Origin of the sequence: Prochlorococcus sp. MIT 1306, from assembly GCF_047304515.1 — a bacterium.
GTDB lineage: Bacteria > Cyanobacteriota > Cyanobacteriia > PCC-6307 > Cyanobiaceae > Prochlorococcus > Prochlorococcus marinus_D.
The window spans coordinates 1,822,657-1,879,406 of sequence record NZ_CP138959.1 but is presented as its reverse complement, the minus strand read 5'-3'; the positions used below and the strand labels follow the sequence as shown (position 1 = coordinate 1,879,406).

The window sequence follows — 56,750 nt, the reverse complement described above, 5'->3', positions numbered from 1 at the left end:
TATTGAAACAGTCGTGTGAGCAGGGGTTCTTCGGTTGAGAGTGCAGCCAGGCAGTTGCGAATGTCGCCTGGGGGCTGAACACCAAGTTCGCGACGCAGGACTCCGCTACTGCCGCCATCGTCAGCCACTGTGACGATCGCTGTGATGTTGCTGCTGTAGCGCTTCAGGCCACTAAGCAGAGTGGAGAGGCCTGTTCCACCTCCGATGGCAACGATGTTAGGGCCACGGTTGAGTTTGCTTTTGGCACGAAGGGCGTCAACGAGCACGGTGTCCTTGTCGGGCGCTAGTGCTTGTTGGATCGAGCCAAAGCTGCGGCTTTGTCCCCACAGCACTAGGGCGGCTCCGATTAAGACCACTAAAGGACCTGTAATGCTGCGTGGCAGCACAGTTGTGATTGTTCCCAGTAGCCAGACGAGGGTCTCGATGATCCAGTAGATGGGCTTGAGGTCCGCCCAGATGGCTGCTCCTAGGAGTGCCATGAGAAGGCCCAGGCCCGAAGTGAGCAGCCAGCGCTTGACGACCAGTCCAGGTAGCAGCCAACTCACTGCTCTGCGAGAACGGATCATTAGACCCCTTTCGCTAGCAGCCTTTATCCCTTTGATACTGGCGCGACGCTGATGAGAGCGGCGCTGACTAAAGCGGTGTTTGGGCGAGGTCACATGCGCGGGGACAAACCGGCCATAGGTCTTTAACGCAACTGTACGAAAGCTTTCCTTCTTCGACATCCCGGGCACAATGACTCGGTTCCCAGCACAGGGTATTTGTGTCAAAAGCCACCCCCGTGGTCGAGATGTGTGATCTCACCATGCAGTGGGGACAATGGCCAGTGCTTGATCAGGTCAACTTGGCAATGCAGCCTGGGGAACGCTTGGCGGTCGTGGGGCCCTCTGGTGCTGGTAAGTCAACGGTGTTGCGGTTGCTGGCAGGTTTGGAGTTGCCTACGAGCGGAGAGCTTCGCCTCTTTGGTGAGCAGCAGGCTTATTTGCGTCTTGATCAGGAGCAACCCCCTGATGTGCGCCTTGTATTTCAAAACCCAGCGTTGCTGGCCTCCCTCACGGTTGAGGAGAACGTGGGGTTTTTGTTGATGCGGGGGGGGCGCATTAAGCAGAAGGAAATTCGTGAGCGAGCCATAGCTTGTCTAGAAGCTGTAGGGCTTTACGATGTGGCTGATCAACTCCCAGGCCAGCTCAGTGGTGGCATGCAGAAACGAGTAAGTTTTGCTAGGGCCCTGATTGATGATCCTGATCGGGAGAGCGGAGCGATGCCGTTATTGCTTTATGACGAGCCAACTGCGGGACTTGATCCTGTGGCGTGCACACGAATTGAAGATTTAATTGTTAAGACCACCACCGTGGCCAGAGGTTGTTCGGTAGTTGTGAGCCATGTACGCAGCACGATTGAACGTTCTGCAGAAAGGGTGGTGATGCTTTATGGAGGCAAGTTTCACTGGGCTGGCTCTATAGAAGACTTCGGTAAGACGGATAATCCTTATGTTGAACAGTTCCGTACCGGTAGTCTTCGCGGGCCAATGCAACCTGAAGAGCATTGATGTCTATGCGACGCAGCGTTCGTGATGCGATTGTTGGATTCTCCATCGTTGGAGCAGTGGTTGCCTTTGCCGGAACCTTGCTCTGGTTAAGGGGAGTGCGTCTTGGCGCCAAGGTTTGGAGCATCAAGGTGAACTTCCCAGATGCAACTGGTCTTGCTGAACGTTCTCCCGTGACTTATCGCGGCATCTTGGTGGGCACTGTCGTCAAAATCGATGTGACTTCTCAAGCTGTGCAGGCCACCCTTGAAATCAATAAGGGTGATCTGCGCCTTTCCAAGCCGGTTGTCGCCAAGGTGGCCTCTAGTTCATTGCTTGGGGGTGATTCTCAGGTGGCGTTGGTGAGTCTTGGCAAGCCGTTGTCTGCTAATGCTCCTCTGCCTAGATCAATGGATTGTTCTGGCAGCAAGGTGTTGTGTAACGGGGCAACGATTGTTGGTGAGCCTCCGGTGAACATCTCTTCAGTGACAGAAACGCTTGATCGCCTCCTGCAAGAGGCAGAGAAGCAGAAGTTAGTCACGTATTTGGTTGACTCCACCAAGCAGATCGAGAGCACGGCCGAAGATGTCTCCAAATTAATGCGTCAGCTCAAGGATGAGCTGGCTCGCGCTGAACCGATAATCAGCAATCTCAATCTTGCAACCGGACATATCAACAATGTGGTTGAAGCATTCGACAATCCCAAAACAGTTAATGATCTCAAGCAGACTGTGAGTTACGCCCGCTCTCTTACGGCAAAATTTGATGCAGTTGGTGGAGATGTGGAAAAGCTTACGAATGATCCGCAATTCATGAATGCTGTGCGTAGCGTTACGATTGGTTTTGGTGAGTTTTTTAATGAGCTTTACCCGGCTCAAACTGGTGGTGATAGACTTTGATGTATGATGCTCTTTAGAGCCTATATACGTGATAAATTTATAGGCTTAAGTATTATTTGACTTGGTCAATTGCCTCCATTGCGATGGCGGCAATTGCTTGATCAGTTGCCTTTGGTAGTTGGACGTATTTGCCGGCGGCGGCTTCTGCTAGGTCCTTGCCCATGCCACTGCCGATGAACTTACGCTCGGTGTCGATGACTAGCAATTTGATTCCAAGGCTGCGGTAGCGGCTCGCTACATCAAGTAATTCCTGCTTTAGATCAGGTGGCTCTTCTCCTTCAAGTTGTGGCTGACCCAGTGAGGTCCCTAAAGGCACATTGCCGCGTCCATCCGTGATGGCAACAACGACAACTTGGGCGAGATCTCCTTTAGACAATGCGTTAGCACCCACACGAGCAGCCTGGGTAAGACCATGGGCGAGAGGAGAGCCTCCGCCGCAGGGCATCACTTCTAGCCTTCTTTTTGCTGCAGTAATCGATTTGGTTGGAGGTAGTAAAACCTCCGCTTGTTCTCCTCGGAATGGGATGAGTGAAACCTCATCTCGGTTCTCATAGGCCTCGGTGAGTAAGCGAATGACAGCTCCCTTGGCGCCCTGCATGCGATTTAGAGCCATCGAACCGCTTGCATCAACAAGGAAAATGACGAGTGAACCAGCCTTGCGTTGCAGCAACTTGGCTCTCAGATCTCCTTCTTCGACAATCACGGTGCGATCCGGCTGTCTAGATCGCCGAGCTTTTTGATATGGGGCTGCAGCTCTTAATGTCGCATCGACGGCGATACGTCGAACAGGGCCACGAGGGATGATGGGCCTGACGTAGCGGCCACGGCTGTCACTTAGTACTGCCGAACGGTTGCCACTGTTTCCACTTTTTGACTTGGCTGCAGAAAACAGCAAAAGGTCTGGATCGATTGCAATTGCTTCTGGATCAAGCATGAACTCTTCTGGAACCGGTGGTGATGTCTGCTCTTCAGGGGTGTCTTCGTCATCATCTTCATCCTCATCTTCTTCAGAAGTGTCTTCTTGCGATTGATCTGGTGGTGGCGGTGCTTGCTGTTGCTCTGGCGGGGGGGGCTCCATTTGCTCTTCTTGAGGCGGCAACTGCAATGCACGCGGTGCAATCACCAGCCGCACGGCGACTTGGAGGTCGTCTGCTTCAACCTGGTCTCGGCCGCTGAGAGCCGCGTGGGCCCTTGCCACGCGTACTGCATAAAGCTCAGAGCGATGCCCTTCCACGCCTCCACGAATGGCTTCATTGACCAGATATTCGATCTGTGCGTGACTGATTTGTACATCCGGCAGCCATTGACGAGCCAGTAGCAGCTGGGTTGCCAGTGCTTCGGTTTCCTGGGCCCACTTTGCAGCGAAGCTCACACTGCATTGGCCATGGGCCAGTACTGCCTCGGTGATCTCAACACGTTGCTCGTTGCTGATCAGCTGGTCGGCGGAGAGAGCGATGGCGAAACGGTCCAATAGGTGGTCGCGCATTGCCCCTTCTTCAGGGTTGTAAGTAGCAATCAGTAGTGGACGGCAGGGATGGCTGAGGCTGAGGCCTTCTCGCTCTACTCGGTTTTCGCCGGCTCCCACTGCCGCCAGCATGAGGTTGACGATGCCGTCATCCAACAGATTGAGCTCGTCGAGATAGAGCACTCCCCGATGGGCTTCTGCTAGTAGTCCAGGTTGGAAGACTGGGGTTCCGCTGGTTAGGGAGGCCGTGACGTCTACAGCGCCAACAAGTCTGTCTTCAGTGATGCCAATTGGAACTTGCACAAAGGGTGCTGGGATCACACGGCTCGGCAGTGACTCCTTTGAGTTCTCCTCATCGGTGGCGCCCTGTTGCGTTAGCAGGCGTTGGCTCGCTTCGTCCCATTCCTCAGGGAGCTGTGGATCCAGGTTGAGGCCAATGGGGCGATGAATTTGTGAAGTCTGCTGATCTTTGCTAAGGGCTTCCAGATCGAGGACATCGATTGGCGGTAGCAGTGCATGCAGTCCCCGTGCCAAGACCGATTTGCCAGTGCCGCGGCCGCCGGCGATCACCACCCCACCCAGTTCTGGATCAACCGCTGCTAGGAGCAGTGAAAGCTTGAGCGTTCCATGGCCTGTGATTGCGGCAAGAGGAAAAGCACGAGTGGCCATGTCCTGGCCTGCTCGATCTCTGGACCTTGTGTTGGCAGTTGCGGCCGATCCGCTTGCAACCATGGAGTCCCCCCGGCTCGATGACGTGTGCGCCAGTCTCGCTGATCAACTTGGAGTTTCTACTGCTTATTCTGCTCCAAGCACGTTGGCGGTGGCACTAGGAGCCAATTTGGCTAGTGCTTTTGGACCTCCTCATGCCACCTTGAGGGCAGTGCGGCCTGAGTTAGAGCAGACCATCCATGAGTGGCTCTCAACATCGCTTGGAGAGGCATCAGGCGAAAGGGTGAATCCTGCAGGTTTGCGTTGCCGTTGGTCGCCATTATTTGAGACGGACCCCGTTGGCGGTCCACCCGAGCAGCCTGTCTACATCAATGCGGTAGTTGTGGTGGATGGGCCGCGGCTTGCTTTGTTGCAGCCTTGTGAAGCCGCTGCGCTGTCCTTATTAGCCAGGCTTCTGGCCCTGGAGAAGCGCTTCGGACGAGATCGCCAGGCAGAGTTGATGCGCTGGGAATCGCGCACACTGGATCTTGATTTGCTTGCCTGGGGCGCACTACAGGTTCAGCACGAGGCCCTAATCCTTCCTCACCCCCGTCTGATTGAACGAAGTTTTGTCGTGGTGCCACTTGCAGCGGCCCTAACGGGAGTGGGTCAGGTGCCGCGCCGGATTCCCCCTGATTTGGACTGGCTTGAATAGGGGTGGCGCAATTCAAGTCCTTGTCTGGTCATCAGCCACCATGCTGGGAGTTCTTTGTTTGTGGTCAACATGGTGCCTCTTCCGCCCCCTGAGCCGTCTTTGCTGTTGGAAACCACAGCAGCATTGGAGGCAAGAAAGATTCGTTTTGAGATCAATCGTTTTGAGCTGCCGATTGGGGTACAGGGTCTCTTTGGTCTGATTCGCCATCCAGGTGCTTCCTTAGCGGTGCCAATCACTGCCGATGGCAGGGTTGTGGTGCTGCGTCAGTACCGCTTTGCGGTAGCCCGCCGCATCCTGGAATTTCCTGCTGGCACGCTTGAGGATGGTGAAGATCCCCAGGCTTCGATGGAGCGGGAACTGGCAGAGGAGGCTGGCTACAGCGCAGCTCGCTGGGATTCTTTGGGGCAGATGCTGCCTTGCCCTGGCTACTCCGATGAAGTCATACACCTTTTTCTGGCCCGCGACCTTAAAGCCCTGAGCGAATCTCCTGCTGGTGATGAAGACGAGGATCTTGAGGTGCTGCATATGACCCCAGCTGAATTCGATGCTTGCTTAGCTAGTGGTGATGAAGCTCTGGATGGTAAGAGCATTACCGCTTGGTATCGGGCGCGTCAGTTGTTGGGTCTCTAACGATCACCATCCTGTTGGTTGCTCTGGTATTACTGCGAAGCAGTATTTGTGTTTGGAGGTTCTGCTTGATAACAAGTCATAGCAGGTATTAAATAAGGCTTTTTAAGCAACCTTGCTCATGTAAGTTGAGGTTGCTTGGCTGAATGGATTATGGACCATAGTGATGGTTATTTTTTTAATTTTGGCTTATTTGGTAGACACATAATATGTAATTAGCAACATTCCGGCATTCACTTTCTGGCTTATTGCTCTCAAGGAATCGTAAGAGCCACTCTATTGATTCATTCCACTTTGGCTAACGCAAGCAACGTATGACTTGACTTGCAGGCTCGATCATTTCTGCTTTGGAGCAGTTGAATCCCATTGCTTCTAGCGCTTTGGCGTCTTTCTGTAATCGCTGCTTGCGTAGGTTGCTTGATTTGCTATCAGCGATGACGATTTCTTGGCCAACTTTAATTTTTGAAGCGATTTTAAGCAGTCTTTTATTATTGATGCAAATCCAGTTTGGGCCTGGCAATAATAGTCTGCCTTGCCTTAGCACATAATCACTGGCATTGAGCTCACTGCATTGACGCGTGAGCTTTATTTTGCTTGCGGCTGCGTTAATAGACAGGGCCCGGTAATTTGAGTCGTTGCGTTGTTTATAGGGGCTTTCTGGGGCTATTCTTGTGAATGAATCTGTCCAGAAAAGTGATAATAGAATTGCTATGATTCCTGTTAGAAGAACCCCGCGCCATTGCAGCAGCTCTTTGGAATGTATGTGTGCCCCTAGCCAGCAACTAATGGCTCCTAGGCAAGCAGGTGCTAGAACTATATAATAACGAGGCAATGCAGAAGGCTTCCAGATAGATATTGTATAAGTGATTATTAAGAGTAGCAGGCCTGCATCTACTCCCCATGCTTGTATTAGCAATAGGCTTGAAGGAGAAGAAGTATTTACTTGGGTGAATTTCAGTAGAAGGAAGGTTCCAAGGCCTATCGCAAGGACTAGTTGCCAGTGTGGACCTAAGGCAGTTAAAAGAAGATATTGAAGTAATTTTGGTGAGAGAAGGCTAGTAGGCTCTAGCCATTCTCGTCCTTCTTGGCTAGTCAAGAATCCTAAGTTGATTAACATCCAAAGGCTTGGCAGTAGAAGAGCTAAGCAACCACAAGAAAAAAGGCGACTTTTTTTTACGGAATCCATCTATTAATGTTTGTACAATTAATAGACCAAGCCCGTAATAATGAGTAAGACCTACTGCTGCATATGTAAGTATGTATAAGTACCTCGAGTTAGTTTTGTTTTGTATGACGCGCAAGCGAAATACTAGTGCGATGCTGATCAATGCAAATAAGAATGCATAAGCTTTGCCCTCGACTGAATAGCTAACTGTGAAAGGTATTGAGCAAGACAGTAAGAGCGCACAGATTGAGGCAACTGATGATTTCTGATAGCTCCAGGCTGCAGCGCTTATTGCTGCACAGCCAATGACATATGCGACCCAGGAGAATGACCTCAGCACCATGACAGTTTCTCCGAAGATCTTTCCTGTCAACCAGAGAATGACATAATAAAAAGGAGGGTGAACATCGGTACGCAAATAGTCAATCAGAAAACTTAGTGATGGTTGGAAGGATTTCTCTACTGTGGAGAGTTCATCATTCCAAAGGCTGGTGAGGTTGACCGCCGCTAAGGCTTTGAAGATGAATGCTGCTGAGCAGATTAGGGCTATGATGAGTAGGCATATTCTCCATCTGCTTGGCGATGGTAAGGAAAATATTGTAAAGGCCGCTGAATGTGCATCATGGGCAGGCTGAGCAATCGTTTTCTTGTTCATTCTCCTTGGTTCAGCTCTGGCTAGTTGTTTCTTTTTGTGGGTCTAAGTGCAAAGGTTGGCTGATTGTTCTAGATGAGTAGATCTCGATCATTGAGCGGATGAGGAATGAAATTGTTAATGAGAATTGCGCTTCCGTCTGTGAGATGAAGTTACTCCTGCTCCTTTGAAATGATCATTGCAAAGATTTTTGCCGTTGTAAGTGGCATCTACTGATCTTGAGCAGCGTAGGTGATTGAAAAGCCGCAGCAGCGATGTTATTAGGCTTTTTAAGCAACCTTGCTCATTTGAGTTGTGGTTGCTGGACTCAGCAGCTTGTGCAACATAGAGACAACCTGTTGCTGCTGCTCTTCGCTCAATTCTGGGAAGATCGGCAAGCTCAGAACTTGACTGCAAAGCTGTTCAGTGACCGGCAGGCTGCCCGGGCCTTGGCGAAGCCCTTCATATGCCGGTTGGAGATGGATCGGGATTGGGTAGTAAATGATGGTGTTAATGCCATGTTCTAGAAGACTTTGTTTGAGCCAATCACGGCAACTGCTATCCGGCAGGGTATTGCTGCCATTGGTTTTTGACGGTTTGCCAAGGCTCTCAGAGTTGCTTTGGTTGATTGGGCAGCTCGTTACCCGCACCACGAATTGGTTCCATGCATGTTGCAGATGGCTTGCTTTTGTTTGCTCTGGAAGCTCGAGGCAAGGAAGGTTTGTGAGCAACGTTTGATAACGGGTCGCGATGGCTTGTCGCTTCTCAACCCAGCAAGAAAGCCTTGGTAGTTTCACGTTGAGAACGGCGGCTTGCAGTGCATCCAGTCGGCTGTTGTAGCCAAGTTCGGTATGCAAATATCGACGCGGCATTCCGTGAACAGCGAGTTCTCGCATTCGCTGAGCAAGCTTTGCGTCATGTGTGCTGACGGCTCCACCATCGCCAGCGCCGCCAAGGTTTTTGGTGGGAAAGAAGCTGAAGCAGCCCACATCGCCCCAACTGCCTACAGATCGTCCGTTCCACGCTGCACCACTGGCTTGGGCACAATCTTCGATTACTTTCAGCCCATGTTTGTTGGCGATGGCCATCAGCTGCTCCATGTTGACGGGGCGGCCGAAAAGATGAACTGGTAAAAGAGCACGAGTGGCTGGGGTTATTGCTGCTTCGATTTGTTCCAGGTCGATGAGATAGGTGTCCGCTTCGACGTCCACGAAGACAGGTGTGGCGCCGACCGAACTGATTGCCTCGGCAGTGGCAAAAAAGCTGAAAGAACAGCTGATCACCTCATCTCCTGCTCCGATATCCAGTGCCCTCAGGGCCAGGACCAAAGCATCGGTGCCGCTGTTGCAACCAACGACATAAGGCACGCCAAGGGAGTTGGCAAAGGCTTGTTCAAAAGATTCAATTTCGGCGCCGCCGATGTATTGGCCACTGCGCAGCACGCGCAAGACCGCCTCATCAAGGTCAGGCCCCAGTTCGGCTAGCTGTTGCGTAAGGCTAAAAGGGGGCACCTGCATGAGAAGCACCTTAAGCCGAGCCGAAGACGGTTTAGCCGCTTTTGAAGTGGCAGATCAGCCGAACCAGGGGGGCTCTTGTCCTGGGTGCCACTTGATGTTGCAGCCGATTGAGGCCTGCTGGTTGGGAGAGACATCTTGCCCGTTCAAAACGGCCTCTAAGGCAGCACGTAGGTCTGATCCAGTCACAGGTGCATCGTTCCCAGGGCGGCTGTTATCCAGTTGGCCGCGGTAGCAGAGTCGCTGCAGTCCTTGTGGAGAGGGGGCAAAGAGGAAGAAGTCTGGGGTGCAGGCGGCTTGTAGGGCCTTGGCGAGGCTTTGGTCAGTATCCAGTAGATATGGGAACCGCCAGCCTTGCTGCTTGGCCTGAGCTGCGAGCTGCTCAGGACCGTCTTGGGGATGAGTGATCAGACTGTTGCTGGCGATAGCCAGTAGCTGCACGGAATCTCCGTAGTCCTGATCAAGATGGGTCAGTTCTTTTTCAATGTGTTTCACGAAAGGGCAGTGGGCGCAAAGCGCCATCAGCAGGAGGGGCTTGGTTGGCAGGCTGCTTGTGTTGATTGTGTTCAGGGCGCCAAGCCCGCCATCGATCTCAAGATTGGTGCCGGGTACCACCTTCAATGCAAACGAGGGTAAGGGGGTCCCGAGAGGCAGCATCGTCGAGGGAGTGAGGGCCATGTTGGGAAAGCAGCCCTTCAATGCTGGTTCAGGATGACTTTGCATGGCGGCATCAATGCCTTGAAGCAAGTCAATGCAAAAGGAAAGACCTTCCTGTTAGTGGCTTTGGCCGTAGTGCTTAACGGCTGTATGACGTCGTCTTCCAAACCCAGCTGGGCTATTTATCCCTTGCAGCGGCATCAAGCTCATGACGGCCTGGCGGTGGTGAGTGAGCCTGATGGTTATGGCGTGCATCTCTTTCTCGAAACGGATACCAGTGATCCAGGGATCTGTACGCCCCGTTGGTTGCCAGACCCTGCAAGGCTTTTCAATGGCAATGGCAATGCCCCATTCAGCTCAGGGCTTGCGTCTCGTAAGGAATTTTTCGTGGTAGTGGCTCGCGGGGATGTGCGCAGTGCCTTGAAGCGTGAGCTGAAGGCTCTTTGTGTTGATCGGGCGCCTAGGGCGAGATGGCGCTGGCAGGAGCCGCCCCGCGCTGCTGATCAGGTGAAGCCTTTGAGATTGCCTGCGTTGGAGGAAGAAGACCTGCTCAGGGATCCAGAAGAAGAGAGGAAGCTTCAGGAGGAGTTGTTAAACGGCAACTCGTCTGGAAGCTGATCGAATAGAGCTCTTGGCGACCTTATTCGGGGCATCCAGTGAAACTCGGCGTGGCATGGGAGAGAATCGCTGCCAATGTTCCCTAGTTCGTTCGCTCTGATGCTTCTCGATCTAAGCGGTAAGAAGATCCTCGTCACAGGTATCGCCAACAACCGTTCCATTGCCTGGGGCATCGCTCAACAGTTGAAAGCCGCCGGCGCTGAGCTGGGGATTACCTATTTAGCGGATGAAAGGGGCCGTTCGGAAGGCAAGGTGCGCGATCTCACTGCTCCTCTAGAACCCAGTTTGTTTTTGCCTTTGAATGTGCAGGACAGCAATCAGATCGAGGAGGTGTTTGCTGTGATTGCCCAGCAGTGGGGCCAGTTGGATGGTTTGGTCCATTGTCTTGCCTTTGCAGGCAAGGAAGAATTGGTGGGTGATTACAGCGCCACCTCGGCCGAGGGATTCGCACGCGCCTTGGAGATCAGTGCCTACTCGCTGGCCCCGCTTTGTCATTACGCCAAGCCTTTGTTTAGTGATGGTGCAGGGGTTGTGACGTTGACCTATCTCGGTGCAGATCGTGCCATTCCGAATTACAACGTGATGGGTGTTGCCAAGGCTGCTCTGGAGGCTTCAGTGCGTTATCTCTCTGCAGAACTTGGCCCTGATAAGCAGGTGCGTGTGAACGCGATCAGTGCTGGCCCCATTCGCACCTTGGCTAGTTCTGCGATCGGCGGCATCCTCGAGATGATTCATAACGTTGAAGAAAAGGCTCCCTTGCGTCGCACTGTGACCCAGATCGAAGTTGGCAATACAGCCGCGTTCTTGTTGAGCGATCTTTCCAGTGGTATCTCCGGTCAGACGCTTTATGTGGATGCTGGTTACTGCATTAACGGAATGTGATTTGGCTGGCAGCATGACTTCATTTGGATGGGCATCATGACGTCGCTAAGGCAGGGGGATGTTCATCGCGTCACCGCTGAAACCGACGTGCTTGTTCGTGTTGGGCTTGATGGCTGTGGTCAGTGCAACGTTTCTACGGGGGTCGCCTTCCTCGATCACATGCTTCACCAGCTTTCCAGCCATGGCCTGCTGGATTTAGAGATCACCGCGACTGGTGACACCCACATCGATGACCATCACACCAATGAGGATGTGGGTATTGCTGTTGGTCAGGCCCTATCTCAGGCGCTTGGAGATCGACGTGGCATCCACCGCTTCGGTCATTTTGTGGCACCACTCGATGAGGCGTTGGTTCAGGTTGTTCTGGATTGCTCCGGTAGGCCTCATCTCAGTTATGGCCTGCAAATTCCCTCTCAGCGCATTGGTAGCTACGACAGCGAGTTGGTGAAGGAGTTTTTCGTGGCAGTTGTGAACAACAGCGGCCTCACCCTGCATATTCGCCAGTTGGCAGGCACCAATTCCCACCACATCGTTGAAGCTTGTTTCAAGGCCTTTGCCAGAGCTCTGCGCATGGCAATTGAAATCGACCCGCGAAGGGCCGGTGCAGTACCTAGCAGCAAGGGTGTGCTGGAGCAGGCTGGCGGGCAGAAGAGCTGAATGCTTGGGGAGTGGGGATTTCCTCGCTCGCGGCTGCAAGCCCTTTTGCGTAAGGATTGGTCAATCTTGATCAGCCTTGCAGTGAGCACAGTGAGCGATAGCCCTTCAACAGTGTCCGCGACCTCAATAGATGTACCCGGCGGGTTTGATCGGGATGACTGGGCAAGTGGTTATTGCAATGTTGAGCAAGAGCTCAATGCTGTGTCTTTAAGTCCCCTGAGGGGACAGATTCCAGCTGAACTGCAAGGCAGCCACTATCGCAATGGTCCAGGCAGGTTTGAACGCGATGGGCAATGGGTGCATCACCCCTTTGATGGCGACGGCATGATCACTGCTGTGCGATTCAGCGATAGCAAGGCCACGCTGAGTAATCGCTTTGTGCGAACGAAATACTGGCAGGAAGAGGAAAAGGCTGGTCGCTTCCTCTATCGGGGAGTGTTTGGCACGCAGAAGCGTGGTGGGGCGAAGGCGAATGCTTTTGACGTGCGTTTCAAGAACATTGCCAATACCCAAGTGGTTCAACTTGGCGATCAGTTACTGGCTCTTTGGGAGGCGGCTGGCCCGCACGCGCTGGACCCTGTCAGCTTGGAAACTCATGGGCTTTCGAGTCTGAATGGGGTGCTGAAGCATGGAGAGGCTTTTAGCGCTCATCCCCGCTTCGATCCTGGCCACCATGGCGAACCTCGCATGGTCACCTTTGGTGTGAACACAGGGCCGACTAGCAAGATCCGGCTGATGGAGTTTGCCACTCAGGGGCCAGATGCGGGACGCCTCATCAGTGATCGCACAGACAGTTTTAAGGGTTTTGCTTTTCTGCATGACTTCGCGATTACTCCCAACTGGACGCTCTTTTTGCAGAATGCGATCAACTTCAATCCGTTGCCGTTTGTGCTGGGTCAGAAGGGTGCGGCGCAATGTTTAACGTCTAAGCCTGGAGGCCAGGCAAAGTTTTGGTTGATTCCTCGTGATTGCGGCACTTTTGCTGGGCAGCCGCCGCGCATCTTTGATGCTCCCGATGGTTTTGTTTTTCACCATCTCAATGCTTGGGAAGAGGGGGATGAGTTGGTGTTGGAGAGCATTTATTACAGCGATTACCCCTCGATTGATCCCGGCGAGGACTTCCTCTCGATGGACTTTGACTTTTTCCCTGAGGGTCGATTAGAGCAGTGCCGCATCAATCTTTTTGGGAAAGGAATTGAAACCAAGCGCTTTAGTGAGCGTTGTTGTGAATTTGCGATGGTCAATCCACGCCGAGAAGGGTTGTCGGCTCGTTATGCATGGATGGCTGTGGCAGAGCGTGAAACCGGCTATGCCCCCCTACAGGCGATCAAGAAACTGGATTTGAGCAATGGTGATCAATGCTTATGGAGTGCAGCGCCGCGTGGATTTGTCAGTGAGCCATTGATGGTGCCACGCCCTGGCAGTGAAGCTGAGGATGATGGTTGGCTGTTGGTTTTTGTATGGAATGGAGAGCGTCGTGCCAGTCAGTTGTTGATTCTGAATGCAAACGATTTAAGCGAGCAGGCAGTGCTTGAGATGCCTATTACCATTCCATACGGATTACATGGCAGCTGGGTTGCTGCTGATTGATTGCTTGAGTTTAGGGTGTTAATTGGCGAACAAATTCCAAGCTTATTTTGAATTTGTTCGCTCTAAACTTCAGGATTTGGTTGGTTGACTAGACAAAGTCAATCACATCAGCAGCGAGAAACTCACCCTTATCAACATCCTTCAAGGTGGTGTGAATGCCATCTGCTGTGAGCAATAGATCATCACCAACTTGCTCAAAGGAAAGCTCATCTCCATCTGCTACAGAGATGCGATCGTTTTCAGCGAATGAAAAGGCGATGATCACATCATTACCACGACTCAGCCTGTAGGTATCAGCGCCTCGATCACCTTTGAGAATGTCATCACCGTAACCACCATATAGCCGATCATCGCCATTGCCTCCAGTAACTTGATCATCTCCACCGCCTCCTAGTAAAACATCATCACCACTACCACCAAAGATCACTTCATCTGCGGAGGTTCCAGTTAAGGAATCATCAGCATCAGAACCAATGATTTTTGGTTCACGCAAGCTCTCAGGAAGAACACCAGATAATGATTGGGCGTAGAGCGCAATATCATTGCTATCACCACCTTTGTAGGTAATGAAGAGCTCTAGGGTACCTCCATTATCGCTGGCAAATCTGCCTACTGAATCTCCTTCATCAAGGCCCTCATATTGACCAGTGAGATCTCCACCAACTTTGGTGATCACAAAGAAATCACCAGCAGAGAGTTTGAATTCATCAATCAGCGAAACATTGAGTTCTCCTGCGAGTTCTAGGTTGCCAGTAATTTCAATCCAATCGTGTTCTGTAGCGGTGCGATCGCCAGCGCCATCGTCTATACCACCTAGTTCTATTTCTGTAGAGCCACCTTTCTTGTAATAATGGCCATCAACGAGCATTCCGCCTGCGGAACTCCCTGGCTTGACGTGACCATGGTCTGTCCAACTGCCTTTAATTTGGCCATCGCCTGTATAGGTTCCGTTATTAATAAACCCCTTTTCTTTTAGTCTATTGTCAGAATTTTCAATTATACCGCTGTTGTTCAGCGTGCCGCTGTTGTGCAGCTTGCCGGCGCTGTTGTTAATAAGCGTGCCTTTGTTGTTCAGCATGCCGGCTCTGTTGTTAATAAGCCAGCTGTTGTTGTGCAGCCTGCCGGCTACGTTGTTAATAAGCGTGCTGTTGTTGTTCAGCATGCCGCCGCCGTAGTTGTTCAGCTTGCTGTTGTTGTTCAGCGTGCCGCCGTAGATGTTGTTCAGCGTGCCTTTGTTGTTAATCTCGCCGCCGTCGTTGTTGTTAATCTCGCCGCCGTCGATGTTGTCAAGCCTGCCGCTGTTGTCAAGCCTGCCGCTGTTGTTAAACGTGCAGGGTGGTGGTGTCCGATCCAGCGTGCTTATCTTGTCGTTGATCAGAATTCCCAAGTTGTCAAGCCTGCCGCTGTTGTTAAGCGTGGCGCTATAGTTTCTAAGCGTGCTGCTCTCGTTGTTGCTCAGATACCCTCTGTTGTTCAGCGTGCTTAGTTGTGTAGCAAGCCAGGAGTAGTTGAACAGCAAGCCGCCGTCGATGTTGTTCAGCGTGCCGTTGTTGTTCAGCGTGCCGCTGATGATGCTGTCGCCTCCGTTCTCCAGATAGCTGTCGGGGCCGTAGATGTTCAGCGTGCCGCTGCTGTTGTTGTTCAGCATGCTGTAGTTCTTCAGACGGCCGTTGTTGTTCAGCGTGCCGTTGTTGTTCAGCGTGCTGTTCTCGTAGTTGAACAGCAAGCCGCCGTCGATGTTGTTCAGCGTGCCGCTCTTGAAGTTGTGCAGCGTGCCGCCGTCGTTGTTGTGCAGTTCGTATGTGTTGTTCAGGATAACATTTTTTACCCAAATTGTTCCGTAGTTTTCAAATATATCATCATTAAAATCACCATCTTTTGCATGTATATCATTTTGGTTTGGGTTTGGAGAGATCTGATTGCCCATTGATGTAAAGTTTGTATTGATTGATAATAGGGCAATATAGTATAGGCGCCGTAGAGTATTGCGGCTTTTTATTTACTTGTGATCATTGCTATTTAATTGATCAATTTTGTTGGAGAAAGTAAAAGGGAATCCATTGCTCTCCAGTCATGTTTGGTTGTGAATTGGCGCCTTTGCTATGTAATTCATTCACACTTTGATGGCTCAAGGGTGCTAGATCTAAATTAGGAATCTACATGTTCAATGTTTTCAGCTCCGATGCGGTTGTTGTGCTCTCCCTTGATGGTTGGCTTGCTTGTTGGCTCTAGTGGATTGATGGGCTTAGCAAGCTCGCCTGCTCATGCTGGTGAGCTTCGTTGTGATGGCACTTTGCTGCAGCTCAGTGTTCGTGAAAGTGGCGAGCTGCGTTCAGATCGCTTTCGTTTTTCCTTGCAAGTTGAAGCCGAGGGGAAAACTTCATCGGCAGCAATGGATCAGCTCAATCAGCGCTTAGTCACAGTTCGCAGTCGCGTGCGGCCACTCATCCTTGATGATCTAAAGATTCCTGCTCCGCGCAGTTATGCCATGGATGGCACTAGCGACAAACCACGCTTGCAGCGTGCTTTTACCAGCGTCAGTGGTGAGGTGGGCCGATCCAATTACGACGCGTTGATTCAGATCGCAGGCAGGTTGCCTGGCGTTGATTTGCAAGGCATGTCTTCACGTGCTGATCTTGCTAGCGAACAGCAATTGATGAATCAGTTGTTGCGTAGGGCTCTACAGCAGGGCAAGCATCAGGCTGAAACCACCTCTGATGCACTTGGCCTCAAGCAGGTGCGATTGCTGCGCATTGATCAGCGCGGTGATGGCTCGATACGCCCGCTCAGTTTTGCAAAAGCAGCAAGCTCACGGTTCAATCCCGACGAAGCACCGCAGCCGCGCCAGTCGCTCACGCTGAATCTCGATTACTGCTTGTCTTGAAGACAAACAGATTCGCAGCCAATACATTTTCCTGGATGTCTTCAATGACTTGATGCGCGATCGCTTGCTTTGGATCCTCAGCCTGCTCTTCGTGGCCTGGATGGTTTGGTCTGAAACGAGCTTTCAATATTTCGATCAATCGCTCGCTGATGAGCTTGATCTCTCCTCTGCTGATGTTGCCGTTGTGGGGGGAGCCTTCTTGCTGCCCTATGGCCTCGTTCAGATTCCTGTCGGTTGGGTGTTGGATCGTGGCCGTGCCGAACGTTGGCTGTTACTCGGTGCCATCACGGCTACTGCACTGACACTGGCCTTCGCTCGAGCTGAAACCCTTCATGGCTTGATCATCAGCCGCGCTGGCATGGGTCTTGCTTGTGCTGTTGCCTTCCCGGCCTCAGGGCTGCTTGCGAGGCGAACCCTGCCGCCGCAGCGTTTTGCTTTGGCGATGGGTGCTACCGACAGCCTGCTTGGTTTTGGCGCCGCCTTGGCAGCCGTGATGCCTGTGTTGATCCATTTGGGCTCCTGGCGGCAGCAGGTGACGTTGCAGATCATGGTGCTGGCGTTGCTGGTGGCAACACCGTTAGTTGTCGTGGTTGTTGCCAGCTCGCAGCAGAGTCGTGCAAAGCCCAGCCAATCGATCCGCGAACGCCAAGTCACTGATCATTCAGGGCGCTGGAGTGCCGATGCCATCAAGAAGGTTGTCCATGCGGCCTTGATTTATGCCTGGGGTGCTGGAACTCTTTTTGGCTTTTGTCAATATGGCTTGCTGTCCGAGGTTGAGGGGTGGAGCGGTTCCCTCAAGGTGGGCGTGGGCATGGTTCTTTCCCTCTTTACATCCGTAGGAATGCTTGGGGCAGGTTGGCTTGGCAGTCATCAGTCCAGGCGTGCTCCCATCTTGTTGGCGGGCAGCTGCAGCGCCGCCGCCGCTCTGTTGGTCTTGGTGGCGACCAACCCTCAATCCGTCATCGTTTTGATTTTGGCTGGAGCCATTCTTGGTCTGGGCCTTGGCACGAGTGTTTTGGCTTTTCCTCTTGCAGAAGCTGCAGCTCCTCCAGCTCAAACGGCTCTTGTTGTCGCCTTTGTGAATACAGCAGGCACGTTGATGGGAGCGTTGATGATCATGCTCTCTGGGGTATTGCTGCAGGTATCGACCCCCGGCAACACAACTCTGGTGGTGTTGACCTACGGCAGCCTTGCTTTGTTGGGGATCATTTTGGCTGCCTTGCTTCAGATCAACACCATCAAGCGATCTGCTCAATTCCTTAGCTGAGAGCGGATTGATTGTTTGGCGATTCGGTGGGCTCGTGATTAGGGCTTGTTTTGTTTGTGGAGCAGTTCTTGCAGGGCTGGATCTAACAGGGCAAAGGCGCAACCTCTGTGGCTCCATTGGCGTTTTTGCTCAATAGTCATCTCTGCAAAGGTTGTGCCGGTTGCGTTGACTTCGAAGATCGGGTCATAGCCGAAGCCTTTTTCTCCTCGCGCTGCGTGGGTGATCAAACCTTCGCAGCGGCCTTCGACCTCCAGTAAAACTTCATTCGTCTCAGATGCGATGCAAAGAGCAGCGCTGAAGTGAGCGCGGCGATCATCGATCCCTTTGAGTTCTTGTAGTAGGCGCTCAATCCTTAGGGCATCACTCGCGGCATAGCGGGCTGAATAGACCCCAGGGGCCCCTGCCAGTGCCTCTACGCTGAGACCGGAGTCATCTGCGAGGGCCCATTGCCCCGTGGCTTGAGCAACTGTCAGGGCCTTGATGCGTGCATTCTCTGCAAAGGTCTGTCCTGTTTCTTCCACGGCAAGATCTTTGGGTTGGGCTTGCACGCTGAGCGGCAGGTGAGCCAGCAACTGACGGAACTCACGGATTTTGCCAGCATTGCCGCTGGCGATCACCAGCACCCGCTCTGTCAATTCATTGCTGCTCATGTTCGTTCTGCGAGCTGCTTTGCCCAGTTCAGAGCTGCTTTGACGTCTGTCTCGCTGGGAGCTTCGCAGTAGATCCTGAGCAGGGGTTCGGTGCCGGAGAAACGCAGCATCAACCAGTGGCTAGGTCCAAGTCGAAATTTCACGCCATCTGTACGGATCACGGTCTGAACGGGTTGATCAGCAACTGTGGCTGGAGGGGTTTGCTCAAGCAGCGTTTCTAGTCGTTGTCGCGAGTCCATATCAGCAAGGCGTAGATCGAAGCGTTCGTAAAAACTGCTCCCCCTACAACGCTCTTGCAGGGCTTTCATGCGTGCGCCGAGGGGCTGCCCTCCCTCCACAAGTGCTTCCAGTACAAGCAGGGCTGCAAAGAGGGCATCCCTTTCAGGTAGGTGCATTCCGAAGCCCACCCCTCCTGATTCCTCACCTCCCACCAGCACATCGCCGCTGAGCATTTCAGCGGCGATGTATTTGAACCCAACCGGTAGTTCCAGCACCTCCCGGCCTAGATCCTCAGCAACCAGACGCATTAGGTCAGAGCCACTCACGGTTTTTACAACCTTGCCTGGCAGTTGTTTGGCTCGGGCGAGGTGGTCAATCAGGAGGGGCATCAGCAGCTGAGTGCTGCAGAAGTTGCCAGCTTCATCTATGGCTGCAATGCGGTCGCCATCGCCATCGAACACCAGACCCACGGCGGGTTGTCCGGTAGCGCTGGAGGCCTGCACAGCTGCGATCAGCTGCTTCAGATATGGGGCGAGGGGTTCGGGCGGGTTGCCGCCGAACAACGGGTCGCGCTGGGCGCGAATTTCTTGAACCAAGCCCTGGTTGTGCGGGTCCAGTAGCTCGGCAATGCAACCCGCTGCTGAACCGTGCATCGGATCGATGATGACCTTGAGCCCCATCTTCTGCAGGCCCTTGATCAGGGACGTTAAATCGAGCTTCTCTCGCAATCCGTCGAGATGCTGCCCACGCCCATCAAATCGCTTGGTAATTCCATTGATGGGTACTGAGATCCCTCCGGCAGCAAGTCGCTGTTCCACCGCTGCGGTGAAAGTGTCTTCCACTGAGCCGCCAAAGGCCCCCTTGATTTTTAGCCCTAACCATTCCGGCGGATTGTGACTGGCTGTCACCACTAAGGCGCCAAGGGCCTGATGTTGAACGACTGCCCAGCTGCAGGCAGGTGTCGGCACAGGCGTTTCGGTGAGTAAGGGCTCCAGCTCACAGCCGCGCACGGCGGCAGCAATGGCCTCTGCCATTTCCGGAGCTAGAAAGCGGCGGTCGTAGCCGATGATCACTGAGCGGCTTTTGAGTTCTGTGGGTGCGCGATAGGCCAGCTCCTGTGCAGCAGCAGCAGCAACGGTTAACAACCTTTCGACTGTGATATCTACGCCGATGACCCCGCGCCAACCGTCGGTACCGAAGTGGATGGGGGCCGCGGCCAGCGGCAGGGGGGCCGATGCCATAAATGATCAACTAATGGACTGGATCTAGCAGGCAGCCGCCGTAACGTCGGCTGATGGGTGCCACCCCTCTCGCTGCCAACGTTCTGACTGATCGCTTGCTGCGTAGTTGGCTGCGCTGTCGTCGTAGGGCTTGGCTAGATCGTTATGGCGATGGAGAGCAACGGCTCTGGACTGCTCACCGCACTCTGCAACTTGATGATCAGCAGCGCAACTTTGTTGCTTTGTTGCCGCGCAAACCATGCAGGGGTCTAGACGGTTGCAGTCAAGGCTGCCCAGGGGTGGTGGGGCTGAGGCTTAAGGGGGTTGGTCCTGCGGGGCAGTTATTGGAGGCCCATCCGCCATTGCTGCAGAGGGTCGAGGGGCAAAGTCGTTGGGGGGCATTTGCTTACCGACCGGTGCTTGCACGTCAGGGTCGACGCTTGACCAGAGAGCATCGCTTGGCTTTAGCCCTTGCTGGTCGTTTATTGGCACCGCTGCAGTCGGCTCCCGTGCCTGAAGGCTTGGCTTTGGCCGGAGCTGGTCGCAGTCTTCAAATGGAACGAGTTTCATTGCTGGGCGGGTTGCAGCGGCAGCTTGATGATGTCCTGGTCAAGTTGGCCGCAGACCTCGAGCTGAGTGAGCCTCCGCCTTTGGTTGCTGATCGGCGTAAGTGCAAGTTGTGTTCCTGGCGAGGTGTTTGCAATGCCGTCGCTTCTGCAGAGGGACATCTCAGTGAGGTGAGCGGTATCGGGACTCGTCGACGGCAGATGCTTCAGGAACTGGGGATCCTTGGTTTGCAGGATTTAGCGGCAGCCGATCCGAATGAGCTCGGAAGTCGTTTGCAACATTTCGGTGAGCAGCACGGGGAAGTGGCTTGTGAGCTTGTCGCTCAGGCCCGGGCTCAGCGGGATGGTCGTTATGAGCGCTTGGACTCCGCATCAGCTTTGCCGGAATTGGCCACTGCCCCTGGCGTGTTGTTGTACGACATCGAATCTGATCCAGATGCTCGCGATGATTTTCTGCATGGTTTTGTCCGGCTGGGCCGCAGGCCAGATGGCAGTTGGGATTTAGAGGGCGCGCAGTATCACCCCTTTTTGGTGCTTTATGAGCACGGCGAGGCACGTTGCTGGCAGCGGTTGCAACGCATGCTGAAGAGTTATCCCGACTGGCCAGTGATGCATTACGGCGAAACGGAGTCTCTAGCTCTTCGCCGTATGGCTAAGCGGCAGGGAGTTGACGCGGCTGAGTTGAGTGCACTGAGCAAGCGCATGATTGATGTGCACGATCGGGTGCGGCGTTCTTGGCGATTGCCTTTAAACAGCTATGGGTTGAAGTGCGTGGCGAGTTGGCTGGGATTTTGTTGGCGTCAGGTGGGTGTCGATGGGGCTCGAGCTCTGCTTTGGTGGCGCCAGTGGCGTGGTTCAGGTCTTCAAGATCGCGGCAGTTCCTATTCCCTGCGTTGGATCTTTGATTACAACCACGATGATTGTCTCGCCACTTGGGCCGTGGCGGCATGGCTGTTAAAGCAAGATGAGCTGTTAAAGCAAGACGAGTAGCTGGGCATCGTCAAGCCATGTTCAGTCACTCATGGGTGGAGTCACAAATCCCGTAGGAATGGAGAGGCGCACCCTTGTTGAGTCTTCCGCCAGGCATAGTTCAGTCTCTGTTAGAGCATTGCGGCGCACCAAGGCCAAGCCATAGCTGCCTCTTGAGTCTTGGTCTTGCATCACTGAAGTAATGACCCCTGCTCGATTGTTGACACCTGCCTCTGCCTCAAGATTGATTAGTTTTTGGCCTACGGCAATCGGGCGGTTGGCTTGCCAGTAGCGCAGTTGTTGTTTGATACCACCGCTGTTGGCCAGCTTGGCCAAGGTTTCCTGCCCCAAGTAACAACCTTTGCTGAGACTCACCCATGCGGTTAGTCCCAGTTCAAACGGGTTGGTATCGCCATTGATTTCACCAGGTTCAAGGGGCAGGCCTTGCTTGAGTCGCCAGCTTTCAATTTGATCTGCACTGGCCTGCTGCATAGCAGCCCATTGCTTTGGCAGTGGTTCGTCTGGCAGCAGCCAGGTCACCTCAGGAGTTTGCTCCTGTTTGAGTTGGGCCAGTATCTGCAGGCGTCGAATTGGCTTGCTCGGCTTCAGTCGAACCTGGTCTGCAGGGAAGATCACCTGCTCAAATCCCGTCGCTACGGCGTTGTGATCGCCGGCGAGAACAAGCACATCTGCACCTCTCTCATCCAGACGAATCTCCAACAGCGCCCGCACTCTTCCTGTGGCGGTGAGCCAGCAGCAGCGCAGCAGGGAGCCTGTTTCGGCAGCCAGCAGATCGGCACTGGTCTGGCCGTGAAGAAAGTCTCGACTACCAGAACCCTCCAGCCTCAATAGGGGTTTAAGGGCGTCCCAGCGTTGCTTGCTCGAGCTGCTCATGTCTCCGTCTCCAGCTGTCTGGCCCGCTCAGCGACCTGATTGAGCTGGTACAAACTGACAAGCTCTAACTCAGCAGCATTCAAGGCCTCTTCACCACCTTCTTGTCGATCGACGATCGTGACGACGCGTGTCACCAGATAGCCCGTCTCACGCAGCTGTTGCACGGCTTTGAGTGACGATCCGCCAGTGGTGACAACGTCTTCCAAAACGGTGATGCGTGCACCGCTGGGAGGTAGTGGACCTTCAAGCCAAGCAGCGGTGCCATGGCCTTTGGCTTGCTTTCTCACGATTAGCGCATTGAGAGTGCGTTCCGCTTGTGCTGCTGCCATCGCCACTGCACTCACCAAGGGATCGGCGCCGAGGGTTAGGCCAGCTACACAAACAGCATCGGGCTCTACATATTTGAGTAACGCCAGGCCTAGCAACGCCAGGCCAGATCCACTGAGGCTGACTGGCTTGCAGTTCACGTAGTGGTTGCTTTGGCGACCAGAGGCCAGGGTGAAGTCTCCATGGCGGTAGGCCTCTCGCGCTAGCCGGTTGAGCAGCTCATCGCGGCAGGCCTCCGCCGATGGGGGAAGAGGGCTCATTGGGCTGGTGCGTTAAGGATTCATTGCCTAGTTTGCGCGTAGTCGTGTTTTTTGCAGTTATGGCTTGGGTGTCCTTCCATAAGCTAAGGATGCTTGGTTTGGCCCTGGTGACACCATTGGCAGTCACTGGATGGGGTGGCGGTTTGGCCTGGGCGAGGCCTGTGGTTTGCACCACGACTCTTGAAGCACCGGATGCCAACCAGTCGTCGAAGGGCCCTGTGGAGGTGAGCCAATGTGGGCCGCTGGAATCCACTGGTGCCTTAATCGAACGTCGTTTTTACAGTTGGACAGCTCCCTATGCCCGAGGTGTGGATGTGCTTCATCAGCTCACGGATATGCTCGGCATCGCTGTGGCCGGTTATGAGGGCAATCGCTTGATGGGATTTGGTTTCCCTGATCAGACGATCATCTGGGATGGTTCTGCTGTGCAGAACACCTATCAGGTGCTTCTAGAAGAGCAGAACCCTTCCCTCCCTTGGCGAACTGTTGATATCTCCAGCGGTTTTGATAACAGCCTTGCGGGGGATGTTCCTTCAGAAATTGTCATGGTGGAGGATGGTCCTGAGATGAATGTGGCGCCTGAGGCCTTCACTCCTATCCGTGGCATGTGGTAGATCCGTGATTGAGGGGGTCTAGCAATCTGGTGAATGCAGCGAACTCATAATTCGCCTAAGGCGAGTTCGATCCTCGCGACCCCCATATTTTCTTCATTCAATGAGGTTCCTTTTCCTGGCTGTATTGCTGGTTCTACCGGCTTTCTTCGCGGCTGGAGAGGTTGCCTTGTTGCGGCTGCGGCCTAGTCGAGTACAGGTTTTAGTGGAAGAGCAGCAACCCGGAGCTTCCGCCGTCCATCGTCTTCAGCGCCGTTTGAGGAGGGCGTTGATGGTGTCTCAACTGGGTGGAATGCTGGCGTTGGTAGCCCTGGGCTGGGTTGGCCGTGGTGTTGGACATCGCTGGTGGCCTCTGGCTGATCCTGCTAGTCGCTGGTTGAACGGGGGGCTTTTTCTGCTGCTTGTGGTGTTGGCCACCTTGTTGGCTGGTTTTCTTCCTAAGGCCTGGGTGCTGAATCGTCCGGAGGCTGCAGCTCTAAACCTCGCTCCATTGTTGGAGATGGTGATGCGTGTGCTTGCTCCCCTTTTGGCTCTTCTGGAAGCTGTCGCTTCGATGATGTTGCGGCTGGTTGGCTTGAATGCACATTGGGATTCTCTCGTTCCTGCTCTCTCTGCTGGTGAGCTGGAGTCTCTGATCGAAATTGGTGGTGTAACAGGCCTTCGTCCTGATGAGCGCAACATCCTTGAAGGTGTTTTTGCCTTGCGCGACACTCAAGTTAGAGAGGTGATGGTGCCACGTTCTGGCATGGTCACCTTGCCTGTTGGGGTCTGCTTCGCTGAACTGATGAAAGTGGTGCATAACACCCGCCATGCGCGCTTTCCAGTGATCGGTCAGTCCCTAGATGATGTCAGGGGTGTGCTTGATTTACGTCGGTTGGCGGAACCCATCTCCCGGGGTGCTTTGCAGGCAGAATCTCCGCTTGAACCTTTTTTACAACCAGCTGCAAGGGTTCTTGAGACCAGCACTTTGGCTGAATTGTTGCCGATGATCCGAAGTGGACAGCCCCTACTGCTTGTCGTTGATGAGCATGGCGGTACCGAAGGATTGGTTACAGCTGCCGATCTCACTGGTGAGATCGTGGGCGATGAGCCCCATGCAGACGACGATGAGCCGGATCTTGAGCTGATTGAGGGTCAGTCAGACACATGGATGGTTGCAGGGGATCTTGAGATCATTGAGCTCAATCGACAGCTCAATCTGGACTTGCCTGAAGCTGATGGACATCACACCTTGGCTGGCTTTCTGCTTGAAAAGTTGCAACACATCCCTTCTGCTGGAGAGGCCTTGCGCTGCGATGGTTTGCAATTCGAGATCGTAACGATGAAGGGTCCTCGTATCGAGCGTGTGCGACTGATTCTGCCCAGTCACGATCACACTGAGGAATGATCGTTGATAATTTCCCCGATGCGCCATGGCCTGCCGATGACCGATCCCATGGTTCCGGTGAAGGTCGGTGTGATCGGGATTGGCAATATGGGTTGGCATCATGCCCGTGTGCTCAGTCTGCTTAAGGATGCGCAGCTGGTGGCAGTCGCTGATCCCGATCCTGAGCGTGGTCAGCTGGCAACTGAACAGTTTGGATGTGATTGGTTTCCTGACTACCACAGCTTGCTAGGCGAGGTCGAAGCCGTCTGCATTGCTGTGCCGACATTGCTCCATCACAAGGTCGGGCAGGCCTGCTTGGAGGCAGGCCTGCATGTGTTAATCGAAAAACCGATTGCGGCCAGTCAGGAGGAGGCATCCGCATTGATTGTGGCGGCTAATAAGGCTGGACGGCTCTTGCAGGTTGGCCATATTGAACGTTTTAACCCTGCCTTTCGAGAGTTGATCAAGGTGGTGGAAAATGAGGAGGTGGTGGTTCTTGAGGCTCGTCGCCATAGCCCCCATGGTGACCGAGCCAATGATGTGTCGGTGGTGCTTGATCTGATGATTCATGACCTCGACTTGGTTCTTGAGCTGGCGGGTGCTCCGGTGGTAGGTCTGGCTGCTGCAGGGGGCCGCACTGCCGAGGGTCCGATCGATTACGTCAATGCCACGCTTGGCTTCAGCAATGGTGTGGTGGCGAGCCTCACGGCTAGCAAGATGAGCCACCGCAAAATTCGCAGTCTCAGTGCTCATTGTCGGGGCAGTCTTGTTGAGACTGATTTCCTTAATCACACCCTGCATATACATCGTCGTGCTCATGAGTGGTATTCAGCCGATCACGGTGAGTTGTTGTATCGCAATGACGGTTTTATCGAAGAGGTCAGCACGACTTCTATTGAGCCTCTCTATGCCGAGTTGGAGCATTTTCTTCAGTGTTTGCGAGGGCGTGAGACACCAGCCGTGGATGGGGAGCAGGCTTCGCGCGCGCTGCGTTTGGCTGACCTGATTGAACATGCCGTCGAACACCCCGGCATGGGGCTTTCCTTGGAGGAGCCCATCTGAGTCGTTAGCAACACATCAGTCCAACCCTCCCGGCTCGCACAGCGCTACTTTCAGGGGCTTCTTTGCAAATCGGCTGTTGCTCCATTCGCTTGCTTGTGGCGATTGGGCTTTGGACTCCATCGATTGCGTTCAAGGTTTAGAGCACTAAATTTTCAACCTCAGTTGTCTCGCTGATGGAATCAACAAGCACCGCACCGAGCGATCAATACCGTCGAAGTGTTCTAGGTGTGCCAGTGGATGCATGCCGCGATGTTCAGGCTGCGGCGATTGGTTTGCATGCTCGTGGTGGTGGCCAGATCGTCACGCTGAATGCGGAGATGACGATGGCGGCTAGAGAGAATCCGAGGCTAGGTGATGCTATTGCGGCGGCAGATCTAGTCATCCCAGATGGGATTGGCGTGGTTTGGGCGCTCAGGCGTCAGGGAGTTGTGGTGCCGCGCAGCCCTGGCATTGAACTGGCACGTTCGTTACTTGCCTATGCAGAGGCTCATGATTGGAAGGTGGCCCTAGTGGGAGCAACCCCGCAGGTCATGGATCGTTTGAGGCAACTCCTGAAGCAAGACCTGCCTGCTCTGCGACTTGTGATGTCTTCGCATGGCTATCAGCCCCAAGATGCTTGGCCTGGCCTGGAAGCCAAGTTGAGAGTTTTGCATCCTGATCTTGTGCTTGTGGCACTAGGAGTTCCCCGTCAAGAAACATGGATAGCTCGCGTAAGGCGGGCATGCCCAGGCCTCTGGATGGGTGTTGGGGGAAGCTTCGATGTATGGGCTGGCATGAAAAAGCGAGCCCCCCAATGGATGTGTCAGGTAGGGCTCGAATGGCTCTATCGGTTGGCGCAAGAGCCCAGCCGATGGAATCGCTTCCTTTGTCTGCCTACCTTCGTCTGGGAGGTATGGCGTCGAGGAAAAAAGCGTTGATTGAAATGAATGCTTCAGCGGAAGCCCACAGATGCTTGCCATACAAAGACAAGCAGGAAGAAGAAAATGGGGATGAGTGGAAGAACATCCACTGCTGGAGCGTAGGCCTGATAGGCCTCTGGCAGTTGGGCCATCAGATCGAGAGTGAAGGCTGCCATCCCTAGTTGCTCAGCTGCGTTTCATGGACGTTACCACGTGTGATGTGCTGCTGAGTCCGGTTGCCAAGGAGCGAAATCCTCTGAAAAACAGTCATCTTGAATTGCCTGGCTAATAGCTGAGGTGAATCTGATCAGCTGGGTGAGGTTGTGCAGGCTTAGAAGCGTGAGCCCTAGGAGCTCCTCGTTGCGAATTAAGTGATGCAGATAAGCCCGGCTGTGATGGCGGCAAGCTGTACAAGTACAGCTTTGATCTAGGGGTGTGTGATCTTCACGAAAGCGGGCATTGCGTAAATTCCAGCGCTCGCCAGCGACAAGTGCTGTGCCATGTCTTCCCAGGCGGGTAGGCAGCACACAGTCGAATAGATCGATACCGCTGGCAACTGCAATCGCTATTTCTCGCAGGGTGCCAATCCCCATCAGATAGCGGGGGCGATCCTGGGGAAGCAGAGGAGAAACCTGGCGCACGATGCGATGAATGTCTTCAACCGGTTCACCCACGCTGACGCCACCGATGGCGATGCCAGGCAAATCAAAGCTGGCCACGATTTGAGCACTTTGCTCTCTGAGGTGGGGAAAACATCCTCCCTGAACAATGCCGAATAGGGCTTGATTTGTGTGTTGATGGGTGTTTGAGCAGCGTTCCAGCCATGCATGGGTGCGCTTACAGGCAGCCTCCACATCGCTTTCGCTGGCTGGGTATGGGGGGCATTGGTCGAAGGCCATAGCGACATCAGCGCCAAGGGCCATTTGTATTTCGATGGCGCGTTCTGGCGTGAGTTCAATCTGGCTGCCATTACGAGGGTTGCGAAAAACGACTCCGTGATCATCAATACGATTCAGGTCTGCCAGGCTGAAAATCTGAAAGCCACCTGAGTCGGTAAGCAGTGGGCGGTCCCAGCCCATGAAGCGATGCAGGCCACCGGCATCTGCCACGATCCCCTCGCCTGGCTGAAGATGGAGGTGATAGGTGTTGGCTAACACCATCTGAGCTCCGGTGTCGGCCAGTTGAGTGGCTGTGATGCCTTTCACCGTTGCCAGCGTGCCCACAGGCATGAAACGAGGTGTGTTGACAGAACCATGAGGAGTGCGGAAGCAGCCAACGCGAGCACGTGTGTGTGAACAGTGGGCGTTGATCTGAAAATCAAACACGGCTAGTGCTACGGCGATACTCCAGCGCCACAGGGCACCAGGCCGATCATGACCCTACGTTGGGCTTTGCCTTTGACTGGAGGTTGGAGATCTTGCGCGCTCCCCTTTGGCTCCGGGATTTGGCTGGAGCATGGATCTTCTACTCCGTATTGCCTGCTTGGCCAGGGCTGAAGCCACGTTTTGAACGGATTGCTCGCTTTGCTCCTTGGATCGGATTGGTGCTGGGAGGACTGCAGTCTTTCCTTTGGCTTGCCTTGATCCGTGCCGATTGGCCGACCTCGTCAGTGGCACTTTTGGTCATCGGGCTGGGTGCCTGGCTTTCGGGTGGTCTTCACCTTGATGGGTTGATGGACACGGCCGATGGTCTGGCGGCTGGTCGTGAGCGCTGTCTGCAGGCTATGGACGACAGCTGTGTTGGAGCTAGTGGAGTCCAGGCTCTGCTTGTGGTGGTGTTACTTCAGATTGCAGCCCTACTTCGGCTTGGTTCTCTAGCCCCTTTGGCTTTGCTGATTGCTGCCTTTTGGGGGCGTTGTGCGCCGCTTTGGGCCATGGCGCGCTTCTTTTACTTGCGTGAGGGGCAGGCTGGCACCGCTTCCTTTCACCGTCGTTATCGCCAGGGATGGCAGGAAGCATTGCCAGCATTGTTAGTGCTGCTTTTGGCATTAACGGTTGTCCCTTCACTCATGATCGTGGGGTGGCCCAGTCAGATGGTTTTGATGGCAGGAATTGGTGTGGGTGTCTTGCCGGCGTTTTTAGTGCCTGAACTGCTTGGACGTCGTCTTGGTGGGCATAGCGGGGATTCTTATGGCTCGTCAGTCGTGCTTGTGGAAACAATCACGCTTCTGTTGCTGGCGGTGTTACTGCCGGCAGGCTGAGCAGAAAGGCATTGCCTTCGCTGGGAAGGGCTGGATCAAGGTTCTCTGGCGAGGTGATCAGTTGCAGCGAACCTCCCAAATCTTCAGCCAGTTGGCGTCCCAGGGCGAGGCCAAGGCCGCTGCCGGGGCGATCGCCACTACTTTGGCCTCGAATGCCTCTGCTGAAGATGCGCTCACGCTCTTGCTTGTTGATGGGTTCACCTCCATCCCAGACGCATATTCCGTCTTGTTGCAGGCACAGGCCGATAGGGCGGCCTGCAGGGCTATAGCGGAAAGCATTCTCCAGCAGGTTGGCCACGATTTCAGCGACCACTCCATCTCCTGAAGGACGTAGTTCTTCAGTCCAGGCAGGCCATTGGCTGGGTCCATGCCAAGGGCGTTTTTGCAAGGCTGATGTGGCTATGGCGCGTTCGATCAGTGGTGTTAGTAAGGATTTGATAGTGAGATCAGTGGCTTGTGGCAGTAATGGAGGCAGCAGCAATGGGGCCTTGATGCTTGGTTCGATGGGCAGATTGGCCTGGCCGATCTGGTCGAGGCTGGAGATATAGCGATCGAGTTGTGCTTGCTCGCTCAGCAGACCCTTGATCAAGGTGCGGTGACGACTATCGGGCTCTAGGCGCTTCATCAAGAGTTGGGCATAGGTTCGAAGCGCGGCTAGCGGATTTCGCAGTTGATGCACCATCAGGCTGATTTGTTCCCGTTGCTCGGCGAGCTCATCAAGCAGCCTGGCGCGCTCAAGCTCAAGACTGAGGCAATGGGTGATGGCACTCGCAGTAGCAAGCAGCCGTCGGTCTAGGCGGGTGGGCCAGGATGGCGAAGAGAGGGGTTTTTCGGCTCTGAGTACTCCAAGCAAGATCGTTCCTTCTTGAAGCGGGTACCAGCGTCGATCAGGAGAGGGTGCACGAAGCTCAGGGTCTGCCTCTACAGGTGGCAGGGATTTGTTCCCTGTGGCGGGCCACTGACTTACGGCTTCCAGGCTGGGGGCGCGCCCGTCTCTTGCTTGAGCGATATAGACCACAAGCTTCTCTAGTGGAGCCTCCGCTTCGAAGCTGTTGAGTTGTTGCTTCACCAGATTGAGGAAGCGGTTTGACAGCTTCATGGCGACCGATGTGCCTCTGGACACCGACACCAAGAGGCTGATATGAATTGCACCTTGAAAATTCTGAAAAAAGTATTAAAATTTGAGCGCCGATTGGCTGGAAAGCCTCGCCCAGAGGCTGTAGCTCAAAGTCGGACAAGGTAGAGGTTGCACAAATTGTGTCACCAAAGCCACAGCAGAGGTTGCACAAATCGTGTCACCAAAGCTACAGCAGAGGTAGATGCGTCCTCTGTTGGATCCTCGGCCTCGGCCGGTCATGTTGAAAGTGATCCCTCAGGGTGTTGTGGCTGTGCTGCGATGCCCCGAGTATGGCTTGCTGACATTTGGGCATCGCCAAGCTCTTGCATCTTGTTTGAGCACCATCTGCTGGACGGTTCTAAGCCGCCCCGTTCCCCTCTCCATCGCACTCCTATACAGGAGTTTCCCGTTTATGTCTAAGAAGCGCAAGCGGATCAGCCGCAGACGACTGGCTGGTCAACGGGTGTTGGCTCATGTGCCTACTTTCCATCTCGAAACCGGTGAGTACAAGCCTGTGACGGCAGCTCGTCGCTATATCGCGGAATCTGGTTTGATCTCACCGGCGATCCTTAATGTTCGTCGTAACGAGCACACCACTGATCGCTTTTTCTGGGGCGAGAAAGGTTTGTTTAGTGCTCAGTACGCTGAAGAGAATCATTTTCTCTTCCCCTCTTTGCGCTTGATCGTTGACTCCGTTGGGGAAGAGACCATGTTTGAAGGTCTTGAACTGACTTCCGACGACTGGGAGGAGATCGAGGAGTACGAGTACGCCTTCGTTTGAAGAGATCGGGATTGATTAGTGGAACCAGGAGATCAGAGCTTGCTGAATCCGGGGGATTAGTTCTCCCGGAATGCAGTGGCCACCTTCGAAGCTCACCAATGCAGTCTCCAATCCGCTTGTTTTTAGGCTTTTGAGGAGTTGTTCAGAGGCGGCGTAGGGAACTACCTCGTCTTGGCGCCCATGCAGGAGAAGCACTGCGGGGCGAATGCTTGGAGCTACCCAATTTGGATGTGGGTATGCACTGCAGCCGATTAGGCCTGCTAGAGGTAGATCACAACCACTGGCGAGGGCCATTGCTCCCCCTTGGGAGAAACCCAGCAGAGCCGTTCTTTGTAGAGGAATTTCTGGGGTTTCCAGGGCTTTCAAGCGAGTCTGAAGTTGAGAGATCGCATCAGGAACGGCTGCCCAGTCACTACCACCCATACCCTCCCTTAAAGCGACCCAATCGCTGGAGGAAAGTCCATACCATTGCCGGCCCAGACCTTGAGGATGAAGTTGTTGCGCTCGTAGAGCCACTAGTTCAACGGGAGGCTCGATGGCTTGGCAGAGCTCTTGGCCAAGGGGCATCAGATCGTCTGCATCTGCACCCCAGCCATGCAGCAGCACCAGCCTGTAGTAAGCACCTTTGGGAATGTCGCGGAGAAGGTTGTCGCTCACGGCAGGGGTTGTATCGCTACTGCGTAGGTTGGCCCACGGAATGCTTTCGTCTCTGCTGCCATGGCTCCCATCGCTTTGTTGAGCGTTTCAAACAAACATGGGATTGTGTCTCTAGCGGAATCCTTGCATCGCATGCATGGGTTTCAGCTGCTTTCCAGTGGTGGCACAGCCAAAGTGCTGGAGGATGCCGGTCTGCCCGTGACGCGGGTTGCTGAGCACACAGGTGCTGCGGAAATTCTTGGAGGACGGGTGAAGACTCTGCACCCTCGTGTCCATGGAGGCATCTTGGCGATGCGGGGCGACCCTGATCATGAGGTCGATCTGGAGCAGCATCAGATCCCTCCTATTGATGTGGTGGTGGTGAACCTTTACCCGTTTCGGGAAACAGTGGCCAATCCGCAGGTGAGTTGGGAAACCGCAATTGAGAATATTGATATCGGTGGTCCCGCCATGGTGCGAGCGGCGGCAAAGAACCATGCGCATGTGGCCGTGCTCACGAGGCCGGATCAGTACGACAGATTCCTAGTGGCTTTAAGTGATGGTGTGGATGGCCAGCTCCGTCGTGAGCTGGCCCTTGAAGCCTTTGAGCACACCGCTGCCTATGACGTGGCCATCAGCCATTGGATGGGCGAGCGGCTGACCGAGCAAGCTTCCCAATGGCTTGAGGCTATTCCCCTTAGGCAGAGGCTGCGCTATGGCGAGAATCCCCATCAGCAGGCGGCTTGGTACAGCGCTCCGAAGCAGGGTTGGGCCGGTGCCATTCAGTTGCAGGGCAAGGAGCTCAGTACCAACAATTTGCTTGATTTGGAAGCTGCCCTGGCCACTGTTCGGGAGTTTGGATATGGCACGGATGGGGCTCATCAAGCTGTTCAAGATGCTGCCGTGGTGGTTAAGCACTCCAACCCTTGTGGCGTCGCGATTGGCACTGGCGTGGCGTCGGCCTTAAGCCGTGCGTTGGATGCGGATCGGGTGAGTGCATTTGGAGGGATCGTGGCTCTGAATGGATTGGTGGATGCCACGACTGCTCGGGAGCTCACCAGTTTGTTCTTGGAGTGTGTTGTGGCACCAGGCTTTGAACCAGAAGCTCGGGAAATCCTTGCCAGCAAGGCCAACTTACGCTTGTTGGAATTGGCTCCAGGTGCCGTTGATGCGGCTGGTCGTGATCACATTCGCACCATCCTCGGCGGGGTGTTGGTGCAGGACCAAGACGATCAATTGATTGATCCCACCAGTTGGACTGTGGCCAGCAAACGCTCGCCTACTGCTGAAGAAAACGAGGATCTCACCTTTGCGTGGCGCCTGGTGAGACATGTGCGCTCAAACGCCATCGTGGTGGCTCGTGCTGGCCAGAGTCTCGGAGTTGGAGCGGGCCAGATGAACCGGGTCGGCTCGGCGCGACTAGCCCTTGAGGCAGCTGGCGATCAAGCCAGGGGAGCGGTTTTGGCTAGTGATGGCTTCTTCCCCTTTGACGACACTGTGCGTTTGGCGGCTAACCATGGCATACGTGCTGTGATCCAGCCTGGTGGGAGCAAGCGTGATGCAGATTCAATCACTGTTTGCGATGACTTTGGTCTGGCAATGGTGTTAACGGGAAAGCGCCACTTCTTGCATTAAGTTAGTAATAATCAAAGCTAATATAGAGCTACTTTGTTGCTCTATATTTTAACTTTATTGATTTCCTTGATGAGTTTCATTCTGACTGAATTTGCTTTGGCTTTGTTCCTTGCTGCTAGTGAAATTCGCCCTGGCCCTGCACAAAGTAAGTAAAAGAAAGTAGTTGCATAAACACCAGACAGTTCAAAGGCATAGCTATGGTTTTCGACCACGGCGAAGGGGAAGCCTTGCAGGCCAGTATCAAATAAGTGGTATGTAATGGCAAAAGCCATTGTCGATAGCAGGCCAAGCGCACAGAACCTAGTAGCAAGTCCGAATGCGATTCCAATTGGACAAATGATTTCTGTTAAAGCTGCTGCATAGGTCCAGAGCAGAGGGTCGCCTGGTAAGAAGTCAAGGTGTTGGCCGATGACAAATTCCGAGAATCCTTCTGGATTTTGGAGCTTCTCTAGTCCGTTGTGGACCATCAAAATGCTGATCCCCAGCCGGAGTATGAGAATCCCAAATTCGGAGAAGTAGTTAATTGATTCTGACGATGTACTGGCTTGAGGTCCTAGGTCAGAGTCAGATCCCTTTGCTTTAGGGGTTTCGGAGCCGGCCATCATCACCAGGGATTGCAGACGAGCAGTTTAGAGAATGGGTTCGCAGATCAAGGCGATAACAGGGTTGACCTGCTCAGAAAGCTGCATGGCGACGTGGTGGGCAGGTCAGTCCATGGGTGGCATGGAAGTCTTCTTGAACCTTCCAGGTGAGTCGTCGAGAGATTTGTCGAACGATTTGCCTCAGCAGCTGGTCACCACTTGTCTGTACAAGACCATCCGGTAGCAGGGTGATCACTTTCGGTAGTTGGATCCACACCGAAAGATCCAAATCCCAGTTCACGATGGTGGTTTGTTGGACAGTATTGCTGGCTTCTGTTTCTGATGGCTCAAGTTTCAGCCCAGCCTTGAAGTCCACATCGTAGTGATCACAAAGGGGCTGATCTTGATGCGTTAGGTCCACATTGATGATTTGGTAGAGCCCTTGCTGCTGGGGAAGCAGCTTTAGGCCAATGGAAGGCTCCACTTCAAAGCCAAAATTGCCGAATCGACCAAGGGTGAGGAGATAGGACTGATCATCGAGGGCCTTGACCTCCATGGGTGCAGCACAGCGTTGAAACCAGCCTTGATGGTGGTCAAGATATGCCGCCACGTTTTTTAGCGGCGCAAGCATCTCCATGCGATCGGAAAAATGACTTCGATAGCAACGGACTTGTGAGTTGTTGCTGAGGCGCAGGTATTGGTCGGCAGGTATCGACAAGGGCGGCACGGATGGTCATCCCTGGCTGGGTTAGCCGGGGATATTAACAAATGTAAAGCCAGACTGTTGCTCAGTCGGAGGTTAGGTCGATCAGCTTCTGAATCACATGTTCAACCACTCGATCGGGTGTTGAGGCTCCGGAGGTGATGCCAACATTCACGCTGCCAGCAGGTAGAAAATTACTTTCGATGAACAGATCTTCTCCCAGTGGCTTGTGTTGGATGCTGTTGTTATCACCAATACGTTCTGGGGTATCGATGTGGAAGGATCGGATTCCTCGGCTGATGGCGATTTCCTGTAGGTGAGTGGTGTTGGATGAGTTGAAACCACCAATCACCACGAGTAGATCTAGAGGTTCATCAACTAGCGAGAACATTGCTTGTTGCCGTTCCTCTGTGGCGTCACAGATGGTGTTGAAGGAAAGGAAATGTTTGTTGAGCTCGATTGGGCCATATTTTCTGAGCATGGTGCGCTCGAATAAACGACCTATTTCCTCGGTTTCACTTTTCAGCATGGTGGTCTGATTGGCCACCCCAAGGCGTTGGAGATCTTGATCTGGGTCAAAGTTTGCAGAGCATGCCTTGGCAAAGCGTTTCATGAACGCAGCACGATCTCCTTGGCCCAGGATGTAATCGGCGACTAGTTGGGCTTCATCAAGGTCTAAAACAACTAGATAGGTCCCCGCAAAGGAGCTGGTGGCCAAGGTTTCTTCATGCTTCACCTTGCCATGAATAATTGAGGTGAATTCTTGCTTCTTATGTTTCTCCACGGTGTGCCACACCTTGGAAACCCATGGACAAGTGGTGTCGATGATGTGACAGCCACGCTCATGAAGTAGCTCCATCTCCTGAACAGTGGCACCGAAGGCGGGCAGGATCACTACATCGCCGTCACTGACGCAGGAAAAATCTTTGACACCTCCTTCAGCGTGGATGAACAGCACGTCCATTTCGCGTAAGTGTTCATTCACTGAAGGGTTGTGAATAATTTCGTTAGTAATCCAAATGCGCTCGCTTGGGTAGTGCCTACGGGTTTCATAAGCCATCGCAACTGCTCGCTCTACTCCCCAGCAGAAACCAAAGGCCTCAGCCAATTTCACCTGAAGTCGGCCATGTTGAAGCACATACCCGTTGTCTCGGATCGAGCCAATGAGGCTGCTTTGGTAGGCCTTCTCAAGGTTGCTGGCGACTTCGTTGGCTCGCCCGAAGCCCCTACGGTTGTAACGCTCAGAGTGGTGTAGCGAGCGTTTGAAAGCTTGTGTATCCATCGTGGCAGCAGCAATCTCCTGACTCTATGGGCAGCTCAACACTTTTGAAGCATAAAAAAGCCCGGCACTGGGTCGGGCTTGATGGGATTCAGGTTGTTGATCAGGCTTTAGTTGCCGGCTGAGGCGAAGTCGGGATAAGCCTCCATACCGTGTTCACCGATATCAAGACCTTCGATTTCCTCTGCTTCTGTTACGCGGATCCCGCCAAACAGTGCTCCGATGACAGACCAGGCAATCCAACAGGTCACCACGGTCCAGATGGCGTAGGCAGCGCAGCCGACAAATTGAGCCCAAAGCTGACTTGCGCCACCCCCAACGAATAGCCCAAGGGCGGAACCATCACCTTGGATGTCAAAGCCCCATAGGCCGATCACGAGGGTTCCCCAGATGCCACAGACGCCGTGGACAGAGAAAGCCCCAACTGGATCGTCGATGCCTAAAGAGTCAAGGGCTGAGACCGCGAACACCACAATGACACCACCGATTAGGCCTGCAACCCAGGCCCCTACCAGCGTGAGATTGCCACAACCCGCTGTAATGCTCACTAGGCCGGCAAGGATGCCGTTGATGATCATCGTTAGATCAGGCTTGCCGGAGTAGATGGTGGAAATGACCGTTGCGCCGATGGCGCCACCTGCAGCCGCGAGTGTGGTTGTTACAGCCACGTAGGGGACCCATTGATCCATGGCGAGCTGAGAGCCGGGATTGAAGCCATACCAGCCGATCCAGAGGATTAGGGCGCCAAGGGTGGCGATGGACATGTTGTGTCCTGGAATCGCTTGGGCCTTGCCACCGACAAATTTGCCGATGCGCGGACCGAGCAGCATTGCTCCCACCAGACCTGCCCAGGCACCGACGGAGTGAACGATCGAGGAGCCTGCGAAATCAATGAATTCAACGCCTTCGCCAAAGGCAGTGTTGAGCCAGCCCCCGTTCCATTCCCAGCTGCCGGCGATTGGGTAAATGAAACCAGTTAGCACTAGGGAGAACACCACGAACTCGCCGAACTTGACGCGCTCTGCAACGAGTCCTGAGACGATGGTGGCAGCGGTGCCTGCAAAGGCTGCTTGGAAGAGGAAGTCGACGCTTGGGACAAGACCTCCTTCGCTGATCAGTTCAGGGGTTACAGCAGGATCAAAGAACAGGCCGTTGAAATAGAGCCATCCTGCCGAAACAGGATCGCCGTACATCAGCGAATAGCCGATGAACCAGTAAGCCGTTACCGCTAGGGCAAAGACAAATAGGTTTTTGGCGAGGATGTTGACCGCGTTTTTTTGACGACACATTCCTGCTTCGACCATCGCGAAGCCGGCATTCATGAAGATCACCAGAATCGTTGCAACCAGAAGCCAGAGATTGTTGGCTAGGAAGGCAGCATTCAGTTCTGGCATCTCGGCGGCATGGGCCGAGAGGTTGAAGAGTCCTAGGCCGAAGAGAGCCAAGGGCACGCAAGCCAGCCAAGTCAGTGAGCGATTGGAGCTGAAGCCACGGATGCTGCGCAGGAGGAGCATTGGCCCCTCCAGGAGACTGGCCTCCTGGAGGCGTACCGTGCGCCGCCTGGAGGGCGGAAGCGGAGCAGTTGTCATTGGAAGAAGCAGATCTGCAAAACGAGCTGGAAACCTTTGTGATAGCTCAAAGGTGAAACTTGCTCAACTTGGGATTTTTTTATGTTCATGTTGATACGAAATATGGAATTGGTGGACGCTTTTAGGTCTATTTGCGGGGGTGAAAGTTCATTTTGTTACATCTGGAGCCCTGTTTGCTGTGTCAACTCTGTGTCGTTTTGGTAGGCCTAAGGCCCTCCCAGGTGATCTTGTCGCGGTGAAATCCGAAGCAACATGGAATGACTTCTACGCCAGCTGTAAGAGCCAGGCGAAAGAGTTCGCCATAGCGAGGGTCTGCGCTATCCCCTGGGGCGAACGCTTGGACATCGTGGCGGCTGAGGCAGGGCACCAAGACTGCTCTGGATTCTGGAAGTACACCGATTAGCTCTTTGAGATGTTTTTGCCCTCGTTCTGTCACCGTGTCGGGAAAGAGGGCTAAGGAGTGTTCGATCCAGGTGGTGTTCTTGACCTCTAAGTAAATGGGTCTGGTGTCCGAGCAATTGGCATCAGGGGTTAACAGCAGGTCAATGCGACTGCGTCGGTTGCTTCCATAAGTCACTTCCGCACGGATTGCTGCGATAGGACCAAGCACTTGCTTGAGGTGTCCGGCTTCAATCGCGGCTCTGATCAGGCTATTGGCCAAGGCTGTGTTAATACCCACCCAGCAGAGGCCGCCCTGGGCGCTGGGTGCCTCCGCTTGCTCCCATGTCCAGGCCAACTTGCGCTTGGGAGAAGGCGCATGGCGGAGTCGCACTCTGCCTCCAGGATGAAGAACACCAGTCATCGGGCCCGTGTTGGCGCAGTGGGCTGTCACGATTTCGCCGCTGACTAGCTCCACATCGGCAAGGAAGCGCTTGTAGCGCTTCACCAATACTCCTTCCTCGAGTGGTGGGAATGTGAGCAGTGGACTCCCTAACGATCCTTTCGGGATGGCCTCGGTCATGGGGTTGCTTGCAGGGCTTGAGAATGCTGCTAAATGATCAGATGGTCGCAGCCCAAAGGCTTGTGAGAGATATCTGCTCAGCAATAATATTGATTGAACGATCAGCAAGCTGGTCCAACTTGCGAATTGGTCGAAGTGCTGCTTGCATTGTTTGTTGAAGGATTGGCTTCCCTATTTGAGCTGTTAATGGGCTTTGAGCTCGCGTAGGAAGTGGAAAAATCTCTGGCATCTTTTAGGAATTCAATACATCAAAATTTGATCGTTAAGCGTTGAATAAGTTGCTTTTGCGATCTCTGATTTTGCCAAAGCGTGGCATCGATTTTCCTTGGCCACTTTTGTTCTTCTTTGTCTCTGTCGTATTTAGAAGCGTCATCTTCTCTGGATGAGCAGTATCTGTTGACTTGTTACTCTGTTTGATGGCTTCTCGCCGCTGGTCGGAGTCGCAACTCTCCATCAATAGATTGCTGAAAAGTGTTGTAGGGTTAATAGTAATATTTCTTTGACGCATTAGGTTTGAATGGCTAACTCAAGTCTTTTGGCTGGGCAGAAAAGATATTATGTTCTGGCATTGATTTTCAGCTTAATCGTCTTTGTTGTTGTCATTGCGCCACTTTTTTACACGCCTTTTTCAGGCGATGATGTTTTTGATTCGGTGTGGCCAGAACAAAGGTTAATCGAGGGCAGAAGTCTGCTGGACGACACCATCATGTGGACCAGTTATTTTCAGAATGAATTCGGAAAGTTTAATCCGATAGCTCACTTTGTCGCTGGTGGCTTCTCGACTCTATTTGACCGGCGGGTTGATTTCAAGGTTGGCCAAATTGTTGCTGAAATAATTGTCGCTGGCTCATTGGCATATCTTGCCTCTATTCTTCTGCGCTCTCGTTGGGTGGCACCGATTGCGATATTGGTCTTGGCCTCTTTTACTTATTTCAGGCCTTATCCAGGGCCATATATATCTTTTGGAGTCACAATTAAATGGGTGACTTTGATATCTGTCTGGGGATTAATATGTGCTGTTCAATGGATGGAAAATCCAAGCAGGCTTCGCCGGCGATATTGGGGAGCTGGTTGGTTATTTACGACGACTATATATATATTTTCTTATGAACTTGTTGTCGCGCACCTGCTTGCAAGTGCATTTCTTGCAGGCCTTTGTCGGAGGCGAAGGGAGCGCAACAGTGCCTTAGTGGTTGTCTCCGTTTTGTCATTTCTCTATATGCTTTCGCGCGGATATCTTCTGTTGAATAGAACGGGATCTTATGCCGCTTATCAATTTGGTAATTCTTTGCCTATGGTAATTTCTGGAGCGGCAAAACAAGTTTTCTCTGCTTTGCCTTTGGCTCACTATGCCTATGTCAACACACTCGAAAATATTCCGCAGGGCTTGTACCTTCTGATTGGATGCGTATTGGCTATTTTGGCTGCCCTATCTTTTTTTGCTGTGCGTATAAGTTTGCCGAATCTGAAAGGAATACGGTCTAGAAATGTTGTTATATGTGTAGCGCTTGGTGCTATTTATATTCTTGTGCCAAGTTTGTTTAGTGGCTTGTCTAGCGGGCTTCAGGCTCTGCCATTGGGTGTTGGCTATCTTTTCTTGATGCCGCAGGTGATTGGACTTGCGCTTGCTTCTATTGGATTCATAACATGGATTGCTGGTCGTCAGGCTTTTGCTCCCCCTGGCAAGCTTGTTCAACCTTTCATTGTGATAGCGACTGCTTCATCATTTGTTTCTAATGTCAGTGTTATTTTTGCTGTAGATCCTCGGATTAATGTGCGCACATTGGGATATCCAAGAGAAATTGATGAACGCTTCCTTCTGGAGGGGATGAAAAATGTTCCTGCTCAATATCTTGATAAGCTATGGGCGCTTCCTCCAAGGCCATGGCTGACAAATTCAAATATACAAATCAGAGCTAAAAATCATGCGACCGTATTGAACCAATGGTGGCGATTCTCTAAACGTCCACCAATTGTGCCTTCTGAATGTGTCTTGTCTAATAATTCTGATGAGTGTCGAATAAGTCAGCCTGTTGTGGTGAACTTGACAAGAACATTGGATTACCGGCAGGCTTATACTTTGCTCGCAAAGTCTGACAGATTTAGGTTTTCGCCTTATTCATTTGAACTAGCCTCTGCAGTCAAGGAATCTAATAGGCCAAGATTCCCTAGTGGAGATGACTTTGAATCAGATGCCTATGCTTATAAGGCATTCGTATTTTTCGTAGGTCAGAAACAGCTCTCATGTCAAGAGGGACGAATCTCTACGAGTTCAGGAGATGAGATGAGTTTGAGATTGCACAAGCAGAATATATACGTTGTCGAAAATCAAGAGGGTTTTTGGATGGGGGAAATTCAGTTGAGAACATTTAAATGCTTAAGCAAAATCTCTGAATGATCTTCTGGGATAACGAGGCCGCAAGGTCTACTATCGCAACATAACGCTTTCATGATTTCTTTGGTCACTGCTGCTATTTATTCCAACTTTAGGGTGCACAACTAGATGGCCGCTGACTGTCAGTTCATCCTTTCGGGATGGCCTCGGTCATGGGGATGCTTGCAGGGCTTGAGAATGCTGCTAAATGATCAGATGGTCTGAGGCCCAAGGATGGGGAGATCCTTAAAGCGTATTGCTCTGGTTGTCACAGTCGGCACCTTGCTTAGCAAGGTGGGAGGGCTGGTTCGTCAGCTTGTGATTGCGGCTGCCTTCGGGGTAGGAGCGGCTTATGACGCTTACAACTACGCCTACGTCTTGCCGGGGTTTCTGTTGATTCTCCTGGGTGGGATCAACGGTCCTTTCCACAGCGCCATGGTCAGTGTCCTCAGCAGACGGCCGCGGCAGGAGAGCGCTCATGTGTTGGCGGCGCTCAACACCATGGTTAGTGCTGCTTTGTTGTTGTTGACGGCTCTATTAGTGCTGGCAGCCAATCCGTTGATCACTTTGGTGGGCCCAGGTCTGAGTCCTGAGCTGCATCGGATTGCTGTGGTTCAGCTTCAGGTGATGGCACCAATGGCTTTGTTGGCAGGTTTGATCGGCCTGGGCTTCGGCTCCCTTAATGCTGCTGATGAGTTCTGGATTCCGGCGGTTTCGCCAATCATGTCCAGTATTGCTTTGGTGGTCGGTGTCGGAGTTTTGTGGTGGCAGGTCGGCACGAACATCGGCTCCATGCAGTTCGCCCTTAGGGGTGGCATTGTTTTGGCACTAGCCACCTTGGTGGGAGCCCTGTTGCAGTGGCTGATTCAACTGCCGGCGTTGATCAGGCAAGGCTTGACCAAGATGAAGTTGGTTTGGGATTGGCATCATCCAGGTGTGCGGGAGGTATGGCAGGTCATGGGCCCGGCCACCCTTTCTTCAGGCATGTTGCAGATCAATGTCTTTACAGATCTGTTTTTTGCTTCCGGCATTTTGGGTGCGGCAGCTGGTCTGGGCTACGCCAATCTTTTGGTACAGACGCCTTTGGGGCTGATCTCCAATGCATTGCTGGTGCCACTACTGCCAACGTTTGCCAGGCTCACTGCCCAGGAAGATCGGCCTGCACTAGTCACTCGCATCCGTCAGGGGTTGATGTTGTCTACGGCCAGCATGGTTCCTCTTGGGGCCATGTTCGTGGCTCTTGGAACCCCAATCGTTGCTTTGGTGTACGAGCGAGGGGCCTTTGATGCCCAGGCTGCCAGCTTGGTGAGTGGATTGCTGATGGCCTATGGCGTGGGCATGCCTGCCTATCTAGCTCGTGATCTGCTGGTGCGTGTGTTTTATGCCCTAGGTGATGGCACTACCCCCTTCCGACTTTCTACGGCAGGGATTGGCTTGAATGTGGTGTTTGATTGGTTGTTGGTTGGTGGCCCAACCCCTTGGGGCCCTCAGTTGCCATTCAATTTCGGGGCTACCGGTTTGGTGCTGGCAACGGTTGCAATCAATCTGCTGACCTGCGGAGCTCTCTTGGTGGGCTTGCATTCGCGGCTAGGGGGCTTGCCTTTGCAACGGTGGGCTTTTGATGGCGTCAAGTTGCTTTGGGCTGGCCTGGCGGCAGGGTTTGCGGCTTGGGCTCTCGCGACCTTGATGCAATGGCCTCAGGACCTGCTGGGACTTTTGATTGAGGTGGGTCTGTCAGTGATCACCGGCCTTGCTGTATTCGCTCTAATCAGCATCTCTCTTGGTGTCGCTGAGGTGCGTGAGCTAGCGCGGGAGCTGCGTTACAGAGTTATTCCTCGCTGAGGCGAACTTCGCGATCCTCACGGACTTGAATTGGTAGCTCCAGATGGTCTCGGCCCACCAGCTGGGGTCCCTGTACCGAAACGATGCGTGCTTCGATCCCGAATTCCTGGAAGGCGTTTTCGAGCTCTTGAATCAGAGCTTTCTCCACCTGGTCCTCAGCATCGACAACTTTGCCGATGAGTCGCTCCCCTAGTGGTCCGATGCGTTGACGCATCACTTCACGGGCGTTGGTGACCTCGATGATCAGCACTGGCCCTCCATGGATGGCAGCAACCTTATCGGCAGTAGGGCTCCAGGATCTCCTCAAGGTCTCGAAGTTGAGAGGCTGGGATTAGGCGCGCCAGTGGTAGGCGGGTGCTCCCTCCACCTAGGGGCACTTGCACTGATTCCAGGGCTTGGCGGGCTGCCACATTGGCGCCTTCATTGAGCCTGACGCTGCATTCGATGGCAAGGTTTTCTGCAAGCCCTGCATCGCCCAGATAAAGGTGCCAGCTGGCGATCTGAAGGTAGATGCGATCGGCAAGGGATAGTTGTAGCTCTTTTAAATCTGCTGGATCGATTGTCATAAGTGATGGTCTTGCTAGGTGGATGCTGGCTTGATGTTGGGATCAGGATTGCTCTTCGGTGGTCTTGGCCTTGGGTCTTTTGACGACTACAAATGCAAGGTGGATGAAGAGTCCAGCAAGCCAGATTTCGCTGAACCAATCCAAGTGTGGCCATGGGTGGCGCATTTGTTGAATGAACCAAAGGCCACTGTTGAAAGCTGCAAAGGCCATGGCATGCAGGGTGAAGTTGACGATTCGAGCGAAATGTTGATAGGTCGGGTCGGTTGTGTCGGCGTTGCCGTACCAGCGAATTGGCATGAGCAGTGTCCTTGTAGATCTCTCGATTGTGGCGCTTGGATGAGACTCGGTTGACGAAGGCCCCCATGATGAAGTCTGATGTTTCCTTCTAAGCGCCTGTAGCTCAGCGGATTAGAGCATCTGACTACGGATCAGAGGGTCGGGAGTTCGAATCTCTCCAGGCGCGCTGATTAACTGCCCTTCGGGCAGTTTTTTTTTGCACTTGGGTCCGGCGGCGGTCTTAGGGCTAAGGGCTTTGCTTAAGACGTGAAGAACCATTGCCTACGATCCGAAAACTGTTGGGTTCTGTAAATGACGGATCGCTTCTTGGCTTCTATTAATGCTGCCCTGACGGATTCCGACCCGGCGATTGCGGGCTTGATCGATCAGGAGAGGCAACGTCAGGAGACCCATCTAGAGCTGATAGCCAGTGAGAACTTCACTTCTCAAGCTGTGATGCAGGCTCAGGGTTCTGTGCTCACCAACAAGTACGCCGAAGGTCTTCCCCATAAGCGCTATTACGGCGGTTGTGAGCATGTCGATGCGATTGAGGAGTTGGCGATCGAGCGTGCTCAGCGGCTCTTTGGTGCGGCTTGGGCCAACGTGCAACCTCATAGTGGCGCGCAGGCCAACTTCGCCGTCTTCCTGGCGCTGTTGCAGCCCGGTGACACCATCATGGGGATGGATCTATCCCATGGGGGGCATCTCACTCATGGTTCTCCTGTCAATGTCAGCGGCAAGTGGTTCAAGGTCGTTCATTACGGCGTGGAGCGTGATAGTCAGCAGCTCGATATGGAGGCTGTTCGTCAGCTGGCCCTGAAAGAGCGTCCTCAACTGATCATCTGCGGCTACTCGGCCTATCCCCGCACGATCGATTTTGCTGCTTTTCGCAGCATCGCTGATGAGGTGGGCGCTTACTTGTTGGCGGACATGGCACACATTGCCGGCCTTGTTGCGGCTGGGGTCCATCCGAGTCCTATTGCCCACTGTGATGTGGTGACGACGACCACCCACAAGACATTGCGTGGCCCCAGAGGGGGCTTAATCCTTTGTCGTGATGCGGACTTTGGCCGTAAGTTCGACAAGGCAGTGTTTCCTGGCAGTCAGGGCGGCCCTTTGGAACATGTGATCGCAGCCAAGGCTGTGGCCTTAGGAGAAGCTCTTCAGCCAGAGTTCCAGGCTTATAGCTGCCAGGTGGTGGCGAATGCCCAGGTTCTTGCTGGTCGCATTCAGGAGCGCGGGATTGCGGTGGTGAGTGGAGGAACAGATAATCATCTTGTCTTGCTGGATCTGCGCAGCATTGGGATGACCGGGAAGGTTGCTGATTTGCTTGTCAGTGACGTGAACATCACCGCCAATAAGAACACAGTGCCCTTTGATCCTGAGTCGCCTTTTGTGACCAGTGGTCTGCGCTTGGGCACGGCGGCGCTCACAACTCGTGGCTTTGAGGAGGAGGCATTCCGTGAGGTTGCTGATGTGATTGCAGATCGTTTGCTTAAACCGCAAGATGAATCGATCAAGGCGCAGTGCTTGGAACGGGTGAGACAACTTTGTGGCCGTTTCCCTCTCTACAGGGGTGCCCTCCAGCCAGCGCTTGCTTGACTGGCCCTTCGCTCTGGAATCACAGGTTTGCTCTGCCTAGGATTCATTCCATCGGCCCTTCTTTAGGTCGCTTGCTACAGGAGCGAACTTGACTCTCGCGAGCAGCCCCTTTGCTTTTGCTACGGCGAGCTTTGTGATAGCTGCTGTGCTTACCACTTTGGTTGTCCCACTCGTGCGGGCGCTAGGCCTTCACCTTGGTCTCACTGATCAGCCTGATTCCCGCAAGCAGCACAGCACTCCGATGGTGCGTCTTGGTGGCATCGCCATGGTGCTGGGATTTGGTTTGGCTCTGGCAGTGACATGGGGGCTGGGGGGGTTTGGTTTACTTGCGCCTGCGAAGGATCAGCTGATCTGGTCCACTCTGGCGGGGGCTCTTTGCTTTTTTGTGATTGGCCTGGCAGATGATTTGTTCGTTTTGTCTCCTTGGCCTCGTTTGGCAGGACAGGTGGCCGTTGCGTTTGCGATGTGGACTCAGGGGGTACGCATTGGAACGATTGAGTTCCCCTGGTTGGGGGAAGGCTCTTCTTCTTTAATTGCCTTGCCGGATTTGCTTAGCCTTGCTGCCACGCTGGTGTGGCTTGTGGGTATTACCAATGCCATCAATTGGTTAGATGGTCTTGATGGTCTTGCGGCAGGAGTGGCTGGTATTGCAGCTGTTGGTCTTGTGTCGGTCAGTTTTTCACTTCATCAAGTGGCTGCAGGTTTTCTGGCAGCTGCTTTGGCGGGCTGTTGTCTTGGTTTTCTGCGCCATAACTTCAATCCAGCCCGAATTTTTATGGGTGATGGCGGCTCCTATTTCCTTGGCTTTACCTTGGCAGCAATCAGCATCGTGGGACCAGCCAAGGGACTCACCACCGTCAGTCTGTTGCTGCCACTGTTGATTTTGTCTCTGCCTTTGGCTGATATGTCGGCAGTGATTATGGGTCGTTTGCGGGAAGGCCGTTCTCCCTTTTACCCTGATCGTCGCCATCTTCATCACCGTCTGCTGCGCGCCGGCTTCAGTCATCGCCGAACGGTGTTGTTGATCTACGTGTTTACACAATGGCTAGCAGCATTGGCCCTCGTGGTGGCCAATGCTGAAATGCGTTTTTTGTGGCTGGCTTTGGCGACAGCCATTCTCGTGGCGACAGTCGTGATCAGCCGTCGTCAACGTAGTGCTGAAGGTGTCTTCGTAGACCCTTCTAGCCCCCTTGCAGCTCCTAGTGATCCACGTGCCTATCGCGATGGTCATGGCTGAAGCTTCGGCTAGGCATGGTGTTGAGATCCTTTGCATCGGCACGGAGCTGTTGCTTGGCAACATCCTTAACAGCAATGCTCGTTGGTTAGCTGAGGAGCTGGCTGCTCTGGGGCTCCCTCATTACCGCCAAACTGTTGTAGGAGACAACGTTGAACGTCTCAAAGAATCAGTTTTGGAGGCTGTTGATCGCAGTCGAATTCTGATCACCACTGGTGGCCTAGGACCAACGCCTGATGATCTGACTACTGAAACTTTGGCGGCTGCTTTTGATACGCCGCTTGAGGAACGGCCAGAACTTTGGTTCGAGATTCAGGCCAAGCTCACTGCTGGCGGCAGCATTTCTGCAATCAGTAATCGCAAACAGGCGTTGTTCCCTCGTGGAGCTGAAATCCTTCCAAATCCTTCCGGCACAGCGCCGGGGATGATCTGGTGTCCTCGGCCGGGGTTCACTGTGCTCACCTTTCCGGGTGTGCCTTCTGAAATGAAGCAGATGTGGTCCCAGACAGCCGTGCCATGGCTGCGTCAGCACGGAGGAGTGGCTGACATCTTTGTGAGTCGGCTGTTGCGGTTTACAGGCATTGCTGAATCCACGCTGGCTGAAGAGGTGGCTGATTTGCTTGAGCAGGCCAATCCAACAGTGGCCCCTTATGCCGGCCTGGGAGAGGTGAAACTACGGATCACGGCCCGGGGGGCAACGGTGGAGCAAGCGAGGCAGCTATTGGATCCAGTGGATGCAGAACTCCGTCATCGCACCGGCTTGTTCTGTTATGGCTCGGATGATGAGAGCTTGGCTTCGGTTGTGCTGGATTTGTTGCGTCAACGAGGTGAGACCGTTGTAGTGGCAGAGTCTTGTACAGGTGGCGGAGTTGGTGCTGCTTTGGCTGCTGTTCCGAGAGCTTCTGAGGTTTTTCTTGGCGGGGTTATTGCTTATAGCAATGCCATTAAGCAAGCCCTACTGGGGATATCCACAGACCTTTTGCACCAGCACGGTGCAGTCTCGGATCCTGTGGTGCGGGCTATGGCTGAAGGCGCGCGTCAACGGCTGGGGGCAGATTGGTCCATTGCGGTGAGCGGTGTGGCAGGCCCTGGCGGTGGTACGCAGGCCAAGCCTGTGGGGTTAGTGCATATCGCAGTAGCTGGACCGCATGGCTGTGATGCAAGCCCTGTGCAGTTCGGTGTTCGTCGTGGAAGGTTGGCAATTCAGGAGCTGAGTGTGGTTCGCAGTCTCGATCGGCTGCGCAGGTTCCTGCTGGATGGGAGCTAAGGTTTTCGGCTACTGCCTCTGAACCTTGAGCTCCGGCACCCTCTACGACAAGGTGTGGGATCTTCATCGGGTGGCTGAACTGCCTGGTGGATCCACTCAGTTATTTGTGGGTTTGCATTTGATCCATGAGGTCACCAGCCCGCAGGCTTTCGCTGCTTTGCAGGACAAGGGTTTGCCGGTGCGGTGCCCTGAGCGCACCGTGGCGACTGTTGATCACATCGTGCCGACGATCAGTCAGAAGCGTCCGTTTGCTGACCCTTTGGCTGAGGAGATGCTCAGCACCTTGGAACGAAACTGTGCCAATTACGGGATTGTTCTTTGCGGCCTTGGCAGTGGCCGCCAGGGCATCGTGCATGTGATAGCTCCTGAGTTGGGGCTGACCCAGCCGGGCATGACTGTGGCTTGTGGTGACTCACACACGTCCACCCATGGGGCGTTTGGCGCCATTGCGTTCGGCATCGGCACCAGCCAGGTGCGGGATGTGCTTGCCAGTCAGAGTCTTGCCATGAACAAGCTCAAGGTGCGCCGGATCTGGGTCGACGGTCAGCTTGGTTCCGGTGTTCATTCCAAGGATTTGATCCTTCATGTGATCCGAAGCCTTGGGGTCAAAGCTGGCGTGGGCTATGCCTATGAGTTCGCCGGACCAGCCATTGATGTGCTCTCCATGGAAGAACGCATGACCCTCTGCAATATGGCGATTGAGGGAGGCGCCCGCTGCGGATATGTCAACCCTGATGGGGTCACTTTTGACTATTTGCAAGGACGGTTTTATGCGCCTACTGGGGAGGCTTGGCATCGGGCAGTGGCCTGGTGGAGCAGCTTGGCCAGTGATCCCAATGCTGTTTTTGATGATGAGGTGACGTTTGATGCGGCCAGTATTGCTCCAATGGTGACCTGGGGCATCACTCCCGGTCAGGGCATTGCTGTAGACGAATCGATACCGACTGCTGATTCGCTTGAGCCAAGTGAACGTCCAATCGCCGAGGAAGCTTGTCGCTATATGGATTTGGAGCCGGGAATGGCGATTGAAGGGGTTCCAGTTGATGTTTGTTTTATTGGCAGTTGCACCAATGGTCGTCTTAGTGATTTAAAGGCTGCTGCCGCTATTGCTAAGGGCCGCCATGTAGCACAAGGGATCAAGGCCTTTGTGGTGCCAGGGTCGGAACAAGTTGCCAGGGCTGCGGAAGCAGAGGGGCTTGATGGTGTTTTTCGGAAGGCTGGATTTGAATGGCGTGAACCAGGCTGTTCCATGTGTCTGGCAATGAATCCTGATCGTCTTGAGGGGCGTCAGATCAGTGCAAGTTCCAGTAACAGGAATTTCAAGGGGCGTCAGGGTTCGTCCCGAGGCCGCACCTTGTTGATGAGTCCCGCAATGGTGGCTGCTGCTGCCATTACCGGCCAAGTCACCGATGTGCGCAAGCTAATCAGCAACACTGTTCCTTCTCAAAGCTTCCACCAATGACGATTGAGGCTATACCTTTCCCCGATGGCTCTATAGACCAGGTTCAGGGCCGTGCCGTGATGTTGCGTGGTGACGACATTGACACGGATCGGATCATCCCAGCCCGGTTTCTTAAATGTGTGAGTTTCGAGGCGCTGGGAGATCAAGTTTTTGAGGATGATCGCTTGGAACTGGGTGGTTCACATCCCTTCGACCTGAAGGTTCATCAGGGGGCTTCGATCTTGGTTGTTAATGATAATTTCGGCTGTGGTTCTAGTCGTGAACATGCACCTCAAGCTTTGATGCGCTGGGGTGTCCGTGCGCTGATTGGACAGAGCTTTGCAGAAATCTTCTATGGCAACTGTCTAGCGCTGGGAATTCCATGTGCAACTGCCGCCTTTGCTCAGATTGATGCCTTGCAGCAGGCGGTAGCAGCGGATCCGTCGCAGCGCTGGGGCTTCAATCTTCAGGCTCAGCAGTTGACGAGTGCTGCGGGTTCATGGGATTTAAAGATTGAGTCTGGCCCTCGCGAGATGCTGCTTAGCGGACGTTGGGATGCCACATCGCAGTTGGTGGCTCAGGACGCAGCCCTAAAGCGCACGATGGCAGACCTCCCATACCTCAATGATTTTGTGGCGTCGCTGCATTGAAGGTTGTTTGTTGAGGAAACGGAAGATTGAATTTTTAGTGATTCGCTGCGGCAGATCATTGGCAGCGTGTCTATGAAAAGAGAAAGCGCGCTGGTCATGGTTTCTCTCCGTTATATCTGGACTGTGGTGCTCGTTCTGTTAGCTCCTCCAGCATTTGCGGCGCCAGTTGTGTCGCTCAATGTTGAGCCTTTTACAACACAGATGGAGCAGTTGCACCAATTCGGAGCGTGTAGGAGTTGTGATTTGCGCGGGGCAGACCTCCGTGATGCTCATTTGATTGGTGTAGACCTTCGCGATGCTGATCTGCGGGGTGCTCGTCTTGAGGGCGCGAATCTTGAGGGTGCTGATCTAAGTGGGGCTCGCTTGGATGATGCTCAGCTCAATGGGGCGGTGCTTACGAATACTGAGTTGAGTGGGACAGACTTGCGGCGTGCAGACTTAAGTGAGGCTGTGGTGATCAATGCTTACTCGCCAGATGTGCGTACGGAAGGAATGCAGTTTGCCGGTGCTGATTTAACCGGTAGTCATTTGATTTATGGGGGTGCTCCTTGATCAACTGAATTAGAAGAGGTGCTCTTCAAGTTGATCGAATTGATTGATGGGTGTATAGGGAACAAAAGGTACGCCCGTGCCGGTGAAGTTGAAATCATTAAGACGGAAACGAAAGCCGCCGATGCCTTTGTAGGGGTTGAAGTAGAAACCGAAGTCATAGGAACGACGTTGCCAGCGCAGTTCGATGTTTGAGTTAATGATGTCACCGTAATAAGGTGAATCAGGATCTACGTTGTAAGCGACACCGGTATTAAGAATTAAAGGCCCCGCGATTTGCTGCGTTAGGCCGATCCCTAGGGTGGCAAGATCAATATTTTGGTCAAATTTAAATGGGCTAGAGCCTTGGATTAAAGTGCCCCCACCACTAATAGATAAACGCGTAAAATCTAAGAAGGGCTTGCTGAATGTCCCAAGTGTGAGGGCTGGTCCTCCGGTTAGACCAATGGTGGCTTTTCGCTCTCCATCGCCATAGGCATCAAAGGTGGTTGTGAGATTAGTGTTGAACCTAAGCCCAGGTACGATTGCTATAGGTGAGTAGCGGTAAGCTGCTTCAGGTGTTAGAGCAGCATGTTTGCCGATCCATAGTGGATATCTACTGTTTAGTGAACCGTAGAAATTAGCGCGCCAGAGGTCTGACAGATTTTCACTTTTGAATTTTTCTGCTTGATAGTTGCCTACACCAGCCCTAAGGAGGTAGTTGTTAGAAAGTTTGCCCCATGACCAAGCATCTTTCTTTTCCAGGAAAGCTCCATATGCTGAATAAATATCAGTTTCTCCTAGGGATCCATTCCAGGCTTCGTAGCGATAAGCCGCAAAAAGGTTGGCCTGCAAAGATCCAATCCAGGGAATCTCAAAGTTCCTTTTAAAATCACCCCAGTAACGGCTTCCATCGGCAAAATTTGATGGATTGAAGGTGCTTATATCAGCATTAATATCAACATCCCACCCCCAAGTGTTCCCAGTTAGTTCTGCTTCTAGGCCGAATAAATCAGCGGCCGTAATTGGCTGGGTTATTTTTTTGCTGTCAATCGAGCTACCAGGAGCGACGTAGCTTTTTGTCTCTCCGTCGATGGCTCGCTCTAGAAGGAATTGAGGCTGGAGGGAAAGGGTGTAGTTCTTTGTTAGCTCGATAGGTTTTAGATCGCGGCCAACAAAGAAACCATCTCGATCTTCATTGTCGATGCCAAATACCCAACGGTTTTCAACCTCTTCCTGTTTTTTGATGGTTTGGGTTCTGGAGACTGGTATCGGAAAACGCTCTTCTACAATGAGTCGATTGCGGCGGCTTTGGATCACAATGTCTCCATTAGGCTCTTCAGTGGCAATCACATCTTCGGCATCAATCCTCGTTTGAGAAGGTGTATAGGGATCATTGGAGAAGCCCATGCGGTCTGCTTTCCATCCCTCTGGGCTGATCGTGACCTTGGCAGCTTGAATCCTCCAGCGGCTGATAGAACCAGTGATGAGTTTGCTAGCTCCCTGTTGCTTGAGCTGAGAAGCGCGCACTCCGCCGTATTTGTTTTTTTCTCCGAGATTGCCTGTTGTTTTACCAACGCCCTGTCGCCTCTCAATGGTGAGAGCTTGTTGGAACTGGATGCTGCTAATACGTTGATCGATCTTGGCAATAGCCTTGGCGCGCAATGCTTCTTGCTCTGCTGGAGAGAGCGTCGATGAATTCGTCTGGGCGAGTCTTTGTCGCGTGGCAACAGCTTGGGGAGGTCTGGTGCCAAGAGGGAGAGCTTCTGCTTGGGCTTTAGGGTCACCCTCTCCAAGGGTGATCGACTCAAGTGTCTCTTGGAGCCCTTGGCGAGTTGTTCGATTAGCACGATCGGGGTCAGGACAACCCAATGGTGGCGGAACGTCAACTTGCTGCGGTGCTGTTTTGTCTTTGCCCCAGCGGTATCTCAAGCCAACAAGGTAAGCATTACTTCCTTCCTTGACACCGCTATAGGTGCCGAAGGCTCCTGAGCGATGGTGAATGCGTCCCACAAGAGAGAGTTGTTGTGAGACTGCGGCTTCAAGCTCAAAGCTCAGATAGTTGAGCAATTTTGCATAGTTCTCGCGGTAGGTCTTCTCATAGTTGCTATAGGCCGTATTGAAGCTGATTCCCTCGATCACGCCAAAACTCAACCACGGTTGCACCCATAGCCGTGCCCCGATACCCAGCACACCTTCACCAAAGCTCTGGGCAGGTGTGTCTGCAAATGGTACTGATTGATTGAATGCTCCTCCAGCTTGTTGGTTGGCATGGTGAGCAAAGAGGTCTGCTTCTAGTTCAAGAGCGAAGGGGCCTGCACGAGCGATTCTTTTCTGCAGACCCAGGCCCAGGAGATATTCCTCCCTCATTCGGCCATTGAACAGAAAGGTGTCTCCAAAATTCGAATCAATCATCTGGCCACCCCAAGCCGTTACGGCCCAGGGATGGGGATGCCAATCTGGTATCGGCGGCAGCACAGGTGGACAGGCCATGCCTGGTTGATTGTTTGCGCCTTGTCGAGATATCTCCGACGATTGCGGTGGCTGATCTAGCTGGACCCATTGATTGTTTTGGGCAAGACTTTGATTCCAGATCGTTGTTGAAGCGGTCTGGTTGCTGATGGCTCCAGCGGTGGTGCTGTTTAACTCAACGTCTAAAGCGGTGGGGAATCCGAGGCTTTCACTTTCTTGTATTGCTAGGCGCCGTCGTGGCTTTGAGGGGCTTTGTGGGATCTGAGCTGCATCGAGTGAATTGGGGCCAAGGTCGATTGCTGCGCTGTCGAGATCTAGAACGCCATAGACGTCCTCAAGTTCCCCTTCTTTTTGAATCAGGCTGTAACGCAGGGAACTGGCTTGGAAGTACTGAGATCCCTTGCGGAAACGAACACTCCCCCTTGCATAAAGAGTGTTGAAGCCGTTGTCGAACTCAACGCGATCTGCCTTGAGAACACCGCCGTTGAGAACGGCCCTCACTCGGCCTTCTGCGATAAAACGCTCTTGTCGGGCGTCATATCGCTGTCGATCAGCCCGAAGTTTGAGCTCTCGGGGAGGTTCTGGAGATTGTTGTGGAAGGCTGGGCTGGCGTTGAAGGCCTGTTGATTGCCCAATCTGCCTCGCTGGTATTGCGATGGGAGCCGCTTGGGTGGGCGAGGAGGTGCCTTCTTTGTATGAGTTGCTTGACTGAGAATTTGCTTCAGCAGGGATTAACCCTGTTGCAAGTAAGAGCCCAACGAGAAGGGTTGGGGGACTTTTCGCCGCCAATAGGCTTCAGCTGGGGCAGCTGATCTTCCCATAATTTATGGAAGATCTGCGCAGGCCTCAGTCCAGTGTGTTGCGTGACCCGAGAAGTTTCGCTTGCAAAGGCTTTTAGTCTTCGAGATCCTTACGGGCTGGTGTCCTCGCAGGATCGCTGGCCAAGAAGCCGAAGACGAAGACCGCAATAAAGAAGAAGACGACCGAGTAAACGGAGAGCTTGAGGGCGAGCATGGAGAGACCGTTCAGCTTCTAGTACATCGATGACATCTTATGGGGCATAGAGGACACTTAGGGATGCAGGAGCAGCTTCAAGCCCGACGATTGGCGTGGATTGAAACTTTTCGAAGTCGCTCTCGGTGGGATCTCAAGCCAGGTTGGTATCGGGTAGGGGATCGTGATCGGCGGTCTCTGCTTCAAGATGATTGGGCTCAAATCCATCGACCCGACTGGGTTGCTAGGGGTTTATTAGTCTGGCCTCGAGGCGGACTATGGCTGCAATTGCAGCAGGAGATCCTTTGTCCTGAAGACTGGCGACAAGCTCAAGCAAGTTGTTTGCGGCTGGTCTTGGGTTGGTGGGCTGATCAGATGCGGCTGTGGGTGGATGGTGTGTTGGTGCATGAGGGGGATCTCTTCGATACCACTTGTCGGTGGAGCCTTCCTGAATCGATCCGTTGGGAGCGACCTTTAACACTCTTGCTGGAGTTGAGGAGTCCTAGCCATGACGATGGCGCGTTGATCAACAGTGAGTTGGTGCTGGAACCCAGGGCCGGTGCAGTGGATCTAGATCAGGTTCTGCTACCTGAAGCGCTGGCGCTCTATTTAGAAGTGGGAGAGGTGTTGCCGGAGGCTTGGCTTGAGCTGGATCCGCACAGTCAGGAGGCAACCGTGGCTGTCGACCAGCAACTTCGCAATGCAGCGCGGCCGCCGGGGCTGATCCATTGGATCGGCCATGCCCATCTTGATTTGGCCTGGCTGTGGTCAGTGGCTGACACTTGGCAGGCGGCAGAGCGCACGTTCCGCTCTGTGCTGCACCTGATGCAGCGATTTCCTGATTTCCATTTCAGCCACTCCTCGCCAGCTCTCTATCAGTGGGTTGAACATCACCGTCCAACTCTTTTTGCTGCGCTTCAGGATGCAAGTCGGGCAGGTCGTTGGGAGCCGATCAATGGCCCTTGGGTCGAGACTGATTGTGTGCTGGTGAGCACTGCTTCGCTTTGGCGACAGTTCACGCTTGGACAGCAGTACAGCCGATCAGCATTTCCGGAGTGGTCCCATCATTTGGCCTGGCTTCCAGACAGCTTTGGCTTTGCCGCTGGTTTGCCAGCAGTAGCTACCCAGACAGGAATCCGTTGGTTCTGCACCCATAAACTGGCCTGGAATGCCAGTAATCCCTTCCCACATCGACTGTTTCGTTGGTGCAGTCGTGGTCAGGCTGAGGTGCTAGCGCTGATGCTTCCGCCAATTGGCACTGATGGGAATCCCGTGGCCATGCTTCGCGAGCAGCGGTCTTGGCAGGCGTCTACCGCTGTTGAAGAGGCTTTGTGGGTTCCGGGAGTTGGCGACCATGGAGGTGGCCCCACTGCAGAAATGCTGGAGCAGCTGCAGCTTTGGGAGGATCATCCTCAGGCTTTGCCCCAGAAGCCTGACACAGTAAGGTCTTATCTTGCAATGCTTGAGGCTCATGTTGAGACTCTGCCAGTGTGGCGTGATGAGCTCTATTTGGAGCTTCATCGCGGTTGTGCGACGACCCGTCCCGACCAGAAGCGTCAAAACCGACACCTTGAAAGGCTTTTGAGGGAAGCAGACCTGGCTATGGCTTTGCTGGCTTGCCACCTTGGCGATAGGGCTGACGTTCCAGGAACCTCGGCATCTTCATTGCCAGATTGGCGGCCTTTGCTCTTTCAGCAATTTCACGACATCCTTCCAGGCACATCGATTCCTGAAGTGTTTGAGCAGGCTAAGCCGGTCTGGCGATCGTCATGTCGTGAATCAAGGCGGAGCCGCGATCAGCATCTGCAGCAGCTTTTTCGCAGTGGGGTGTCCTGCTCCGATCGATTCGATCCAGAGTCTTCTGCTGGGTGCTGGGTCTGGATGGGTCTACAGCCACTACAGCGTTGGTCGCCTGTGCTGAGATTGCCACGAGATCAATGGGGCAGCGCCGGTAGGAAGCTTCCATGCCAAGAGGCCAAGGGAGGCGGAACCTGGGTGCAATTGCCTGTGCAGCAAGGGGTGACAGCAGTTCCGCTTCAACGTTCTGTCAGTAAGGCCTTAGATGTTGTTGATGGCTTACCTGTTCGTGGGGCTTTGCAGATTCAGCCCCTTGATCAAGGCGGTTGGCGGATTGGCAATGGCCTTTTGGAAGCTGATTTTGGTGCCGAAGGCTTGCAGCAACTTTGGGATCGGAACGGGACACCTCAGTTGGCAGGACCTCTGATCTGGGGGCGTTTTCGCGATCGGGGCGAATTTTGGGACGCCTGGGATCTGGCGGCCGATTATCGCCAGCATCCCTTGGCTCTGAACTGGAATGGTTCGATCGATCTGGTGGAGCGCGGACCTCTTGTAGCGCGCTTGGTCTTGCGAGGTTGGGCTGGGAGCAGTGCTCTGCGCCTTGATGTGCAGTTGAGAGCTGATTGCCCCTGGCTCGAGCTGCGTCTAGGCGTGGATTGGCGTCAAAGTCATGAGCTACTGCGTTTGGAGGTTCCCCTGGCTTGCTCAGCGGTGCGATGGGCGGCGGATACCAGCGGTGGAGTCATTGAACGTCCTGCTGAAGCTATGACGGCTAGGGAAAAAGCACGTTGGGAGGTCCCTTTGATCTCCTGGTTGGCGAGCGAGTCGGCGGCGCCGGGCGGTGGCCTTGCGGTGTTATTGGATGGGCCTCAGGGCGTTCAGGTGTGCCCAGACAGGCTTGGTGTTTCTCTGCTTAGAGGGGCTACCTGGCCAGATCCCTCGGCTGATCGGGGTTGGCATCGTCAGCAATTAGCACTGATGCCTGTTCCCGATGGTTGGAGTCGGGAGGCTGTTCCTCAGGCAGCGTTGGCTTTTAGAGAGCCGGGCTGGTTGGGGCCTTCTGATCTAAATGTGTCATGGTCAGGATTGCCATCGCTGCCTTCAAAGCTGGTTCCATTGGCTGTGACGTATGCCGAAGTAAGGCAGCTGAAGCTCAGCGTGCTTAATGCCGGTGCAACACGCCAGTCTTGGGCCGTAGGGAAGACTTGGCGGGTTGGTAGCGCTCACGAGTCCTGTCTCGGCGAAGCGGTAGAGCTGAAGCCTGGAGAGTTGGCTGAACTATTGCTTGAGCGTGTCGATTGATGTGATCGTCAATCTTCGTGTTCTTCAAAGGGGTCTTCGAGTTCTTTTGAGGGAGGACCAAAAGCTGTGTAGAGCCCGTATCCGGTCAGTCCGAAGGTGATGGTGACCATGGCAATGAGCAGGGTGTAGGTCTCGGA

The 56,750-nt window shown here is 53.6% G+C and carries 53 protein-coding genes and 2 tRNA genes (2 of these 55 only partly in view); 29 read left to right on the top strand and 26 right to left on the bottom strand.

Translation table 11 applies throughout. From position 1 onward, the window contains the following. A protein-coding gene (locus SIB74_RS09495) for a gluconeogenesis factor YvcK family protein (RefSeq protein ID WP_063396813.1) crosses the window boundary here: on the bottom strand, positions 1–566 show its beginning. It extends 757 nt beyond the left edge of the window; only the first 566 of its 1,323 coding nucleotides appear in the window; it begins with the start codon at positions 564–566; the stop codon falls past the left edge of the window. Between the two features lie 239 nt (positions 567–805). Between SIB74_RS09495 and SIB74_RS09490 the strand changes: the two genes are divergently transcribed. Further along, the gene (locus SIB74_RS09490) at positions 806–1,549 is read left to right on the top strand and encodes an ABC transporter ATP-binding protein (RefSeq protein WP_063396993.1); all 744 of its coding nucleotides are present in this window, start codon (positions 806–808) and stop codon (positions 1,547–1,549) included. Then, complete coding sequence (locus SIB74_RS09485; RefSeq protein WP_063396814.1) at positions 1,549–2,424, top strand: MlaD family protein; 876 nt, start codon at positions 1,549–1,551, stop codon at positions 2,422–2,424. The genes SIB74_RS09490 and SIB74_RS09485 overlap by 1 nt, the downstream gene beginning before the upstream one ends. Before the next feature lie 52 nt (positions 2,425–2,476). Here SIB74_RS09485 and SIB74_RS09480 read toward each other — a convergent pair whose 3' ends face one another. After that, on the bottom strand, positions 2,477–4,621 hold the full coding sequence (locus tag SIB74_RS09480; RefSeq protein WP_011827097.1) for a putative cobaltochelatase: 2,145 nt from the start codon (positions 4,619–4,621) through the stop codon (positions 2,477–2,479). Between SIB74_RS09480 and folK the strand changes: the two genes are divergently transcribed. Further along, a complete protein-coding gene (folK, locus tag SIB74_RS09475; protein ID WP_369818055.1) occupies positions 4,557–5,252 on the top strand; it encodes a 2-amino-4-hydroxy-6-hydroxymethyldihydropteridine diphosphokinase in 696 nt (231 codons plus the stop codon). The genes SIB74_RS09480 and folK overlap by 65 nt on opposite strands. A 69-nt stretch (positions 5,253–5,321) precedes the next feature. Beyond that, entirely contained in the window at positions 5,322–5,882 is a 561-nt protein-coding gene (locus tag SIB74_RS09470; RefSeq protein WP_041375232.1) for an NUDIX hydrolase, read from the top strand. A 295-nt stretch (positions 5,883–6,177) separates the two neighbouring features. On the opposite strand, the gene SIB74_RS09465 is transcribed toward SIB74_RS09470, so the two are convergent. From SIB74_RS09465 to SIB74_RS09450, 4 genes are all read right to left on the bottom strand, one after another. Further along, positions 6,178–6,975, bottom strand: coding sequence for a hypothetical protein (locus tag SIB74_RS09465; RefSeq protein WP_413681680.1), 798 nt, complete (start codon positions 6,973–6,975; stop codon positions 6,178–6,180). After that, a complete protein-coding gene (locus SIB74_RS09460; RefSeq protein WP_413681678.1) occupies positions 6,968–7,699 on the bottom strand; it encodes a glycosyltransferase family 39 protein in 732 nt (243 codons plus the stop codon). Before SIB74_RS09460 ends, SIB74_RS09465 begins: the two co-directional genes overlap by 8 nt. Before the next feature lie 266 nt (positions 7,700–7,965). After that, positions 7,966–9,192, bottom strand: coding sequence for a DegT/DnrJ/EryC1/StrS family aminotransferase (locus SIB74_RS09455; protein WP_063396995.1), 1,227 nt, complete (start codon positions 9,190–9,192; stop codon positions 7,966–7,968). Between the two features lie 54 nt (positions 9,193–9,246). Further along, the gene (locus SIB74_RS09450) at positions 9,247–9,912 is read right to left on the bottom strand and encodes a thioredoxin family protein (RefSeq protein ID WP_063396996.1); all 666 of its coding nucleotides are present in this window, start codon (positions 9,910–9,912) and stop codon (positions 9,247–9,249) included. On the opposite strand from SIB74_RS09450, the gene SIB74_RS09445 reads away from it, so the two are divergent. The 4 genes from SIB74_RS09445 to SIB74_RS09430 all read left to right on the top strand — a co-directional run bounded on the left by SIB74_RS09445 (position 9,901) and on the right by SIB74_RS09430 (position 13,593). After that, positions 9,901–10,464: a hypothetical protein gene (locus SIB74_RS09445; RefSeq protein WP_063396997.1), complete on the top strand. Its 564-nt coding sequence runs from the start codon at positions 9,901–9,903 to the stop codon at positions 10,462–10,464. The genes SIB74_RS09450 and SIB74_RS09445 overlap by 12 nt on opposite strands. A gap of 99 nt (positions 10,465–10,563) precedes the next feature. Beyond that, the gene (gene fabI / locus SIB74_RS09440) at positions 10,564–11,346 is read left to right on the top strand and encodes an enoyl-ACP reductase FabI (protein WP_041374942.1); all 783 of its coding nucleotides are present in this window, start codon (positions 10,564–10,566) and stop codon (positions 11,344–11,346) included. A 27-nt stretch (positions 11,347–11,373) separates the two neighbouring features. Further along, positions 11,374–12,003: an imidazoleglycerol-phosphate dehydratase HisB gene (gene hisB, locus SIB74_RS09435; protein ID WP_063396816.1), complete on the top strand. Its 630-nt coding sequence runs from the start codon at positions 11,374–11,376 to the stop codon at positions 12,001–12,003. A gap of 66 nt (positions 12,004–12,069) precedes the next feature. Further along, on the top strand, positions 12,070–13,593 hold the full coding sequence (locus SIB74_RS09430) for a carotenoid oxygenase family protein (RefSeq protein ID WP_063396998.1): 1,524 nt from the start codon (positions 12,070–12,072) through the stop codon (positions 13,591–13,593). 88 nt (positions 13,594–13,681) lie between these two features. Here the strand turns inward: SIB74_RS09430 and SIB74_RS09425 are convergent, their stop codons facing one another. Further along, positions 13,682–15,520, bottom strand: a complete 1,839-nt coding sequence (locus tag SIB74_RS09425; RefSeq protein WP_074159160.1) for a calcium-binding protein — start codon at positions 15,518–15,520, stop codon at positions 13,682–13,684. A gap of 240 nt (positions 15,521–15,760) precedes the next feature. On the opposite strand from SIB74_RS09425, the gene SIB74_RS09420 reads away from it, so the two are divergent. After that, the gene (locus tag SIB74_RS09420; protein WP_063396820.1) at positions 15,761–16,477 is read left to right on the top strand and encodes an SIMPL domain-containing protein; all 717 of its coding nucleotides are present in this window, start codon (positions 15,761–15,763) and stop codon (positions 16,475–16,477) included. Between the two features lie 52 nt (positions 16,478–16,529). After that, positions 16,530–17,744: an MFS transporter gene (locus SIB74_RS09415; RefSeq protein WP_063396821.1), complete on the top strand. Its 1,215-nt coding sequence runs from the start codon at positions 16,530–16,532 to the stop codon at positions 17,742–17,744. Between the two features lie 38 nt (positions 17,745–17,782). Here the strand turns inward: SIB74_RS09415 and rdgB are convergent, their stop codons facing one another. After that, positions 17,783–18,394, bottom strand: a complete 612-nt coding sequence (rdgB, locus tag SIB74_RS09410; protein ID WP_063396822.1) for an RdgB/HAM1 family non-canonical purine NTP pyrophosphatase — start codon at positions 18,392–18,394, stop codon at positions 17,783–17,785. After that, entirely contained in the window at positions 18,391–19,854 is a 1,464-nt protein-coding gene (locus SIB74_RS09405; RefSeq protein ID WP_063396823.1) for a phosphoglucomutase/phosphomannomutase family protein, read from the bottom strand. Before SIB74_RS09405 ends, rdgB begins: the two co-directional genes overlap by 4 nt. A gap of 53 nt (positions 19,855–19,907) precedes the next feature. Between SIB74_RS09405 and SIB74_RS09400 the strand changes: the two genes are divergently transcribed. Continuing rightward, positions 19,908–21,389, top strand: a complete 1,482-nt coding sequence (locus SIB74_RS09400; RefSeq protein WP_063396824.1) for a TM0106 family RecB-like putative nuclease — start codon at positions 19,908–19,910, stop codon at positions 21,387–21,389. 21 nt (positions 21,390–21,410) lie between these two features. Here SIB74_RS09400 and SIB74_RS09395 read toward each other — a convergent pair whose 3' ends face one another. Both SIB74_RS09395 and pyrE read right to left on the bottom strand, forming a co-directional pair. Then, positions 21,411–22,262 (bottom strand): YgfZ/GcvT domain-containing protein, encoded by an 852-nt coding sequence (locus tag SIB74_RS09395; RefSeq protein ID WP_063396825.1) that lies wholly within the window; start codon positions 22,260–22,262, stop codon positions 21,411–21,413. Continuing rightward, positions 22,259–22,849, bottom strand: a complete 591-nt coding sequence (pyrE, locus tag SIB74_RS09390; protein ID WP_063396826.1) for an orotate phosphoribosyltransferase — start codon at positions 22,847–22,849, stop codon at positions 22,259–22,261. Before pyrE ends, SIB74_RS09395 begins: the two co-directional genes overlap by 4 nt. On the opposite strand from pyrE, the gene SIB74_RS09385 reads away from it, so the two are divergent. The 5 genes from SIB74_RS09385 to SIB74_RS09365 all read left to right on the top strand — a co-directional run bounded on the left by SIB74_RS09385 (position 22,849) and on the right by SIB74_RS09365 (position 26,805). Further along, complete coding sequence (locus tag SIB74_RS09385; protein WP_063396999.1) at positions 22,849–23,463, top strand: hypothetical protein; 615 nt, start codon at positions 22,849–22,851, stop codon at positions 23,461–23,463. The genes pyrE and SIB74_RS09385 overlap by 1 nt on opposite strands. Before the next feature lie 12 nt (positions 23,464–23,475). After that, a tRNA-Ile gene (locus SIB74_RS09380) sits at positions 23,476–23,548 on the top strand. Between the two features lie 15 nt (positions 23,549–23,563). Then, entirely contained in the window at positions 23,564–24,847 is a 1,284-nt protein-coding gene (locus SIB74_RS09375) for a hemolysin family protein (protein WP_063396827.1), read from the top strand. Positions 24,848–24,883: 36 nt separating this feature from the next. Further along, a complete protein-coding gene (locus SIB74_RS09370) occupies positions 24,884–25,888 on the top strand; it encodes a Gfo/Idh/MocA family protein (RefSeq protein WP_041375225.1) in 1,005 nt (334 codons plus the stop codon). A gap of 173 nt (positions 25,889–26,061) precedes the next feature. Then, positions 26,062–26,805: a WecB/TagA/CpsF family glycosyltransferase gene (locus tag SIB74_RS09365; protein WP_063396828.1), complete on the top strand. Its 744-nt coding sequence runs from the start codon at positions 26,062–26,064 to the stop codon at positions 26,803–26,805. A 14-nt stretch (positions 26,806–26,819) separates the two neighbouring features. Here SIB74_RS09365 and SIB74_RS09360 read toward each other — a convergent pair whose 3' ends face one another. Together SIB74_RS09360 and tgt are read right to left on the bottom strand one after the other, a co-directional pair. Beyond that, the gene (locus tag SIB74_RS09360; RefSeq protein WP_011131230.1) at positions 26,820–26,963 is read right to left on the bottom strand and encodes a photosystem II reaction center protein K; all 144 of its coding nucleotides are present in this window, start codon (positions 26,961–26,963) and stop codon (positions 26,820–26,822) included. Between the two features lie 30 nt (positions 26,964–26,993). Further along, positions 26,994–28,112 carry a tRNA guanosine(34) transglycosylase Tgt gene (gene tgt, locus SIB74_RS09355; protein WP_063396829.1) on the bottom strand — a complete coding sequence of 373 codons (1,119 nt, stop codon included), beginning with the start codon at positions 28,110–28,112 and terminating at the stop codon, positions 26,994–26,996. Positions 28,113–28,204: 92 nt separating this feature from the next. Between tgt and SIB74_RS09350 the strand changes: the two genes are divergently transcribed. Next, complete coding sequence (locus tag SIB74_RS09350; RefSeq protein ID WP_082818531.1) at positions 28,205–28,987, top strand: adenosylcobinamide-GDP ribazoletransferase; 783 nt, start codon at positions 28,205–28,207, stop codon at positions 28,985–28,987. Here the strand turns inward: SIB74_RS09350 and SIB74_RS09345 are convergent. Continuing rightward, complete coding sequence (locus SIB74_RS09345; protein ID WP_063397001.1) at positions 28,947–30,086, bottom strand: sensor histidine kinase; 1,140 nt, start codon at positions 30,084–30,086, stop codon at positions 28,947–28,949. The two genes, SIB74_RS09350 and SIB74_RS09345, sit on opposite strands and share 41 nt — an antisense overlap. Positions 30,087–30,516: 430 nt before the next feature. Between SIB74_RS09345 and SIB74_RS09340 the strand changes: the two genes are divergently transcribed. Beyond that, on the top strand, positions 30,517–30,885 hold the full coding sequence (locus tag SIB74_RS09340) for a DUF3155 domain-containing protein (RefSeq protein WP_036913890.1): 369 nt from the start codon (positions 30,517–30,519) through the stop codon (positions 30,883–30,885). A gap of 15 nt (positions 30,886–30,900) precedes the next feature. Here SIB74_RS09340 and SIB74_RS09335 read toward each other — a convergent pair whose 3' ends face one another. Next, a complete protein-coding gene (locus SIB74_RS09335) occupies positions 30,901–31,542 on the bottom strand; it encodes an alpha/beta hydrolase (protein WP_063396831.1) in 642 nt (213 codons plus the stop codon). Between the two features lie 60 nt (positions 31,543–31,602). Between SIB74_RS09335 and purH the strand changes: the two genes are divergently transcribed. Further along, complete coding sequence (gene purH / locus SIB74_RS09330; RefSeq protein WP_063396832.1) at positions 31,603–33,156, top strand: bifunctional phosphoribosylaminoimidazolecarboxamide formyltransferase/IMP cyclohydrolase; 1,554 nt, start codon at positions 31,603–31,605, stop codon at positions 33,154–33,156. 41 nt (positions 33,157–33,197) lie between these two features. Here the strand turns inward: purH and SIB74_RS09325 are convergent, their stop codons facing one another. From SIB74_RS09325 to sfsA, 5 genes are all read right to left on the bottom strand, one after another. Then, on the bottom strand, positions 33,198–33,761 hold the full coding sequence (locus tag SIB74_RS09325) for a DoxX family protein (protein WP_369818728.1): 564 nt from the start codon (positions 33,759–33,761) through the stop codon (positions 33,198–33,200). A gap of 70 nt (positions 33,762–33,831) precedes the next feature. Continuing rightward, on the bottom strand, positions 33,832–34,464 hold the full coding sequence (locus SIB74_RS09320; RefSeq protein WP_063396833.1) for a DUF1997 domain-containing protein: 633 nt from the start codon (positions 34,462–34,464) through the stop codon (positions 33,832–33,834). 61 nt (positions 34,465–34,525) lie between these two features. Then, positions 34,526–35,722: a 4-hydroxy-3-methylbut-2-enyl diphosphate reductase gene (locus SIB74_RS09315; protein WP_011827062.1), complete on the bottom strand. Its 1,197-nt coding sequence runs from the start codon at positions 35,720–35,722 to the stop codon at positions 34,526–34,528. A 107-nt stretch (positions 35,723–35,829) separates the two neighbouring features. Next, the gene (locus SIB74_RS09310; RefSeq protein ID WP_063396834.1) at positions 35,830–37,308 is read right to left on the bottom strand and encodes an ammonium transporter; all 1,479 of its coding nucleotides are present in this window, start codon (positions 37,306–37,308) and stop codon (positions 35,830–35,832) included. A gap of 181 nt (positions 37,309–37,489) precedes the next feature. Next, positions 37,490–38,269 carry a DNA/RNA nuclease SfsA gene (gene sfsA, locus SIB74_RS09305; RefSeq protein WP_063397003.1) on the bottom strand — a complete coding sequence of 260 codons (780 nt, stop codon included), beginning with the start codon at positions 38,267–38,269 and terminating at the stop codon, positions 37,490–37,492. A gap of 517 nt (positions 38,270–38,786) precedes the next feature. Between sfsA and SIB74_RS09300 the strand changes: the two genes are divergently transcribed. Together SIB74_RS09300 and murJ are read left to right on the top strand one after the other, a co-directional pair. Continuing rightward, complete coding sequence (locus SIB74_RS09300; protein ID WP_156486176.1) at positions 38,787–40,667, top strand: hypothetical protein; 1,881 nt, start codon at positions 38,787–38,789, stop codon at positions 40,665–40,667. Between the two features lie 210 nt (positions 40,668–40,877). After that, positions 40,878–42,485, top strand: a complete 1,608-nt coding sequence (gene murJ / locus SIB74_RS09295; protein ID WP_063396837.1) for a murein biosynthesis integral membrane protein MurJ — start codon at positions 40,878–40,880, stop codon at positions 42,483–42,485. Here murJ and SIB74_RS09290 read toward each other — a convergent pair. Genes SIB74_RS09290 through SIB74_RS09280 form a run of 3 tightly spaced genes read right to left on the bottom strand, consistent with a single transcriptional unit; the run spans position 42,472 to position 43,348 of the window. Further along, the gene (locus SIB74_RS09290) at positions 42,472–42,735 is read right to left on the bottom strand and encodes a hypothetical protein (RefSeq protein ID WP_011131217.1); all 264 of its coding nucleotides are present in this window, start codon (positions 42,733–42,735) and stop codon (positions 42,472–42,474) included. The genes murJ and SIB74_RS09290 overlap by 14 nt on opposite strands. Before the next feature lie 25 nt (positions 42,736–42,760). Next, a complete protein-coding gene (locus tag SIB74_RS09285; RefSeq protein WP_011131216.1) occupies positions 42,761–43,051 on the bottom strand; it encodes a DUF3181 family protein in 291 nt (96 codons plus the stop codon). A gap of 42 nt (positions 43,052–43,093) precedes the next feature. After that, entirely contained in the window at positions 43,094–43,348 is a 255-nt protein-coding gene (locus SIB74_RS09280; RefSeq protein ID WP_074159162.1) for a 2TM domain-containing protein, read from the bottom strand. A 92-nt stretch (positions 43,349–43,440) separates the two neighbouring features. On the opposite strand from SIB74_RS09280, the gene SIB74_RS09275 reads away from it, so the two are divergent. The 7 genes from SIB74_RS09275 (at position 43,441) to SIB74_RS09245 (ending at position 50,073) form a co-directional block, all read left to right on the top strand. Continuing rightward, a tRNA-Arg gene (locus tag SIB74_RS09275) sits at positions 43,441–43,514 on the top strand. 125 nt (positions 43,515–43,639) lie between these two features. Next, on the top strand, positions 43,640–44,929 hold the full coding sequence (glyA, locus tag SIB74_RS09270; RefSeq protein ID WP_063396838.1) for a serine hydroxymethyltransferase: 1,290 nt from the start codon (positions 43,640–43,642) through the stop codon (positions 44,927–44,929). Between the two features lie 88 nt (positions 44,930–45,017). After that, positions 45,018–46,166, top strand: a complete 1,149-nt coding sequence (locus SIB74_RS09265; protein WP_063396839.1) for an MraY family glycosyltransferase — start codon at positions 45,018–45,020, stop codon at positions 46,164–46,166. After that, positions 46,159–47,430: a competence/damage-inducible protein A gene (locus tag SIB74_RS09260; protein ID WP_197463324.1), complete on the top strand. Its 1,272-nt coding sequence runs from the start codon at positions 46,159–46,161 to the stop codon at positions 47,428–47,430. Before SIB74_RS09265 ends, SIB74_RS09260 begins: the two co-directional genes overlap by 8 nt. A gap of 25 nt (positions 47,431–47,455) precedes the next feature. Further along, the gene (leuC, locus tag SIB74_RS09255; protein ID WP_063396840.1) at positions 47,456–48,892 is read left to right on the top strand and encodes a 3-isopropylmalate dehydratase large subunit; all 1,437 of its coding nucleotides are present in this window, start codon (positions 47,456–47,458) and stop codon (positions 48,890–48,892) included. Beyond that, positions 48,889–49,521, top strand: a complete 633-nt coding sequence (locus SIB74_RS09250; RefSeq protein ID WP_063396841.1) for a 3-isopropylmalate dehydratase small subunit — start codon at positions 48,889–48,891, stop codon at positions 49,519–49,521. The genes leuC and SIB74_RS09250 overlap by 4 nt, the downstream gene beginning before the upstream one ends. A 96-nt stretch (positions 49,522–49,617) precedes the next feature. After that, a complete protein-coding gene (locus SIB74_RS09245) occupies positions 49,618–50,073 on the top strand; it encodes a pentapeptide repeat-containing protein (RefSeq protein ID WP_231906135.1) in 456 nt (151 codons plus the stop codon). 9 nt (positions 50,074–50,082) lie between these two features. Here SIB74_RS09245 and SIB74_RS09240 read toward each other — a convergent pair whose 3' ends face one another. Next, positions 50,083–53,310 carry a DUF3769 domain-containing protein gene (locus SIB74_RS09240; protein ID WP_063396843.1) on the bottom strand — a complete coding sequence of 1,076 codons (3,228 nt, stop codon included), beginning with the start codon at positions 53,308–53,310 and terminating at the stop codon, positions 50,083–50,085. 105 nt (positions 53,311–53,415) lie between these two features. After that, positions 53,416–53,535, bottom strand: coding sequence for a photosystem II reaction center protein I (locus SIB74_RS09235; protein WP_011827047.1), 120 nt, complete (start codon positions 53,533–53,535; stop codon positions 53,416–53,418). A gap of 63 nt (positions 53,536–53,598) precedes the next feature. Between SIB74_RS09235 and SIB74_RS09230 the strand changes: the two genes are divergently transcribed. Further along, entirely contained in the window at positions 53,599–56,613 is a 3,015-nt protein-coding gene (locus SIB74_RS09230) for an alpha-mannosidase (protein ID WP_063396844.1), read from the top strand. Positions 56,614–56,621: 8 nt separating this feature from the next. Here SIB74_RS09230 and psbN read toward each other — a convergent pair whose 3' ends face one another. Next, positions 56,622–56,750, bottom strand: the 3' portion of a protein-coding gene (psbN, locus tag SIB74_RS09225) for a photosystem II reaction center protein PsbN (protein WP_063396845.1). The gene runs 15 nt beyond the window's last position; the window shows 129 of its 144 coding nt (coding positions 16–144); its start codon lies beyond the right edge, outside the window; its stop codon occupies positions 56,622–56,624.

Coding starts and splice junctions, on each gene's coding strand:
- pyrE (WP_063396826.1), bottom strand. CDS start 22,849: ATGAGCCCTCTTCCCCCATCGGCGGAGGCCTGCCGCGATGAGCTGCTC.
- SIB74_RS09415 (WP_063396821.1), top strand. CDS start 16,530: ATGCGCGATCGCTTGCTTTGGATCCTCAGCCTGCTCTTCGTGGCCTGG.
- SIB74_RS09405 (WP_063396823.1), bottom strand. CDS start 19,854: ATGGCATCGGCCCCCCTGCCGCTGGCCGCGGCCCCCATCCACTTCGGT.
- SIB74_RS09485 (WP_063396814.1), top strand. CDS start 1,549: ATGTCTATGCGACGCAGCGTTCGTGATGCGATTGTTGGATTCTCCATC.
- hisB (WP_063396816.1), top strand. CDS start 11,374: ATGGGCATCATGACGTCGCTAAGGCAGGGGGATGTTCATCGCGTCACC.
- SIB74_RS09340 (WP_036913890.1), top strand. CDS start 30,517: ATGTCTAAGAAGCGCAAGCGGATCAGCCGCAGACGACTGGCTGGTCAA.
- SIB74_RS09315 (WP_011827062.1), bottom strand. CDS start 35,722: ATGGATACACAAGCTTTCAAACGCTCGCTACACCACTCTGAGCGTTAC.
- SIB74_RS09445 (WP_063396997.1), top strand. CDS start 9,901: ATGACTTTGCATGGCGGCATCAATGCCTTGAAGCAAGTCAATGCAAAA.
- SIB74_RS09395 (WP_063396825.1), bottom strand. CDS start 22,262: ATGAGCAGCTCGAGCAAGCAACGCTGGGACGCCCTTAAACCCCTATTG.
- SIB74_RS09365 (WP_063396828.1), top strand. CDS start 26,062: ATGGAATCAACAAGCACCGCACCGAGCGATCAATACCGTCGAAGTGTT.
- fabI (WP_041374942.1), top strand. CDS start 10,564: ATGCTTCTCGATCTAAGCGGTAAGAAGATCCTCGTCACAGGTATCGCC.
- SIB74_RS09490 (WP_063396993.1), top strand. CDS start 806: ATGCAGTGGGGACAATGGCCAGTGCTTGATCAGGTCAACTTGGCAATG.
- SIB74_RS09460 (WP_413681678.1), bottom strand. CDS start 7,699: ATGAACAAGAAAACGATTGCTCAGCCTGCCCATGATGCACATTCAGCG.
- SIB74_RS09250 (WP_063396841.1), top strand. CDS start 48,889: ATGACGATTGAGGCTATACCTTTCCCCGATGGCTCTATAGACCAGGTT.
- sfsA (WP_063397003.1), bottom strand. CDS start 38,269: ATGACCGAGGCCATCCCGAAAGGATCGTTAGGGAGTCCACTGCTCACA.
- purH (WP_063396832.1), top strand. CDS start 31,603: ATGGCTCCCATCGCTTTGTTGAGCGTTTCAAACAAACATGGGATTGTG.
- SIB74_RS09310 (WP_063396834.1), bottom strand. CDS start 37,308: ATGACAACTGCTCCGCTTCCGCCCTCCAGGCGGCGCACGGTACGCCTC.
- SIB74_RS09375 (WP_063396827.1), top strand. CDS start 23,564: ATGAGGTTCCTTTTCCTGGCTGTATTGCTGGTTCTACCGGCTTTCTTC.
- SIB74_RS09285 (WP_011131216.1), bottom strand. CDS start 43,051: ATGACAATCGATCCAGCAGATTTAAAAGAGCTACAACTATCCCTTGCC.
- SIB74_RS09480 (WP_011827097.1), bottom strand. CDS start 4,621: ATGGTTGCAAGCGGATCGGCCGCAACTGCCAACACAAGGTCCAGAGAT.
- SIB74_RS09230 (WP_063396844.1), top strand. CDS start 53,599: ATGCAGGAGCAGCTTCAAGCCCGACGATTGGCGTGGATTGAAACTTTT.
- glyA (WP_063396838.1), top strand. CDS start 43,640: ATGACGGATCGCTTCTTGGCTTCTATTAATGCTGCCCTGACGGATTCC.
- SIB74_RS09325 (WP_369818728.1), bottom strand. CDS start 33,761: ATGATGGCCGGCTCCGAAACCCCTAAAGCAAAGGGATCTGACTCTGAC.
- SIB74_RS09235 (WP_011827047.1), bottom strand. CDS start 53,535: ATGCTCGCCCTCAAGCTCTCCGTTTACTCGGTCGTCTTCTTCTTTATT.
- SIB74_RS09400 (WP_063396824.1), top strand. CDS start 19,908: ATGGGTGCCACCCCTCTCGCTGCCAACGTTCTGACTGATCGCTTGCTG.
- murJ (WP_063396837.1), top strand. CDS start 40,878: ATGGGGAGATCCTTAAAGCGTATTGCTCTGGTTGTCACAGTCGGCACC.
- SIB74_RS09420 (WP_063396820.1), top strand. CDS start 15,761: ATGTTTTCAGCTCCGATGCGGTTGTTGTGCTCTCCCTTGATGGTTGGC.
- SIB74_RS09245 (WP_231906135.1), top strand. CDS start 49,618: ATGGTTTCTCTCCGTTATATCTGGACTGTGGTGCTCGTTCTGTTAGCT.
- SIB74_RS09370 (WP_041375225.1), top strand. CDS start 24,884: ATGACCGATCCCATGGTTCCGGTGAAGGTCGGTGTGATCGGGATTGGC.
- folK (WP_369818055.1), top strand. CDS start 4,557: ATGTCCTGGCCTGCTCGATCTCTGGACCTTGTGTTGGCAGTTGCGGCC.
- SIB74_RS09300 (WP_156486176.1), top strand. CDS start 38,787: ATGGCTAACTCAAGTCTTTTGGCTGGGCAGAAAAGATATTATGTTCTG.
- SIB74_RS09470 (WP_041375232.1), top strand. CDS start 5,322: ATGGTGCCTCTTCCGCCCCCTGAGCCGTCTTTGCTGTTGGAAACCACA.
- SIB74_RS09455 (WP_063396995.1), bottom strand. CDS start 9,192: ATGCAGGTGCCCCCTTTTAGCCTTACGCAACAGCTAGCCGAACTGGGG.
- SIB74_RS09280 (WP_074159162.1), bottom strand. CDS start 43,348: ATGCCAATTCGCTGGTACGGCAACGCCGACACAACCGACCCGACCTAT.
- SIB74_RS09425 (WP_074159160.1), bottom strand. CDS start 15,520: ATGGGCAATCAGATCTCTCCAAACCCAAACCAAAATGATATACATGCA.
- SIB74_RS09360 (WP_011131230.1), bottom strand. CDS start 26,963: ATGGCAGCCTTCACTCTCGATCTGATGGCCCAACTGCCAGAGGCCTAT.
- rdgB (WP_063396822.1), bottom strand. CDS start 18,394: ATGAGCAGCAATGAATTGACAGAGCGGGTGCTGGTGATCGCCAGCGGC.
- SIB74_RS09450 (WP_063396996.1), bottom strand. CDS start 9,912: ATGCAAAGTCATCCTGAACCAGCATTGAAGGGCTGCTTTCCCAACATG.
- SIB74_RS09260 (WP_197463324.1), top strand. CDS start 46,159: ATGGCTGAAGCTTCGGCTAGGCATGGTGTTGAGATCCTTTGCATCGGC.
- SIB74_RS09345 (WP_063397001.1), bottom strand. CDS start 30,086: ATGAAGCTGTCAAACCGCTTCCTCAATCTGGTGAAGCAACAACTCAAC.